The 57,444-nt window shown below is 67.8% G+C and carries 50 protein-coding genes, 3 tRNA genes and 3 pseudogenes (2 of these 56 running past the window's edge); 27 read left to right on the top strand and 29 right to left on the bottom strand.

Going from position 1 to position 57,444, the window contains the following annotated elements; genetic code table 11:
• A protein-coding gene (locus BST14_RS04820; protein WP_083063434.1) for a glycoside hydrolase family 38 N-terminal domain-containing protein crosses the window boundary here: on the bottom strand, positions 1-1,481 show its start. Its footprint begins 2,680 nt before the window's first position; only the first 1,481 of its 4,161 coding nucleotides appear in the window; its start codon is at positions 1,479-1,481; its stop codon lies beyond the left edge, outside the window.
• A gap of 76 nt (positions 1,482-1,557) precedes the next feature.
• Between BST14_RS04820 and BST14_RS04815 the strand changes: the two genes are divergently transcribed.
• The 7 genes from BST14_RS04815 to BST14_RS04785 all read left to right on the top strand — a co-directional run bounded on the left by BST14_RS04815 (position 1,558) and on the right by BST14_RS04785 (position 8,524).
• Entirely contained in the window at positions 1,558-2,151 is a 594-nt protein-coding gene (locus tag BST14_RS04815; RefSeq protein ID WP_083063467.1) for a DinB family protein, read from the top strand.
• A gap of 41 nt (positions 2,152-2,192) precedes the next feature.
• The gene (locus BST14_RS04810) at positions 2,193-3,536 is read left to right on the top strand and encodes an ABC1 kinase family protein (RefSeq protein ID WP_083063433.1); all 1,344 of its coding nucleotides are present in this window, start codon (positions 2,193-2,195) and stop codon (positions 3,534-3,536) included.
• The gene (locus BST14_RS04805; RefSeq protein ID WP_083063432.1) at positions 3,536-4,441 is read left to right on the top strand and encodes an alpha/beta fold hydrolase; all 906 of its coding nucleotides are present in this window, start codon (positions 3,536-3,538) and stop codon (positions 4,439-4,441) included. The genes BST14_RS04810 and BST14_RS04805 overlap by 1 nt, the downstream gene beginning before the upstream one ends.
• A gap of 88 nt (positions 4,442-4,529) precedes the next feature.
• On the top strand, positions 4,530-5,390 hold the full coding sequence (locus BST14_RS04800) for a cyclopropane mycolic acid synthase family methyltransferase (protein ID WP_083063431.1): 861 nt from the start codon (positions 4,530-4,532) through the stop codon (positions 5,388-5,390).
• A gap of 208 nt (positions 5,391-5,598) precedes the next feature.
• Entirely contained in the window at positions 5,599-6,495 is an 897-nt protein-coding gene (gene mmaA4 / locus BST14_RS04795; RefSeq protein WP_083063466.1) for a hydroxymycolate synthase MmaA4, read from the top strand.
• Between the two features lie 94 nt (positions 6,496-6,589).
• Complete coding sequence (locus tag BST14_RS04790; protein WP_083063430.1) at positions 6,590-7,288, top strand: YciI family protein; 699 nt, start codon at positions 6,590-6,592, stop codon at positions 7,286-7,288.
• A gap of 3 nt (positions 7,289-7,291) precedes the next feature.
• Entirely contained in the window at positions 7,292-8,524 is a 1,233-nt protein-coding gene (locus BST14_RS04785) for an RNA polymerase sigma factor (protein WP_083063429.1), read from the top strand.
• A 72-nt stretch (positions 8,525-8,596) separates the two neighbouring features.
• On the opposite strand, the gene rplA is transcribed toward BST14_RS04785, so the two are convergent.
• The 12 genes from rplA to BST14_RS04725 form a co-directional block, all read right to left on the bottom strand.
• A complete protein-coding gene (gene rplA, locus BST14_RS04780; protein ID WP_083063428.1) occupies positions 8,597-9,304 on the bottom strand; it encodes a 50S ribosomal protein L1 in 708 nt (235 codons plus the stop codon).
• A 76-nt stretch (positions 9,305-9,380) separates the two neighbouring features.
• A complete protein-coding gene (gene rplK / locus BST14_RS04775; protein WP_083063427.1) occupies positions 9,381-9,809 on the bottom strand; it encodes a 50S ribosomal protein L11 in 429 nt (142 codons plus the stop codon).
• Positions 9,810-9,891: 82 nt separating this feature from the next.
• Positions 9,892-10,638, bottom strand: a complete 747-nt coding sequence (gene nusG, locus BST14_RS04770; protein WP_083063426.1) for a transcription termination/antitermination protein NusG — start codon at positions 10,636-10,638, stop codon at positions 9,892-9,894.
• 44 nt (positions 10,639-10,682) lie between these two features.
• Complete coding sequence (gene secE / locus BST14_RS04765) at positions 10,683-11,132, bottom strand: preprotein translocase subunit SecE (protein WP_083063425.1); 450 nt, start codon at positions 11,130-11,132, stop codon at positions 10,683-10,685.
• Between the two features lie 92 nt (positions 11,133-11,224).
• A tRNA-Trp gene (locus tag BST14_RS04760) sits at positions 11,225-11,297 on the bottom strand.
• Between the two features lie 144 nt (positions 11,298-11,441).
• Positions 11,442-11,942, bottom strand: a complete 501-nt coding sequence (gene hadC / locus BST14_RS04755; RefSeq protein ID WP_083063424.1) for a (3R)-hydroxyacyl-ACP dehydratase subunit HadC — start codon at positions 11,940-11,942, stop codon at positions 11,442-11,444.
• Positions 11,943-11,946: 4 nt separating this feature from the next.
• Positions 11,947-12,375: a (3R)-hydroxyacyl-ACP dehydratase subunit HadB gene (hadB, locus tag BST14_RS04750; protein ID WP_083063423.1), complete on the bottom strand. Its 429-nt coding sequence runs from the start codon at positions 12,373-12,375 to the stop codon at positions 11,947-11,949.
• Positions 12,362-12,814, bottom strand: coding sequence for a (3R)-hydroxyacyl-ACP dehydratase subunit HadA (gene hadA / locus BST14_RS04745; protein ID WP_438502130.1), 453 nt, complete (start codon positions 12,812-12,814; stop codon positions 12,362-12,364). The genes hadB and hadA overlap by 14 nt, the downstream gene beginning before the upstream one ends.
• Positions 12,815-12,889: 75 nt before the next feature.
• Positions 12,890-13,057, bottom strand: a complete 168-nt coding sequence (rpmG, locus tag BST14_RS04740; RefSeq protein WP_003898538.1) for a 50S ribosomal protein L33 — start codon at positions 13,055-13,057, stop codon at positions 12,890-12,892.
• 44 nt (positions 13,058-13,101) lie between these two features.
• Positions 13,102-13,175 (bottom strand) — tRNA-Met (locus BST14_RS04735).
• 53 nt (positions 13,176-13,228) lie between these two features.
• A tRNA-Thr gene (locus tag BST14_RS04730) sits at positions 13,229-13,301 on the bottom strand.
• Positions 13,302-13,381: 80 nt separating this feature from the next.
• The gene (locus BST14_RS04725) at positions 13,382-13,591 is read right to left on the bottom strand and encodes a type II toxin-antitoxin system VapB family antitoxin (protein WP_083063421.1); all 210 of its coding nucleotides are present in this window, start codon (positions 13,589-13,591) and stop codon (positions 13,382-13,384) included.
• A gap of 77 nt (positions 13,592-13,668) precedes the next feature.
• Between BST14_RS04725 and BST14_RS04720 the strand changes: the two genes are divergently transcribed.
• The 5 genes from BST14_RS04720 to BST14_RS04700 all read left to right on the top strand — a co-directional run bounded on the left by BST14_RS04720 (position 13,669) and on the right by BST14_RS04700 (position 18,988).
• Positions 13,669-14,382, top strand: a complete 714-nt coding sequence (locus BST14_RS04720) for an MBL fold metallo-hydrolase (RefSeq protein ID WP_083063420.1) — start codon at positions 13,669-13,671, stop codon at positions 14,380-14,382.
• Between the two features lie 62 nt (positions 14,383-14,444).
• Complete coding sequence (locus BST14_RS04715; RefSeq protein WP_438502129.1) at positions 14,445-15,287, top strand: DUF8453 domain-containing protein; 843 nt, start codon at positions 14,445-14,447, stop codon at positions 15,285-15,287.
• A gap of 16 nt (positions 15,288-15,303) precedes the next feature.
• Positions 15,304-15,999, top strand: coding sequence for a crotonase/enoyl-CoA hydratase family protein (locus BST14_RS04710; protein WP_083063419.1), 696 nt, complete (start codon positions 15,304-15,306; stop codon positions 15,997-15,999).
• A 59-nt stretch (positions 16,000-16,058) separates the two neighbouring features.
• Positions 16,059-18,506 carry a molybdopterin oxidoreductase family protein gene (locus tag BST14_RS04705; RefSeq protein WP_083063418.1) on the top strand — a complete coding sequence of 816 codons (2,448 nt, stop codon included), beginning with the start codon at positions 16,059-16,061 and terminating at the stop codon, positions 18,504-18,506.
• Between the two features lie 2 nt (positions 18,507-18,508).
• Positions 18,509-18,988, top strand: a complete 480-nt coding sequence (locus BST14_RS04700; RefSeq protein WP_083063417.1) for a hypothetical protein — start codon at positions 18,509-18,511, stop codon at positions 18,986-18,988.
• A 108-nt stretch (positions 18,989-19,096) separates the two neighbouring features.
• Here the strand turns inward: BST14_RS04700 and cynS are convergent, their stop codons facing one another.
• The 3 genes and pseudogenes from cynS to BST14_RS04690 all read right to left on the bottom strand — a co-directional run bounded on the left by cynS (position 19,097) and on the right by BST14_RS04690 (position 20,228).
• Positions 19,097-19,552 (bottom strand): cyanase, encoded by a 456-nt coding sequence (gene cynS / locus BST14_RS04695; protein WP_083063416.1) that lies wholly within the window; start codon positions 19,550-19,552, stop codon positions 19,097-19,099.
• 25 nt (positions 19,553-19,577) lie between these two features.
• Positions 19,578-19,684 (bottom strand): annotated as a pseudogene (locus BST14_RS32600) (SAM-dependent methyltransferase); the annotation flags it as partial.
• Positions 19,685-19,712: 28 nt separating this feature from the next.
• Positions 19,713-20,228 carry a nitroreductase family protein gene (locus tag BST14_RS04690; protein ID WP_083063415.1) on the bottom strand — a complete coding sequence of 172 codons (516 nt, stop codon included), beginning with the start codon at positions 20,226-20,228 and terminating at the stop codon, positions 19,713-19,715.
• Between the two features lie 294 nt (positions 20,229-20,522).
• On the opposite strand from BST14_RS04690, the gene BST14_RS04685 reads away from it, so the two are divergent.
• The 6 genes and pseudogenes from BST14_RS04685 to BST14_RS04660 all read left to right on the top strand — a co-directional run bounded on the left by BST14_RS04685 (position 20,523) and on the right by BST14_RS04660 (position 31,608).
• On the top strand, positions 20,523-21,389 hold the full coding sequence (locus BST14_RS04685; RefSeq protein ID WP_083063414.1) for a cyclopropane mycolic acid synthase family methyltransferase: 867 nt from the start codon (positions 20,523-20,525) through the stop codon (positions 21,387-21,389).
• Positions 21,390-21,427: 38 nt separating this feature from the next.
• Positions 21,428-24,724, top strand: coding sequence for an exodeoxyribonuclease V subunit gamma (recC, locus tag BST14_RS04680; protein ID WP_083063413.1), 3,297 nt, complete (start codon positions 21,428-21,430; stop codon positions 24,722-24,724).
• A complete protein-coding gene (gene recB, locus BST14_RS04675) occupies positions 24,724-28,026 on the top strand; it encodes an exodeoxyribonuclease V subunit beta (RefSeq protein WP_083063412.1) in 3,303 nt (1,100 codons plus the stop codon). The genes recC and recB overlap by 1 nt, the downstream gene beginning before the upstream one ends.
• 11 nt (positions 28,027-28,037) lie before the next feature.
• Positions 28,038-29,738, top strand: coding sequence for an exodeoxyribonuclease V subunit alpha (gene recD, locus BST14_RS04670; RefSeq protein ID WP_083063464.1), 1,701 nt, complete (start codon positions 28,038-28,040; stop codon positions 29,736-29,738).
• Between the two features lie 8 nt (positions 29,739-29,746).
• Positions 29,747-30,475: a TVP38/TMEM64 family protein gene (locus BST14_RS04665; protein ID WP_083063463.1), complete on the top strand. Its 729-nt coding sequence runs from the start codon at positions 29,747-29,749 to the stop codon at positions 30,473-30,475.
• A 57-nt stretch (positions 30,476-30,532) separates the two neighbouring features.
• Positions 30,533-31,608: pseudogene (locus BST14_RS04660) on the top strand (DUF222 domain-containing protein).
• 22 nt (positions 31,609-31,630) lie between these two features.
• Here the strand turns inward: BST14_RS04660 and BST14_RS04655 are convergent.
• Positions 31,631-32,578, bottom strand: a complete 948-nt coding sequence (locus BST14_RS04655) for a class I SAM-dependent methyltransferase (protein ID WP_083063411.1) — start codon at positions 32,576-32,578, stop codon at positions 31,631-31,633.
• Between the two features lie 2 nt (positions 32,579-32,580).
• Positions 32,581-33,531 (bottom strand): class I SAM-dependent methyltransferase, encoded by a 951-nt coding sequence (locus BST14_RS04650; protein WP_083063410.1) that lies wholly within the window; start codon positions 33,529-33,531, stop codon positions 32,581-32,583.
• Positions 33,532-33,700: 169 nt separating this feature from the next.
• On the opposite strand from BST14_RS04650, the gene BST14_RS04645 reads away from it, so the two are divergent.
• A complete protein-coding gene (locus tag BST14_RS04645) occupies positions 33,701-36,076 on the top strand; it encodes a lysylphosphatidylglycerol synthase transmembrane domain-containing protein (protein WP_083063409.1) in 2,376 nt (791 codons plus the stop codon).
• Here BST14_RS04645 and BST14_RS04640 read toward each other — a convergent pair.
• The 5 genes from BST14_RS04640 to galT form a co-directional block, all read right to left on the bottom strand.
• Entirely contained in the window at positions 36,073-38,706 is a 2,634-nt protein-coding gene (locus BST14_RS04640) for a GH92 family glycosyl hydrolase (RefSeq protein ID WP_083063408.1), read from the bottom strand. The genes BST14_RS04645 and BST14_RS04640 overlap by 4 nt on opposite strands.
• A 199-nt stretch (positions 38,707-38,905) precedes the next feature.
• A complete protein-coding gene (locus BST14_RS04635; protein WP_083063407.1) occupies positions 38,906-39,586 on the bottom strand; it encodes a PAS and ANTAR domain-containing protein in 681 nt (226 codons plus the stop codon).
• Positions 39,587-39,771: 185 nt separating this feature from the next.
• Positions 39,772-40,527, bottom strand: coding sequence for a Mut7-C RNAse domain-containing protein (locus BST14_RS04630; protein ID WP_083063406.1), 756 nt, complete (start codon positions 40,525-40,527; stop codon positions 39,772-39,774).
• The gene (locus BST14_RS04625) at positions 40,524-41,612 is read right to left on the bottom strand and encodes a galactokinase (protein ID WP_083063462.1); all 1,089 of its coding nucleotides are present in this window, start codon (positions 41,610-41,612) and stop codon (positions 40,524-40,526) included. The genes BST14_RS04630 and BST14_RS04625 overlap by 4 nt, the downstream gene beginning before the upstream one ends.
• Positions 41,609-42,703: a galactose-1-phosphate uridylyltransferase gene (gene galT / locus BST14_RS04620; RefSeq protein ID WP_083063405.1), complete on the bottom strand. Its 1,095-nt coding sequence runs from the start codon at positions 42,701-42,703 to the stop codon at positions 41,609-41,611. The genes BST14_RS04625 and galT overlap by 4 nt, the downstream gene beginning before the upstream one ends.
• A gap of 110 nt (positions 42,704-42,813) precedes the next feature.
• Here galT and BST14_RS04615 point away from each other — a divergent pair, with 110 nt between their 5' ends.
• The 3 genes from BST14_RS04615 (at position 42,814) to BST14_RS04605 (ending at position 47,768) form a co-directional block, all read left to right on the top strand.
• Complete coding sequence (locus tag BST14_RS04615) at positions 42,814-45,060, top strand: FUSC family protein (RefSeq protein ID WP_083063404.1); 2,247 nt, start codon at positions 42,814-42,816, stop codon at positions 45,058-45,060.
• A 228-nt stretch (positions 45,061-45,288) separates the two neighbouring features.
• Entirely contained in the window at positions 45,289-46,920 is a 1,632-nt protein-coding gene (locus BST14_RS04610; RefSeq protein ID WP_083063403.1) for a fatty acyl-AMP ligase, read from the top strand.
• A gap of 38 nt (positions 46,921-46,958) precedes the next feature.
• A complete protein-coding gene (locus tag BST14_RS04605; protein WP_083063461.1) occupies positions 46,959-47,768 on the top strand; it encodes a GAF and ANTAR domain-containing protein in 810 nt (269 codons plus the stop codon).
• Here the strand turns inward: BST14_RS04605 and BST14_RS04600 are convergent.
• The 3 genes from BST14_RS04600 to BST14_RS04590 form a co-directional block, all read right to left on the bottom strand.
• On the bottom strand, positions 47,760-48,515 hold the full coding sequence (locus tag BST14_RS04600; protein ID WP_083063460.1) for a GAF and ANTAR domain-containing protein: 756 nt from the start codon (positions 48,513-48,515) through the stop codon (positions 47,760-47,762). The genes BST14_RS04605 and BST14_RS04600 overlap by 9 nt on opposite strands.
• Positions 48,516-48,545: 30 nt before the next feature.
• On the bottom strand, positions 48,546-49,253 hold the full coding sequence (locus BST14_RS04595) for a GAF and ANTAR domain-containing protein (protein WP_083063402.1): 708 nt from the start codon (positions 49,251-49,253) through the stop codon (positions 48,546-48,548).
• A 552-nt stretch (positions 49,254-49,805) separates the two neighbouring features.
• Positions 49,806-50,684 (bottom strand): alpha/beta fold hydrolase, encoded by an 879-nt coding sequence (locus tag BST14_RS04590; protein ID WP_083063401.1) that lies wholly within the window; start codon positions 50,682-50,684, stop codon positions 49,806-49,808.
• A 46-nt stretch (positions 50,685-50,730) separates the two neighbouring features.
• On the opposite strand from BST14_RS04590, the gene BST14_RS04585 reads away from it, so the two are divergent.
• From BST14_RS04585 to BST14_RS04575, 3 genes are all read left to right on the top strand, one after another.
• Entirely contained in the window at positions 50,731-51,618 is an 888-nt protein-coding gene (locus tag BST14_RS04585; protein WP_083063400.1) for an NYN domain-containing protein, read from the top strand.
• Positions 51,619-51,688: 70 nt separating this feature from the next.
• Entirely contained in the window at positions 51,689-51,856 is a 168-nt protein-coding gene (locus tag BST14_RS30025) for a hypothetical protein (protein ID WP_158085853.1), read from the top strand.
• A 108-nt stretch (positions 51,857-51,964) separates the two neighbouring features.
• Positions 51,965-53,326: a hypothetical protein gene (locus BST14_RS04575; protein ID WP_083063398.1), complete on the top strand. Its 1,362-nt coding sequence runs from the start codon at positions 51,965-51,967 to the stop codon at positions 53,324-53,326.
• Between the two features lie 13 nt (positions 53,327-53,339).
• Here BST14_RS04575 and BST14_RS04570 read toward each other — a convergent pair whose 3' ends face one another.
• Positions 53,340-54,638: an NRAMP family divalent metal transporter gene (locus tag BST14_RS04570; RefSeq protein WP_083063397.1), complete on the bottom strand. Its 1,299-nt coding sequence runs from the start codon at positions 54,636-54,638 to the stop codon at positions 53,340-53,342.
• A gap of 169 nt (positions 54,639-54,807) precedes the next feature.
• On the opposite strand from BST14_RS04570, the pseudogene BST14_RS04565 reads away from it, so the two are divergent.
• A pseudogene (locus tag BST14_RS04565) lies at positions 54,808-55,419 on the top strand (molybdopterin-dependent oxidoreductase); the annotation flags it as partial.
• 71 nt (positions 55,420-55,490) lie between these two features.
• Positions 55,491-56,099 carry an Lrp/AsnC family transcriptional regulator gene (locus BST14_RS04560; RefSeq protein ID WP_245845304.1) on the top strand — a complete coding sequence of 203 codons (609 nt, stop codon included), beginning with the start codon at positions 55,491-55,493 and terminating at the stop codon, positions 56,097-56,099.
• Positions 56,100-56,119: 20 nt separating this feature from the next.
• Here the strand turns inward: BST14_RS04560 and BST14_RS04555 are convergent, their stop codons facing one another.
• The gene (locus tag BST14_RS04555) at positions 56,120-56,638 is read right to left on the bottom strand and encodes a hypothetical protein (RefSeq protein WP_142279266.1); all 519 of its coding nucleotides are present in this window, start codon (positions 56,636-56,638) and stop codon (positions 56,120-56,122) included.
• A gap of 315 nt (positions 56,639-56,953) precedes the next feature.
• Positions 56,954-57,444, bottom strand: partial view of a lipoprotein LppJ family protein gene (locus BST14_RS04545; protein ID WP_497795572.1) — the 3' portion only. Its footprint extends 55 nt past the window's final position; only the last 491 of its 546 coding nucleotides appear in the window; its start codon lies beyond the right edge, outside the window; the stop codon is at positions 56,954-56,956.

Here is a 57,444-nt window from a genome sequence, read left to right as displayed (position 1 = left end):
CCACCGACGGCGCCGGACAGCAGGGCCAGCGCGTTGTCACGGGCCGCGCGGCCCAGCTCCCAGGCGTCGCGCCATCCGGTCAGCAGGTCGAGGTACACCTGGTCGGATTCCGACCCGGTGATGGCGTCGTGGTGTGCGCCGTAAGCCAGTTGCACCCACGCCTTGGCCAGCGCCGCCTGCGGGTACGGGGCGCCGGTCAGCAGCCCGGCGAACACCGCGAAGCGCTCGGCTTGTAGGACGGCGTTCTCGGCGGCCCGGTTGGCCTGCTTGGTGTCGATGTAGGACACGTCCTTGCCCGTGTAGATCGGGTTCATGTCCCGGGTCTGCGGCGACGGCACGCAATCGCGCTGCGCCAGTTCGGCCCGCACCGCCGCGAAGAATTCACGGGGCAGCGCGCACACGAACCGCGGCCAGGTGTAGCGGGCGGCCCAGTCACGGTGTATTTCGGTGACCCACTTGTTGGGCGGGGTGTAGTCCGTGCCGACCGGCAGCAGCACGTTGCGCGTCAACGCGACCTTCTTGAGCTGGTCGAACAACTCGCACGCAGCGACCTCAGCCTCACCCAGCGACGCCGCCGAGTCCATCCACCAGCCCGCCGAATAGTGCGCGGGCATGTAGTGGGTGAGCAGCCCGCGGCCCGACGGCGAGATCCACTCGAACTCGCTGGCGAACTGCATGCGCTCCACATCGCCGCCGCCCAGGGCGGGACCCCACTGGTGGTGCGGTCCCCTGGCCCACGAACTCGACGTCAGCCCGGCGTCGGCGGCCATGCCGGGGAATTGCGGATCGTGGCCGAACACGTCCAGCTGCCAGGCGGTGGCCGGGTTCGCGCCCATCACGTGGCGCTGGAAACCCATGCCGTGTACCAGGTTTCGAATGGTCGTTTCCGGGCTGGTGAGGTTCGTGTTGGGTTCGTTGTAGGTGCCGCCCATCACCTCGATGCGGCCCTGGTCGATGAACCGGCGCAGGTCGGCACGGTCTTCGGGCCGGGTGTCCCAGTACGGCTTGAGGTAGTCGACCTCGGCCAGCACGAATTTGTACTCGGGATCGCGGCGCGCCATCTCCAGGTGCGCGCGCACCAGGTCGAACCCGTTCCGCTGGCGGGCCCGCCCCGGCGGGTCTTCGGTCCATTCGCTGGTGTAGGCGCCCTGGGTGTTCCACCACACCGGGTCGTAGTGGAAGTGGCTGACCATGAACATGGTCCAGCCGGGCTCGGCCACGGTGAACTCGAACGGCAGCCGCAGGCCGTCAGCGTGCGCCCGCGCGGGCCGGCGCTGCCCCGCAACGGCGTCGTCGACCGTCACGGCGACCTCGACGGAGTCGCATCCGGGTTGGGCGACCGCCTGCCCGCGCAGGCCGCGGCCGTCGATGCGGATCGGCGTGGGCTCCCGACACCCGGCGACGGCGACGCGGACCAGCTGCAGCGGCGCATCCGGCGGCCCGACGAAGAGCTCGGTCGACTCGGCCGTCGTCATCCGCATGCCGAAACCACCTGCATCCCCGCACCTTACGGCGCGAAAGACCTAGGATCGACCAATGCCCGCCCTCGCCCCGCCGGTGGCCGACGAACGCAGCGCCCTGCGCGAGTTTCTGGCCTATCACCAGAGCGCGTATTTCGCGGTCAGCCATGGCCTCACCGACGACCAGGCGCGTGCGACGCCCTCGGCCAGCGCGCTGTCGATCGGCGGTCTGATCAAGCACGCCACCGGCATGCAGCGCAGCTGGATGGCGCGGGTGGCCGCCGCCCCCGGCGCCCCGCCGAAGGACCCCCGACCGTTCGATCAGATCGCCGCCGAGTTCGCCGACCAGCACGTGATGCGGCCCGACGAGACGCTGGCCGGGCTGCTGGGAGCCTTCGAGGCCCAGAACGCGGCATCGCTGCGGCTGGTCGAGTCGGCCGACTTGGACGCCGCGGTGCCCGTCCCACGCGACATCCCGTGGTTTCCCAAGGACCAGCAGGCCTGGTCGGTGCGCTGGGTGATCCTGCACGTGATCAACGAGCTGGCCCGGCACGCCGGGCACGCCGACATCGTCCGGGAGACGACCGACGGCGCCACCATGTACGAGTTGATCGCCGCGCGGGAGGGCTGGGCGATCGAGGGCTGGGTGCAGCCTTGGACACGCAGCGCAAGCGGTGAGCACCCGGGGTGAAGGATTGGGACTCATCCGTGCCCATTTGGCACACTGCTCAGATGAGCTCTACCAAACATAAGGGGGCCAAGCTCGACCGGGTGCCGTTGCCGGTCGAAGCCGCCCGGGTTGCCGCGACAGGTTGGCAGGTCACCCGCACCGCCGCTCGCATCGTCGCCAAGCTGCCGGGCCGCGGCCCGTGGCAGCAGAAGGTGATCAAGCAGCTCCCGCAGACCTTCGCCGACCTGGGGCCGACGTACGTCAAGTTCGGACAGATCATCGCGTCCAGCCCCGGGGCGTTCGGCGAATCGTTGTCCCGCGAATTCCGCGGCCTGCTCGACCGGGTGCCGCCCGCCGACTCCGAGGAAGTGCACAAGCTTTTCGTCGAGGATCTCGGCGGCGACCCGTCGGAGTTGTTCGCCAAATGGGACGAGACGCCGTTCGCGTCGGCGTCCATCGCGCAGGTGCACTACGCCACCCTGCACACCGGCGAGGAGGTCGTCGTCAAGATTCAGCGCCCGGGTATCCGGCGCCGGGTCGCGGCCGACCTGCAGATCCTCAAGCGTTTCGCCCAGGCCGTCGAACTGGCCAAGCTGGGTCGCCGGCTTTCGGCGCAAGACGTGGTCGCCGACTTCTCCGACAACCTGGCCGAGGAGCTGAACTTCCGGCTGGAGGCGCAGTCGATGGAGGCGTGGGTGTCCCACCTGCACGCCTCCCCGCTCGGCCGCAACATCCGGGTGCCGCAGGTGTTCTGGGACTTCACCAGCGACCGGGTGCTGACGATGGAGCGGGTGCACGGCATCCGCATCGACGACGTCGCCGCCATCCGCAAGGCCGGGTTCGACGGCATCGAACTGGTGAAGGCGCTGCTGTTCTCGTTGTTCGAGGGCGGGCTGCGGCACGGGCTGTTCCACGGCGACCTGCACGCCGGCAACCTCTACGTCGACGAGGCGGGCCGCATCGTCTTCTTCGACTTCGGGATCATGGGCCGCATCGATCCGCGCACCCGCTGGCTGCTGCGCGAGCTGGTGTACGCGCTGCTGGTCAAGAAGGACCACGCCGCGGCGGGCAAGATCGTGGTGCTGATGGGTGCCGTCGGCACCATGAAGCCGGAGGCCCAGGCCGCCAAGGACCTGGAGCGCTTCGCCACCCCGTTGACCATGTCGACCCTCGGCGACATGTCGTACGCCGACATCGGGCGGCAGCTGTCGGCGCTGGCCGACGCCTACGACGTCAAGCTCCCCCGCGAGCTGGTGCTGATCGGCAAGCAATTCCTCTACGTCGAGCGGTACATGAAGTTGCTGGCACCGAAATGGCAGATGATGTCGGATCCGCAACTGACGGGATATTTCGCCAACTTCATGGTCGAGGTCAGCCGCGAGCACTCCTCGGACGTCGAGGTCTGATGGAGGTCCGCACCGGCAACGCCACGTCAGGCGATCTGAAGCTGTACTACGAGGACATGGGCGACATCGACGACCCGCCCGTCCTGCTCATCATGGGGCTCGGCGCCCAGCTGCTGCTGTGGCGGATCGCGTTCTGCGAGAAGCTGGTCGGCCAGGGCTTGCGCGTCATCCGGTATGACAACCGCGACGTGGGCCTGTCCAGCAAGACGCAACACCGCAGCTCGGGCCAGCCACTGGTGACGAAGTTGTTGCGGTCTTGGCTGGGTCTGCCCAGCCAGTCGGCCTACAAGCTCGAGGACATGGCCGACGACGCCGCCGCGGTGCTGGACCATCTGGGCATCGAGCGCGCCCACATCGTGGGCGCATCGATGGGCGGCATGATCGCGCAGATCTTCGCGGGGCGATTCCGGGAGCGGACCAAGACCCTGGCGATCATCTTCTCCAGCAACAACTCGGCGCTGCTGCCGCCGCCGGCCCCGCGTGCGTTGCTGGCGCTGCTGAAGGGCCCGCCGCCCGACTCGCCGCGCGAGGTGATCATCGACAACGCGGTGCGGGTCGGCAACATCATCGGCAGCCCGCGCTACCGCGTGCCCGAAGAGCAGGCCCGCGCCGAGGCGGCCGAGGGCTACGATCGCAACTACTATCCGCAGGGCGTCGCGAGGCATTTCGGCGCGGTGCTGGGCAGCGGCAGCCTCCGTCGCTACAACCGCCAGACCACCGCGCCCACCGTGGTGATCCACGGCCGGGCGGACAAGCTGATGCGGCCGGCCGGTGGGCGCGCCGTGGCGCGGGCGATCGATGGGGCCCGATTGGTGACATTCGACGGGATGGGCCATGATCTTCCACAGCAGTTGTGGGATCAGGTGATCGGCGTGTTGACGAAAAACTTCGACGAGGCCGGCTAGCCAAAAACATTCGGTAGAAACGCATCCCCGCGATTCTCAGTCCGTGTCGCGGGGCTGTACGGTTGGCATAGAAGGGTGGGTGTCTCAAATGGCCAAGCTGAAGCCGTATTACGAAGAGTCGCAGGCAACCTACGACATTTCGGACGACTTCTTCGCGCTGTTCCTGGACCCGAACATGGTTTACACCTGCGCCTACTTCAAGAACGATGACATGACTTTGGAAGAGGCGCAGCTCGCGAAGATCGATCTGGCCCTGGACAAAATGAATCTCGAGCCGGGAATGACGGTGCTCGATGTCGGCTGCGGCTGGGGCGGCGCCGTGGTCCGCGCGCTGGAGAAATACGACGTCAACGTCATCGGCATCACGCTGAGCCGCAACCACTACGCGCGCACCAAGGCGCGGCTGGCGGCGATCCCGACGACGCGGCGGGCCGAGGCCCGGCTGCAGGGATGGGAAGAGTTCGACGAGCGAGTCGACCGGATCATCAGTTTCGAGGCCTTCGACGCGTTCAAAAAGGAACGCTGGCCCGCGTTCTGGGATTGGGCTTATAAGACGCTCCCCGAGGGCAGCCGGATGTTGATGCACAGCATTTTCACGCATCCGCAGTCGTACTGGCACGAGCACGGGATCACCATCACGATGTCGGATCTGCGTTTTTTGCGGTTCCTCGGCAAGGAAATTTTCCCCGGCGGGCAGATGTGCGGCGAACCCGATATCGTCGACAAATCCCGGGCCAGCGGATTCTCGCTCGAGCACACCGAATACCTGCAGCCGCATTACGCGCGCACGCTGGACATGTGGGCGGCCAATCTTGCGGCCAATCGCGAACGCGCCATCGCCGTCCAGTCCGAAGAGGTCTACGACCGGTTCATGCGCTACCTGACCGGCTGCGCGGAACTGTTCCGCAAGGGCATCTCCAACGTCGCCCAGTACACCCTCACCAAGTAGCGGCCGGCGCGCGTTCCGTTAAGGCTGGGTGGACGTCGACCAGTCGCCTTGGAAAAGTAGACTTCGGGTCCGCGGTCGGGTCCGCGACGCGCACTTGCACCGTCTACGAATCACGCCTTGACGTTGGGTATCGTTGCTGGTCAACCTCGACCCTCGATGCGTGCGCGGGTTGTAGGAAGTGAATCTCATCCAGGAGAACAGGACGAAAATGGCTGAGCAACCGACTAGCCCGACGAAGACGCGGACGCGTTCGGAAGACATCCAGGCCCATTACGACGTCTCCGACGACTTCTTCGGCCTGTTCCAGGACCCGTCCCGGATCTACAGCTGCGCCTACTTCGAGCGGGACGACATGAGCCTGGAAGAGGCCCAGTACGCCAAGATCGACCTGAACCTGGACAAGCTGGACCTCAAACCGGGCATGACGCTGCTCGACATCGGCTGCGGGTGGGGTTCCACCATGAAGCGCGCCGTCGAGCGGTTCGACGTCAACGTCATCGGCCTGACGTTGTCCAAGAACCAGCACGCCCGCGCCAAAGCGTTGCTCGGTTCCATCGACAGCAACCGCTCGCGGGAGGTCCGCCTGCAGAACTGGGAGGACTTCACCGAGCCCGTGGACCGCATCGTGTCGATCGAGGCCTTCGAGCACTTCGGCCACGAGAACTACGACGACTTCTTCAAGCGGACCTACGACATCATGCCCGACGACGGCCGGATGACCGTCCAGAGCAGCGTCAGCTACCACCCGTATGACCTGGCGGCCCGCGGCAAGAAGCTGAGCTTCGAGACGGCGCGGTTCATCAAGTTCATCGTCACCGAGATCTTCCCGGGCGGGCGGCTGCCGTCCACCCAGATGATGGTCGATCACGGCGAGAAGGCGGGATTTGTTGTGCCCGAACCGCTTTCACTACGGCCGCACTACATCAAGACGCTGCACATCTGGAGCGACACGCTGGAGTCGAACCGGGACAAGGCCATCGAGGTCACCTCCGAAGAGGTCTACAACCGCTACATCAAGTACCTCCGCGGCTGCGAGCACTACTTCACCGAGGAAATGCTCGACGTCAGCCTGGTCACCTACCTCAAGCCGGGCGCGGCCGCCTGAGTTTTTGCAGCGCCTGTCGGATTGGCGCTGCGCGGTTCGTCGAGTAGGTAGAGAGTGGAGCACACGGCTTCGCTCAATACCGGAGGTGACGAAAATGCAGTATTTCGCGCTGTTGATCAGTCCAGAGCAAGACCGCGCGCCCGAGGATGCCGCCGCCGCGATGGCGGCATGGGAGAGCTTCCACGCCAAGGCCGGCACGGCGATCAAAGCCGGTGACGCGCTGGCGCCCGCCGCGGCCGCGGTGGTTATCAGCGGCGGTCCGGATGCGCCGGTGGTCACCGATGGTCCCTTCGCGGAGGCCGCCGAGGTCGCGTGCGGCTACTACATCTTCGAAGCGGAGAACCTGGACGAAGCGCTCACGCTGGCCCGCGACATCCCGGTCGCCACGTTCGGGGCGGTCGAGCTGTGGCCGGTGGTCCACTCGATCGAGCAGTCGCGCAAGCTGACCGGCAACGACTGGCTCGCGCTGCTGTTGGAGCCGGCCGAATCGGCCCACACCCCGGGCACGCCGGAGTGGGAGGCGGTGGCGGCCAAGCACGCGGACCTGCACGCCGCCGTTGGTGATCGGGTGATCGGCGGTGCGGCGCTGCACGACCGGTCCACGGCGACGACGGTCCGGGTGCGCGACGGCGAGATCCTCATCACCGACGGGCCATACGTCGAGGGCGCCGAGATCGCCACCGGATTCTATTTGCTGAGCGCCTCCGATCGCGACGAGGCCGTCAAGATCGCCTCGATGATCCCCGCCTCGACCGTGCAACTGCGCCAGCTGGCAGGCGTCTCCGGCCTGTAGCCGATGGCCGACCTGGACGGCGTCTTCCGCCGGGAATGGGGACCGGCCGTGGCCGCGCTCGCGCGGTGGTCGGGTGACCTCGCCGTCGCCGAGGACGCCGTCCAGGAGGCCTGCGCCGAAGCGCTGCGCACCTGGACGCGCGACGGGGTGCCCGCCAACCCCGGTGGGTGGTTGGTGACCGTCGGCCGTAACCGCGCCCGGGATCGGTTGCGCCGCGAGTCCGCGCGCCCCGGAAAGGAATTGGCGGCGGTGATCGACGACATTCGGGCCATTCGGGCCCGCACCGATCACACCGAACCGCATCCGGTTCGCGACGACGAGGTGCGGATGATGTTCACCTGCGCCCACCCGGCGCTGGACCGGCAGTCGCAATTGGCCCTCACGCTGCGACTGGTGTCGGGGCTGACCGTCGGCGAGATCGCCCGTGCGCTACTGCAGACCGAGACGGCGATCGGTCAGCGGATCACGCGCGCCAAGAACAAGATTCGGCACGCCAATATCCCGCTGCGGGTCCCGCCTCCCGAGTTGCTGCCGGAGCGCACACCGCACGTGTTCGGTTGCGTCTATTCGGTTTTCACTGAGGGCTATTGGTCGACCGCGGGCCCGTCGGCCGTCCGCGACGATTTGTGCGACGAAGGGATCCGGCTGGGCGGGGAGTTGTGCGCGCTGCTGCCCCACGAGCCGGAGGCGCACGCGTTGTCCGCCCTGATGCTGCTGCACGATTCGCGGCGCACGACCCGGGTGGACGACGCGGGGATGTTGGTGCCGCTCGAGGACCAGGACCGGCGCCGCTGGGACCGGGGCCGCATGGCGCGCGGTCTTGAGCGGTTGCGTCACGCCCAGGGCTCGACGGGCCCCTATCTGCCGCAGGCGGTGATCGCGGCGCTGCACGCGACGGCACCGTCCTGGGAGCAGACCGACTGGGTCACCATCTGCGCCGCCTACGACCGGCTGCTCGCGCTGACCGACTCGCCGGTGGTGGCCGCCAACCGGGCGCTGGCCGTCGGATTTCGCGATGGCCCCGACGCCGGCCTGGCCGCCCTGGACAAGGTGGCAAACGACCCGCGGCTGGCCCGCTCCAATCTGGGCGCGACCGTGCGCGCCGACCTCCTGCGGCGCGCGGGCAGACCCGCCGACGCGCTCACCTGGTATCGAATCGCGTTGGAGGCAGGCGGATCCGACCCGGGCCGCGAGTTCCTGCGGCGGCGCATCGCCGAGTGCGGGGGTTATCTTTGACTCGCGAGCAGACGCAAAAGGCCCCAACACGCCGCGGAAACGGGGGCTTTTACGTCTGTTCGGCGGAAGGAATCAGGCCTCGGCGAAGTTGCGGGTGACCGCCGGGTCCACCGGAATGCCCGGTCCGGTCGTCGTCGAGACCACGATCTTCTTCAGGTAGCGGCCCTTGGACGCGGACGGCTTGAGCCGCAGCACCTCGTCCAGCGCGGCGCCGTAATTCTCGGCCAGGGCCTTCTCGTCGAACGAGGCCTTGCCGATGACGAAGTGCAGGTTGGCCTGCTTGTCCACTCGGAAGTTGATCTTTCCGCCCTTGATGTCGGCCACGGCCTTGGCGACATCGGGGGTCACGGTGCCGGTCTTGGGGTTGGGCATCAGGCCGCGGGGGCCGAGCACCCGGGCGATGCGACCCACCTTCGCCATCTGGTCCGGGGTGGCGATCGCGGCGTCGAATTCCAGCCAGCCGCCCTGGATCTTCTCGATCAGGTCGTCGCTACCGACGATGTCGGCGCCGGCGGCCTGGGCCTGCTCGGCCTTGTCGCCGACGGCGAACACCGCGACGCGCGCGGTCTTGCCGGTGCCGTGCGGCAGGTTGACCGTGCCGCGGACCATCTGGTCGGCCTTGCGAGGGTCGACGCCGAGCCGGATCGCCACCTCGACGGTCGAGTCCTGCTTGCTCGACGACGTCTCCTTGGCGAGCTTGGCCGCCTCCAGCGGGGTGTAGAGGTTGTCGCGGTCCACCTTCTCGGCGGCGGCGCGGTATGCCTTGCTGTTCTTGCTCACTTGCTCATCCAATCTGTGTTGGGTCGTGGTTGTTAAGCGGGCCGAAGCTGGCCCTCCCACGGTGGTGGTGCGGGTATTACTCGACGGTGATGCCCATCGACCGGGCGGTGCCGGCGATGATCTTGGCGGCCGCGTCGATGTCGTTGGCGTTCAGATCGGCCTTCTTCGTCTCTGCGATCTCCTTGAGCTGATCCCAGCTGACCTTGGCGACCTTGTTCTTGTGCGGCTCGGCCGAGCCCTTGCCCACACCCGCCGCCTTGAGCAGCAGCTTGGCGGCGGGCGGCGTCTTGAGCGCGAAGGTGAAGCTGCGGTCCTCGTAGACCGTGATCTCCACCGGGATGACCTGGCCGCGCTGGTTCTCCGTGGCGGCGTTGTACGCCTTGCAGAACTCCATGATGTTGACGCCGTGCTGACCGAGCGCGGGCCCGACCGGCGGCGCCGGGTTGGCCTGCCCCGCCTGGATCTGGAGCTTGATCAGCCCGACGACTTTCTTCTTCGGAGCCATGAGAGTGTGCTGTTCCTTCCTGACTGGGTTTGATGGTGGTGACCCGCCGCGCCCGGCTTCGCCGCGCTTGCGATCACCACCACTAGAGCTTGGAGACTTGGCTGAAGGTCAATTCGACCGGGGTTTCGCGGCCGAAGATCGACACCAGCACCTTGAGCTTCTGCTGTTCGCCGTTGACCTCGCTGATGGTGGCGGGCAGGGTCGCGAACGGGCCGTCCATGACCGTCACCGATTCGCCCACCTCGTAGTCGACCTCGATGGCCGGGCGTTCCAGCCCGCCGACCTCGGCGGCGGCCGCCGCGGTGGCCGCGCCCTTGGCGGCCTTCTTCGTCGCGCCGCGCGGCAGCAGGAACTTCACCACGTCGTCGAGCGTCAGCGCCGACGGACGCGAGGTCGCCCCGACGAACCCGGTGACGCCGGGGGTGTTGCGCACCGCGGCCCACGAGTCGTCGGTCAGATCCATGCGCACCAGGATGTAGCCGGGCAGCACCTTGCGGTTGACCTGCTTGCGCTGGCCGTTCTTGATCTCGGTGACCTCTTCGGTGGGCACCTCCACCTGGAAGATGTAGTCACCGACGTCGAGGTTCTGCACACGGGTTTCGAGGTTGGCTTTGACCTTGTTCTCGTAGCCCGCGTAGGAGTGGATGACATACCAGTCGCCGGGCTTGCTGCGCAGCTCCGCCTTGAGCGCGGCGGCCGGGTCGACCTCCTCGGGCGCGTCGGCCGTCTCGTCGACAGCCTCGTCCGAGGCCTGCGCTTCGGCGGCCTCGTTGGTGTCCTTCAGGTCGACCGCTTCACCCGCGGACGGGTCACCGTCGAAGGTAGTCACGGTTGTAAGTCCTCTCTGTCACATTCAAAAGCGGCGTCGCTCGCTCAGCCGAACACCAACAGCACCAGCTTGGTCAGGCCGAAATCCGCCAGGCCGACCAGCGCCACCATGAAGGCCAAAAAAGCCAGCACAACGGAGGTGTACGTGAGCATCTGCTTGCGGTTGGGCCAAATGACCTTCCGCATCTCCGCAACGACCTGCTTGAGGTAGTTGTAGACGAACACGAAGGGGTTGACCGGGTGGTCGCCCGCTTTCTTGGATTTGGCGGCCTTCTTGGCCTTGGCGCCCCTTTTGGCCTTCTCCGGCGTCGCGGCACCGACGGCGTCCGGCGATTCGGCGTCTTCGCCCGCCTCGGCAGCTCGTTGCCGGGACCGCTTGCCCGTGGGGCGCTGGGGCCGCGTCACCACCGCCGTCCGACCGCCGCTCGCGCGGCCGTCCTCTTTGTCAGTGCCGTCGCTTGCGGCGTCGTTGGCAACGTCGCCTTCGTCGCTCACCGCATGCTCCTTTGTTTGTTACTTCGCGAATCATCCCGCCGGTGGTGGGAACGTTCTTCCAGTGTCCACCATGCCAGGACGTACGCCATCAGCAGGGGCGACAGGACTTGAACCTGCAACCTGCGGTTTTGGAGACCGCTGCTCTGCCAGTTGAGCTACGCCCCTTCGCGGTTGGCAGGCCAACCTGCGCTTACCTACCGGGGCTTACATGACACGCGCGCCTTCCGATTGCTCGACTCACGGAAAGCGCGCTAATGCTGGGAAAACCCCGAGGACCGAGTGTACATCGACGCGAGAGTCAGATACTAATTACGCCGTTCTGACGACCTGGCCGGACTCCGAGTCCCAGCGCAGGTTCGCGGAGTTGTCGGCGTACTGGCCCATCAGCGTGGTGTACGCCTCCAGGACCACCTCACCCTTGTCGTTGGTGCAGATGTTCTTGGTGACGACGATGTCGGCGCCGAAACGTTCGTCCACCGACAGGATGTCCATGCGGGCCCACAGCTTGTCGCCGGCCTTGATCGGCTTGGAGAACACGAACCGCTGGTCGACCTGGACGATCACCAGCGTCTCCATGCCGATGTCGACGTGCCGGAAGAAATCCAGCTGGACCAGCTTGGCGAAGATCGTCCCGAACGTCAGCGGCGCGATGATCGCGTCGTGGCCGAGTTCGGCGGCGGCGTCCTCCTCGAAGTGGGCCGGGTGGCGGTTTTTGATGGCGAGCGCGAACTGGCGCAGTTGTTCCCGTCCCACAACGAAGTAGTCGGGGTAGCGCCAGATCATCCCCCTGATGTCTGTTTTGAGCGCCATGGCCCTAGGCGAGTGTCGCGGACGCGATGGCCCTGCCGAAGATCTTCTTGCCGCCGGTGGTGGCCGTGAGCGCGATGGTGACGGACTTGGTCTCCGGGTCGGCGGACTTGACCCGGCCGTTGAACACCAGCTCGGCGCCCTTCCCGTCGTTGGGCACCGGCACCACGGCGGTGAACCGCACGTTGTACTCGGTCACCGCGCCGGGGTCACCGATCCACGCGGTCACGTAGCCGCCGCCGATGCCCATCGTGAGCATGCCGTGCGCGATCGCGGTGTCCAGGCCGACGACCTTGGCCATTTCGTCGTCCCAGTGGATCGGGTTCAGGTCACCAGAGACGCCCGCGTAATTCACCAGATCCTGGCGGGTCAGCGGGTAGACCTTCTCCGGAAGTTGGTCACCCACCTTCACCGAGCTGAACTCACGCAGTGGCATCAGAAAATCCCTCTTCTCCATCCTCGCCGGCACGGCCCGCCAGGGTCGTGTAGGTCTCTTGCACGACGTCACCGGCCTCGTTGGTGATGACGTTCTTGGTGACGATGATCTGGGTGCCGTGCGACACACGCACCGAGTCCACATAGACGTCGCAGTAGAGCCTGTCCCCGGCGACGAGCGGGGCGAAGTACTTCAGCACCTGGTCGACCTGCACGATCTGTGCGTCGTGGACGGCGACGTTGGCGTGCTTGAAGAAGGCCGTCTGCGCCTGGTAGCCGAACACGCAGACGAATGTCAACGGCGCGATCAGGCCCTTGTAGCCGAGTTCGGCGGCCGCCTTCTCCTCGAAATACCAGGCGTCGTCGTTTTGCACCGCCGTCGCGTATTCGCGGATCTTCTCCCGCTCCACCTCGTAATGATCGGGGTAGCGATAGTGCATCCCGACGATGCTTGGAGTTAACGGCACGGTTCTTAAACTACCTAGTCAATCGGAGTAAACGCCCGCGGGTGGCCGCTAGCGTGTCTCCCGATGCGCCTGGTGCTTACCGCAGTTGGGGCAGAACTTCTTCAGCTCCAGTCGGTCCGGGTCGTTCCGACGGTTTTTCTTGGTGATGTAGTTGCGGTGCTTGCACACCTCGCAGGCCAAAGTGATCTTCGGCCGTACATCGGTACTGGAAGCCATGACGGTTCTCTCGATTCCTGAAATAAGGCAGTGCTGTTGTGTTGTAGCGATGGCCGGACTCGAACCGGCGACCTAACGATTATGAGTCGTTCGCTCTAACCGACTGAGCTACATCGCCTCGGGCCACCCCTTGGTGGGGTCGGGGCCGCCACGCCTGCTCGGCGTCCGCCGAGCCCCCTAACGGAATCGAACCGTTGACCTTTTCCTTACCATGGAAACGCTCTACCGACTGAGCTAAGGGGGCCGTTCACCCGAAGCGATCTCAGTCCGCGCGGGCCTAAAAGAGGGTACAGCCTGGCTTGCAGCGGCACCAAACCACGGGCGTTACGGGGCGGCGCCGCCGCTGGGCCGGGGCTGCCAGGCGCTGAGATCGCTGAACTCGTCGTACTCATCGTCCTGTTCGACGGCATCGCCGTCGCTGAGCAGGGTCCGTAATGCGAGATTGATGGCCTCGCGCGCGTCGAGGAGATGGAAGCGGCGGATCGCCTCATCGACCAGATCGACGTCGACCTCGATTTCGACCTTCTTCCTCATGCGCCAACAATACCCAGCCGACCCCGGCCCAACCGGGTCGCAACCGGCCGTGTCAGCCGAGGTCCTAATCTGGACACGTGGCATCTGACCGGCTGTACTTTCGTCAACTGCTCTCCGGCCGCGACTTCGCCGCCGGCGACATGATGGCGGCGCAGATGCGCAACTTCGCCTATTTGATCGGCGACCGGCAAACGGGCGACTGCGTCGTCGTCGACCCGGCGTACGCCGCCGGCGATCTGCTCGACGCGCTCGAGGCCGACGGCATGCACCTGTCCGGCGTGCTGGTAACCCATCACCACCCCGATCACGTCGGGGGATCCATGATGGGCTTCGCGCTGGCGGGCCTGGCCGAACTGCTGGAGCGGGCACCGGCGCCGGTGCACGTCAATACCCATGAGGCACTGTGGGTTTCGCGCGTCACCGGGATAAGCCTTAGCGACCTGACCTCCCACGAGAACCATGACAAGGTCAGCATCGGCGACATCGAGATCGAGTTGCTGCACACCCCCGGCCACACGCCGGGCAGCCAGTGCTTCCTGCTCGATGGCCGCCTGGTGGCCGGTGACACGTTGTTCTTGGAGGGCTGCGGGCGCACCGACTTTCCCGGCGGCGACTCCGACGAGATGTACCGCAGCCTGCAGCGGCTCGCGACCCTGCCCGGTGACCCGACCGTGTTTCCGGGCCATTGGTATTCGGCGGAGCCCAGCGCCTCGCTCTCGGACGTCAAGCGCTCCAACTATGTGTATCGGGCCGCGGACCTCGACCAATGGCGGATGCTGATGGGCGGCTGAGCGCCGCGGGGATCGCTTCGTCGCGGCCATCCGGCGACCGCCTTCTGTGATATAAGCGGAGGGTGGATTCCCTGGGTTGGATCCAGGACAGCTGGCATGATGTCACGCACGTCGGGTCCGGCACCTGGGTTGCGTGGGCAGCATGGGCGGCAATCGTCCTGGCCGTCGTCACGCTGGTCTTCACCAACAGCCAGATCAACCGCAATCGCCGCGCGGCGGCCGAACAGACCCGCCCGCACGTCGCCGTGTTCATGGAACCGCATTCCGCCGACTGGCACGTGATCGAGCTGGTGGTCCGCAATTTCGGCCGGACCGCGGCCTACGACATCAGCTTCTCCTTTGACAATCCCCCCACGGTCGCCGAATACGAGAACGCCACCGACGGCTATGCAGACGTCATCGAACTGCGACTCCCCCGGGAGCTGCCGATGCTGGCCCCCGGCCAGGAATGGCGCATGGTGTGGGATTCCGCGCTCGACCGCGCCGAGATCGGCAGCGGCATCGAATCCCGCTTCACCGGCACCGTGACCTACTACGACCGGCCCGATACGCCGCGCGGCCGGCGGTTCTGGCAGCGTGAGCGTTCGCCGCTGCAGACCGCGGTGGTGCTGGACTGGGACGCCCTGCCGCCCGTGCAGCGCATCGAGTTGATGACCACCCATGACCTGGCGAAGCGGGAGAAGGAGAAGCTGGAGCTGTTGCGCGGCCTGCTGACCTACTTCCACTACGCGAGCAAGGAAACCCGTCCCGAGGTGTTCCGCAGCGAGATCGAGCGGATCAACGCCGCGGTCCGGGAGACCCAGGACAGATGGCGCACCCGCCAACTCGACGAACCCACCGATGTCAGCCTGCGCTGGAGTAACGCCGAAGACGACTTGGGCAAACACCGCAGCGAGCCCGCCTGACGGCAAGGAGCCACCAATGACCGCACCGGTCCACTACAGCACCAAAGACTCCATCGCCGTCATCAAGATGGACGACGGCAAGGTCAATGCGCTGGGCCCGACCATGCAGCAGGCCCTGGGCGAGGCGATCGACCGGGCCGAGGCGGACGACGCCGGGGCGCTGGTGATCACCGGTAACGAGCGGGTTTTCAGCGGTGGCTTCGACCTGAAAATCCTGACCTCCGGCGAGGTGCAGCCCGCGATCGACATGCTGCGCGGCGGATTCGAGCTGGCGCATCGCCTGTTGTCCTATCCCAAGCCGGTGGTGATGGCCTGCACCGGCCACGCGATCGCGATGGGAGCGTTTCTGTTGGCGGCGGGCGATCACCGGATCGCCGCGCACGCTTACAACATTCAGGCCAACGAGGTCGCGATCGGCATGGTCATCCCCTATGCCGCGTTAGAGATCATGAAGCTGCGGTTGACGCCGTCGGCCTACCAGCAAGCCAGCGGGCTGGCCAAAACCTTCTTCGGTGAAACCGCCCTCGCCGCAGGCTTTATCGATGAAATCGTGTTGCCCGAGGTGGTGGTCGACCGCGCCGAAGAGGCAGCACGGGAGTTCGCCGGCCTGCATCAGCACGCGCACGTCGCCACCAAGCTGCGCACCCGCGCCGACGCCCTGGCAGCCATTCGCGCCGGCATCGACGGAATCGAAGCCGAATTCGGCGTGTGAACCGCTAAGGGCGTCCGCCCGAATCGGTTTCGCGGGCCGCTGCCGGGGAAGTCACCGGAATGGCCATTGATCGCATCGCGAACCCCTGGGGAACGCGGACTCCCTACGATCCCGGCACACGGTGGCCGGAACGTGTCGACACCTACCTGGCCGACGGGGTCATCGCCGACTCGGTGGACCGCTGGGTGCAATCGGCCGCGGTGTTGCATTCCAACGGCGACGGATTGGACATCGCCGTCAAGAACGGGCGGATCGTGGGGGTGCGCGGCCGCGCCGTCGACCGGGTCAACCACGGGCGGCTCGATCCGAAGGATCTGTTCGGCTGGCAGGCCAACGCCTCGATCGACCGGCTCACCACACCGATGGTCAGGGTCCGCGGCGAGCTCAAGCCGTGCGACTGGGACACCGCCATGCAGCGGATCGTGGACCGCACCAAGCACCTGCTCGACAGCTACGGCCCCAGCTCGATCGGCTTCTACACGTCCGGGCAGTTGTTCGCCGAGGCGTACTACACCCAGGGGGCCATCGCGCACGGGGCGATCGGCACCAACCACGTCGACGGCAACACCCGGCTGTGCACCGCAACGGCGGCCGAGGCGCTCAAGGAATCCTTCGGCTGCGACGGGCAGCCGGGGTCTTACACCGACGTCGACCACGCCGACGTCATCGCGTTGTTCGGGCACAACGTCGCCGAGACGCAAACGGTGCTGTGGGCCCGGATGCTGGACCGGCTAGCCGGCAACTCGCCGCCGGCGATCATCTGCGTCGACCCGCGGCTCACGCCGGTGGCCCGGCACGCCACGGTCCACCTGGCGCCGCTACCGGGTACCAATGTGGCGTTGATGAACGGCCTGCTGCACGAGATCATCGGCCACGGCTGGATCGATCAGGACTACATCGACTCGCACACAGTCGGTTTCGACGAACTGCGCGGCCGGGTCGAGGAGTTCCCGCCAGAGCGGGCGGCCGAGATCTGCGGGGTGGCGGCCGATGACATCCGGGATGCGGCGCGCCTGCTCGGCACGGCCGAGCGGTTGATGTCCACTGTGCTGCAAGGCTTTTACCAGTCCCACCAGGCCACCGCGGCGGCCGTGCAGGTCAACAACATTCACCTGGTGCGCGGCATGCTGGGCAAGCCAGGGTGCGGTGTTTTGCAGATGAACGGGCAGCCGACCGCGGAGAACACGCGCGAGTGCGGCGCCGACGGGGATCTGGCCGGCTTCCGTAACTGGTCCAACGACTCGCACGTCGAAGAGTTGGCGAAGCTGTGGAACCTCGAACCGCTGCAGATTCCGCACTACGGCCCGCCCACGCACGCCATGCAGATGTTCCGCTACGCCGAGGAGGGGACGATGCGGATGCTGTGGGTGACCGCCACCAACCCGGCGGTGTCGCTGCCCGAGCTGCCGCGGATCCGCGACATCCTGTCGCAGGAACGGCTGTTCCTCATCGTGCAGGACATCTTCATGACCGAGACCGTCGCGCTGGCCGACGTGGTGTTGCCCGCCGCGGCGTGGGCGGAAAAGACCGGCACCTTCACCAACGCCGACCGGACCGTGCACCTGTCCGAAAAGGCCGTGGAGCCACCGGGTTGCGCGCGTTCGGATCTCGACATCTTCCTGGACTACGCGCGGCGGATGGACTTCCGGGACTCCGACGGCCAGCCGTTTCCGCCCTGGACGGATCCGGAGTCGGCGTTCGAGGCGTGGAAGGATTGCACCGCGGGCCGGCCGTGCGACTACACGGGCCTGACCTATGACAAGCTGCGCGGCGGCAGCGGCATTCAATGGCCTTGTAACGCAGAGCATCCCGACGGCACCGAACGGCTGTATGCCGACGGAAAGTTCTGGGCGGCACCGGACTACTGCGAGGCCTACGGCAAAGACCTGATCACCGGCGCCCCGTTGCAGCCCGACGAGTACCGCTCGATGAACCCCTTCGGCAAGGCGATCATCAAGGCGGCCGAATATGTGCCCCCGCACGAGCGGACCAGCGCCGAGTTCCCGTTCGCGTTGATCAGCGGCCGCACCGTCTATCACTTCCATACCCGCACCAAAACCGCTCGGGCGCAGCAACTTCAGCGGGCCGCCCCCGACGTGTGGGTCGAGGTGTCGGATCGTGACGCGCGCCGCCTGGGCATCGCTGAGGGCGATCTCGTCGAGGTGAGCACGCCGCGCGGCTGCGTCGTGGCCGCCGCGCGTATCTGCGGCATCCGCGACGGCGTGTTGTTCGTGCCCTTCCACTACGGCTACTGGGATACCGGCGGCGAGGCTCATCATCGGGCCGGCAACGAGATGACGCTCACCGACTGGGATCCGGTGTCCAAGCAGCCGATCTACAAGACGGCCGCCGCCCGGCTGCGAAGGGTCCGGGCGGGGCGCCCCGAACGAAACGGCGCCGGGTACGCCCCGACCACGGCCGCATCCGCCCCGGTCAACGGCTCGGTGCCCGAGACCGAGGGTGGCGCGCTGGCCGGCGTCACCGAAGTCGTGGCGACGGGGAGCTGACCATGAAACTGAAAATGGCGATCCGCGAGCTGCACCGCTCCGAGCGCAAGCTGGCCCATCGACTCAACGTGGTGGCCGCGCGCCACCACAGCGATCAGGACATCTGCCACCTGGCGGGTGACATGGCCGGCTGGTCGCAGCAGCACATCGGCGAACTGGCGCGCCATGGCCGCCACTATGGCCTGCGCCTGTCGGCCTACCCCCGTACCGGCGCCATGACCGGGTCTCTGCAGGCGCGGCTCAGTGACCTACTGCGCCACCGGCCCGAGCCGGCCCTCGCGCTGCTGGCCGACCTGCGCCGGATTCACCGGCTGGCGGCGGGGGTGTCCCTGGATTGGGAGCTGCTGGCCCAGGGCGCACAGGCCGCCAAGGACTCCGAGCTGCTGGATTTGACGTCGCGGTGCCATCCCGAGACGTTACGCCAGATGCGCTGGGCCAACGCGATGCTCAAAGAGCTGTCCCCGCAAGTCTTGATGAACTAGAAAGGCGAACGCGGTGACCGCCCGTGGCCGCCACCGCTTCTGCTCGCCTCCTCGACGCCAGTCTGACACGTGCGGGGCGCCCCGTCACTTCACCGCGGCCGGACCGGGTCAATCGTCGGCCGCAACCCATTGATAGGGAAGGAATTTCCCGTCGAAGGTCACCACGACCCGATCGCCGGACGGATGCGGCTTCTTATGCACGTCGACGCTGAAGTTGATCGCGCTCATGATGCCGTCGCCGAATTGTTCGGCGATCACCTCCTTGAGGGCGCCCCCGTAGACCTGCAAAGCCTCGTAGAAGCGGTAGACGGTCGGATCCGTTGGGACCGCGGTGGGCAGTCCCCCTCGCATGGGCGACGCCGCCAGCACAGGTACCGCGGACTCGTCGAGCTTCAGCTTTGCGGCCAGCACCTTGGCCTGCTCAACCGGAATCGGGTGCTGGCCGAGCAACGCGGCCGTGGTCCACAGCAGCGGCCGGTCGATCGCGTCGGCCAGCTCTTGCCACGTCAACCCCTCCCGCAGCCGGGCTACCACGACCTGTTCGGTGGTCTCGGTTCTGTTCATAGCCGTCAAGCATGCCCGCCCGGGCTCATTCCGGCTTGGTGGCGGTGACCACGCGGGTGGCGAACCAGGGGCCGCCGTACCACATGCGCCAGCCGAGTCGCGCAGCCGGCCGGCGTGCTGGCGGGTCTCCCAAGGAGCCGAAGGTTTTTCGCCCTGCTGCTCACCAGTTGCCGTGGTGCACCACCTCGGCGAACGGGCGCCGGTTGGGCTTGCGGATCGGCGCGAGCGGACGATCGGCGGGGTAGCCCACCCCGAGCAGGAAAGCCACCAGGTACTCGTCGGGCACGCCCAAAATCGCGCGTGCCCTGTCCTGGTCGCCCACCGAGGAATGACCGGTCCCGAGCCCCAGGTCGGTAGCGGCGATCATCATCGCCATGGTGGCCTGGCCGACGTCGTAGTTGTCGGTGACCACCCGGCGCTCGTCGGGCGGCACCGGCACCACGATGGCGACCGCGGCCGCCGCCCCGGCGATGTGACCGGCGCCCCGCCAGACCGTGGACAGCTCCCGCAACTGGTCGCGGTCGGTGATGATGACGAAGTCCCACGGCTGGCGGTTCTTCGCCGAGGGCGCGCGCCAGCCGGCTTCGGCGATGCGGTGAAGATCCTCGGCCGGTATCGGCTTGCGCTGGTACTCCCGGACATTGCGGCGTGCGCAGATCGCGTCCCAAGCTTCCATCTGGTTCCCTCCAGTAACTGTTTTCCCGCATTAACCGGCGTAGGATCTGGTGAATTCCCAGGCAGCGATTGCGCGTTCGCCCGTAGTCTAGCTCCGGCACATGTGCGTGCACGGGCGCCAACGCAGCCAAACACTCTGGGCCACAACTCAACACGTTTTCGCGCGACGGCCATAGCGCTGGTGGCCGGCCGGTCGGATTGGTCCACCGCGTTTTCGGGAAGCCGGGGTGAACCAAATCAGCGGCCCAGTCGTGAACAACCGAATGGCCCCAAGTCAGAGAGGCGGGTAGCCGCCGTGGCAGAGCACCTGACGCCGCACTTCGAAGAGGTGCAGGCCCATTACGACCTGTCCGACGACTTCTTCCGGTTGTTCCTCGACCCCACCATGACTTACAGCTGCGCGTACTGGGATCGCAACCGGGACATATCGCTGGAAGAGGCGCAACTGCGCAAGATGGACCTCTCGCTGGGCAAGCTGGGTTTGCGGCCGGGCATGACGCTGCTGGACATCGGGTGTGGCTGGGGCGCCACGATGCGCCGCGCGCTGGAAAACTACGACGTCAACGTCATCGGTCTGACCCTGTCGGAGCATCAGGCCGGGTACGTGCAGAAACTCTTGGACGGGTTGAACACCCAACGCAGCAAGCGAGTGCTGCTGCACGGCTGGGAAGAGTTCGACGAGCACGCGGACCGGATCGTCTCCATCGGCGCGTTCGAGCATTTCGGGTACGACCGCTACGACGACTTCTTCGCGATGGCCCACCGCACCCTGCCCGAGGACGGGGTGATGCTGTTGCACACCATCACCATGCTGACCCCGCAGCAGATCGTCGAGCGTGAGCTGCCGATGACCGAGGAGCAGACGAGCTTCAACGAGTTCATCGCCACCGAGATCTTTCCGGGCGGCCAGTTGCCGGCGATCGAGATCGTGGAGTTTCACGCCTCGAAGATGGGCTTCAACCTCAAACGCCGACAGTCGCTGCGGCTGCACTACGCGCGCACACTCGACCACTGGGCCGAGGCTTTGCAGGCCCACCACCGCGAGGCCGTCGAGATCCAGTCCGAAGAGGTCTGCCAGCGCTACATGCGGTATCTGACGGGCTGCGCCAACGCATTCCGGGCCGGATACATCGACGTCAACCAGTTCACGCTGGCGAAGTAGGCCGCCGCGTCGGTGTCGGGGTTTATCGTGACACCGCAATGCCGTTACATCTGCACCGTGCCGAGCGCACCGATCTGTTGGCCGACGGTCTCGGCGCTCTGCTGGCCAACCCGCTGCCCGACCCGTTCGCCACCGAACTGGTGGTGGTGCCGGCGCGCGGCGTGGAGCGCTGGCTCAGCCAGCGACTGTCCCATGTGCTCGGGGCGCGCGGCGGCGACGGGGTGTGCGCCGGGGTCGCGTTCCGCAGCCCGGGCTCGTTGATCGTCGAGATCACCGGCACGGCCGACACCGATCCGTGGTCGCCGGACGCCATGGTCTGGCCCCTGCTGGAGGCCATCGATCACTCGCTGGACGAACCGTGGTGCCGCACGCTGGCATCCCATCTCGGTCACTTCCACACCGGCGCGGAGGCCGAGCTGCGCCAGGGCAGGCGGTACGAGGTCGCCCGCCGGCTGGCCGGGCTGTTCGACTCCTACGCCCGGCAACGCCCGCAACTGCTGGTCGACTGGGGCAACGGGGAGCTCGGTGATCTCGACGAGGACCTGCGCTGGCAGCCCGAGCTGTGGCGGGCGCTGCTCGCGCGGGTCGCCGCCGACCCGCCGCACATCCGCCACGCCAAAACCATCGCGCGGCTGCGAGCGGCGCCCAGCGAGCTGGCGCCGCGGCTGTCGCTGTTCGGGCACACCCGATTGACCCGCACCGACGTCGAGCTGTTGGAGGCGGTGGCCACCCACCACGAGCTGCATCTGTGGCTACCGCACCCCAGTGACGAGCTGTGGCGCGCGCTGGCCGGCGCGCACGGCGTGATTGCGCGGCGCGACGACGTCAGCCATCGCGCGGTGTTCCACCCGCTGCTCGCCACGCTGGGACGTGACCTGCGTGAGCTGCAACGCAGCCTGCCTGCGCAGGTTCGCACCGACGAATATCTGGCCGGGGACGCCCGCCCGGACACGCTGCTCGGCTGGCTGCAGTCCGATATCGCCGCCAATGCCGTTCGCCCACTTGGCCGCGCGCTGGCGGCCGACGACCGATCGGTGCAGATCCACAACTGCCACGGCCCGGCCCGCCAGGTCGACGTGCTGCGCGAGGTGCTGCTGGGCCTGTTGGCCGACGACCCGACGCTCGAGCCGCGCGACATCCTGGTGATGTGCCCGGACATCGAGACCTACGCGCCGCTCATCGTGGCCGATTTCGGCCTGGGCGACGTGGTGCACGGCGCGCATCCCGCCCACCAGCTGCGCGTGCGCCTGGCGGACCGCTCGCCGATTCAGACGAATCCGCTGCTGGGGGTGGCCGCGCAGCTGTTGGCGCTGGCGGCCGGCCGGGTGACGGCCAGCGAGGTGCTCAACCTGGCCCAAGCCCCGGCCGTGCGCGCCCGGTTCGGGTTCAGCGACGACGATCTGGAGGCCATCACCCGCTGGGTCCGGCAGGCGAACATCCGTTGGGGATTGGATCAGGAACATCGCCGGCCCTATCACGTCGACTTCGTCCACAACACATGGCGTTTCGGCATCGACCGGATACTGGCCGGCGTCGCGATGTCCGACGATTCGAACGCCTGGATCGACGCGACCCTGCCACTCGACGACGTCAGCAGCAATCGCGTCCAATTGGCCGGCCAGTTGGCCGAATTCGTTGCGCGGCTGCAGCACGTCTTGGACGCGCTCGCCGGCGCCCGGCCGCTGACCGAATGGCTGGCCACGCTTGCCGACGGGGTCACGATGCTGACCCTGGTCCGCGACGCGGACGCCTGGCAGACCGGTCAGATGCAACGCGAGTTCGCCCAGACCGCGACGCACGCGGGATCCCGGGGCAACACCGTGCTGCGGCTGGCCGACGTTCGCGCGCTACTGACCCGGCGCCTCTCCGGTCGCCCGACGCGGGCCAACTTCCGCACCGGCACCCTGACGGTGTGCACCATGGTGCCGATGCGCTCGGTGCCACACCGGGTGGTGTGCCTGGTGGGCCTGGACGACGGGCTGTTTCCGCGCCTGGGCATCGTCGACGGTGACGACGCGCTGGCTCGCTGCCCGATGACCGGCGAACGCGACATCCGTTCCGAGGACCGGCAATTGCTGCTCGACGCGATCGGCGCGGCCACCGAGAAACTGGTCATCACCTACACCGGCGCCAACGAGTATTCCGGGCAGCCGCGCCCCCCGGCGGTGCCGCTGGCCGAGCTGCTGGACACCCTCGACGTGACCACGTCGACGAAGGTGCGCGACCGCATCGTCGTCGAACATCCGTTGCAGCCCTTCGATATTCGCAATGTGATCCCGGGCCGGCTGGTGCCGAACGTGGCGTTCAGTTTCGACCCCGCGGTGTTGCGCGCGGCGCGCGCGACCACCGACGACCACAGCGCACGACCGAAATTCATCTCGGCGCCGCTGCCCGCACCGCCGGCCGGCGACGTCATCCTCGCCGACCTGGTCGGCTTCTTCAGGGATCCGGTCAAGGGCTTCTTTCGCGCGCTGGAATTCACGCTGCCCTACGACGTCGACGGCGTGCAGGACGCGATGCCGGTCGACATCGACGGACTCGAGGAGTGGACGGTCGGCGACCGGATGCTGGGCGACATCCTGCGCGGCATGACACCCGACGATGCTCAGCAAGCCGAGTGGCGCCGCGGCACGCTGCCCCCTGGCCAGCTGGGCTGGCGCAAGGTCACCGAGATTCGCGACCAGGCCGCCCTGTTGGCCCGCGAGGCGCTGCGCCACAGGGAAAGCCACCGCCCGGCCGACGCCTACGACGTCGACGTCGATCTCGGCGGCGGGCGGCGCCTCACCGGCACGGTGTCACCGGTGTACGGCGACCGCTTGGTGTCGGTGACGTATTCGCGGCTGGACGGCAAACATCTGCTCGAATCGTGGATCCCGTTGCTGGCGTTGGTTGCTCATGATCCCGGCCGGGATTTTTCGGCGGTGTGCATCGGCCGGATGCGCAGGGGCACTACCACCCGGGTCGAGGGCCTGGGGCCGCCGTGCGAGGGTGAGGACGCGACCGAGATACTGCGCGAGCTGGTGGCGATCTACGACGCCGGGCGGCGTGAACCACTTCCGTTGCCCATCAGGACGTCCTACGCCTGGGCGTCCGCCCGGCACGGCGGTGAGGATCCGGTGACCGAGGCGCGATATCGATGGAAATCCACCGACCGCTACCCGGGTGAGGACCAGGCCCCGGCCCACGTGCGGGCGTGGGGAAAGGGCGCCCCGCTCGACGAGCTGATGCAGCCCCTGCGGCCCGGCGAGGAGTGCGACGGCGAAGACAACCGGCTCGGCGCCTACGCGGCCCGTGTCTGGCTGCCGCTGCTGCGCGCCGAACGGAAGCCGGTCTGATGGATCGCTTCGACCTATTGGGTCCGCTGCCGGCCGAGCGCTCCACCACCGTGCTGGAGGCCAGCGCGGGAACCGGCAAGACTTTCGCGTTGGCTTCGCTGGTGACCCGGTATGTCGCCGATGGGGCGGCGACGCTGGACCAGATGCTGCTCATCACCTTCGGCCGGGCCGCCAGCCAGGAGCTCCGCGAACGCGTCCGCTGTCAAATGGTCGACGCGGTACGCGCTTTCACCGATCCGTCGACCGTCGGTGGCAACCAGGTGGTGGCGCACCTGCTAAACGGCACCGACGAGCAGCGCGCGGCCCGTCACCAGCGTCTTCGCGACGCACTGGCCGGCTTCGACGCGGCGACGATCGCCACCACCCACCAGTTCTGCCAGCTGGTGTTGCGCTCGCTCGGCGTGGCCGGGGACACCGCGGCGAGCGTGACGCTGCTCGACAGCCTCGATGACCTGGTCACCGAGATCGTCGACGACCTGTACCTGGCCCACTTCGGGCGGGAGCGCGACGATCCGGTACTGCACTACCGCGAGGCGCTGCGGCTGGCCCGCGAGGTGGTGAAGAACCCGTCCACGCAGCTACGGCCGCGCGAACCTGATCCGGACTCCCATGCCGCCGTCAGCCTCGGGTTCGCCAATGACGTTCTGGCCGAGCTTGATACGCGCAAGCGGCGGCTGGGCGTTCTCGGCTACGACGACCTGCTGATCCGGCTGGCCGACGCGCTGGCCACCGAGGGCTCCCCCGCCCGGCTGCGGATGCATCAACGCTGGCCGATCGTCATGGTGGACGAGTTCCAGGACACCGACCCGGTGCAATGGCAGGTGATCGACCGGGCGTTCAGCGGGCGCTCCACCGTCATCCTCATCGGAGATCCGAAGCAGGCGATCTATGCGTTTCGCGGTGGTGACATCGTCACCTATCTGCGGGCGGCCGAGACGGCGGGTCAGCGCAAGACGCTGGACACCAACTGGCGCAGCGATTCCGCGCTGCTGCAGCGGTTGCAGGTGGTGCTGCGTGGCGCCCAGCTCGGTGACCCCGCGATCGTGGTGAACGACGTCGACGCGCATCACCGCGGTCACCGGCTCGCCGGTGCTCCGCACAACGAGCCGTTCCGGCTGCGGGTGTTGGCGCGAAAGACGTTGGGACGCCGGGGTGTTCAGAACCTGCCGATCGACCAGGTGCGCGAGCACATCGGCGCGGACCTCGCGTCGGACATCCGCACGCTGCTGGCCAGCGGTGCCACCTTCGACGGCAGACCGCTGCAGGCCCGCGACATCGCGGTGATCGTGGAGAAGCACCGGGACGCGCACGCCTGCTTCACCGCCCTGTGCGATGCGGGCGTTCCCGCGGTTTACACCGGCAACTCCGACGTGTTCACCTCCGAGGCCGCCGAGGATTGGCTGTACCTGCTGGAGGCCTTCGATCAGCCGCACCGCCCCGGCATGGTGCGCGCCGCCGCGGCGACGATGTTCTTCGGCGAGACGGCCGAGACGCTGGCGGCAGGCGGTGACGCCCTCACGGATCGGATCGCGAAAACCCTGCGGGAGTGGGCCGGTCACGCCCGCGAACGCGGCGTCGCGGCCATCTTCGAGGCCGCCCAATTGCTGGGCATGGGCAACCGCGTGCTCGGCTGGCAGGGCGGCGAGCGGCACATGACCGACCTGGCCCATGTGACCGAGCTGCTGCAGGATGTCGCGCACCGCGAGCACTACAGCCTGCCCGCGCTGCGCGATTGGCTGCGCCGGCAGCGTGACGAGCGCAGCGGCGCACCCGAACGCAACCGCCGGCTGGACAGCGACGCCGCGGCCGTCCAGATCATGACCGTCTTCGTCAGCAAGGGTCTGCAGTACCCGATCGTGTACCTGCCGTTCGCGTTCATCCGCAACACCCAGGACAGCGACGTGGTGCTTTTCCATGACGAGGACGGCACGCGTTGCCTGCACGTCGGGGGCAAGGACAGCCCCGACTTCAAAGCCGTTGAACGGCTGGGACGCAAAGAAGACGCCAGCGACGACAGCCGCCTGACCTACGTCGCGCTGACCAGGGCACAATCCCAGGTGGTGGCGTGGTGGTCGCCGGCGTACTACGAGCCCAACGGCGGCCTGTCGCGGCTGCTGCGCGGCCGGCGGCCCGGCGAGCCTGTGGTGCCCGATCGGTGTGAACCCGCGAAGGTCTCCGACGACGACGCCCTGGCCCGGCTGCGCGAGTGGGAGGCAGCCGGCGGGCCGGTCATCGAGGAGTCGGTGGTGGTGGCGGCCCCGTCGCTGCCCGCCGAGCCGGTGCCACGGCGCCTGGAGAATCGCCACTTCCACCGCGGGGTCGACACCGGGTGGCGGCGCACCTCTTATTCCGGTCTGATCCGGGCGGCGCAGGTTAGCGGGGTGAGCAGCGAACCCGAAATCGGCGAGCTGAACGACGAAGTCGGCGACATCCCGCTGGTGTCCGCGGTGTCCGGACCGGACGTGCCCTCTCCGATGGCCGACCTTCCCGCGGGCGCCTCGTTCGGCACGCTGGTCCACGCGGTGCTGGAGACGACCGACCCCTTCGCCGCGGACCTGGCCGCCGAACTGGAGACGCAGATCCGGGCGCACTCGACGTGGTGGCCGGTTGCCGTTGCCCCCGAGGAGCTGGCCGCGGCGATGGTGCCGATGCACGACACGCCGCTGGGCGCGTTGACGGGCGGCCTCACGCTGCGCCGGATTGGACTACCAGATCGGTTGCGCGAGATGGACTTTGAGTTGCCGCTGGCCGGAGGCGATCGTCGTTCGACGGCAGCGGCGGTGCGGCTGGCGGATCTGGCGCCGCTGTTGCGCGAGCACCTGCCGGCCGACGACGTGCTGGCATCGTATGCCGACCGGCTGACCGAACCGGGCCTGGGCGATCAGCCGCTGCGCGGATACCTCACCGGTTCCATCGACGCCGTTCTGCGCGTACCCGACGGGGCCGGACACCGCTTCGTGGTGGTGGATTACAAGACCAACCGGCTCGGGGACCCAGAACGGCCGCTGACCGCCGCCGACTACGACCGGTCACGGATGGCCGAGGCGATGTTGCACTCGGACTATCCGCTGCAGGCGCTGCTGTATTGCGCCGTGCTGCAACGGTTTTTGCGATGGCGATTGGCGGATTACGACCCAAGCCGGCACCTCGGCGGCGTCCTGTATCTGTTCCTGCGAGGCATGTGCGGCGCCGATACGCCGGTGCTCGACGGCCACCCGGCGGGCGTCTTCGATTGGCAGCCGCCCTGGCCGTTGATTGCGGCGCTGTCGGACCTGCTCGACGCGCGGGGGGTGGCCGCGTGACGGTCGAGGCCATGTTTGCGACCGGGCTGCTGCGCGCATTCGGCGATGCCGGCATTTTCGAGCCCGCCGATATCCATGTGGCGCAACGGCTTACCGCACTCACCGGCGAGTCCGACGAGCGGGTGGCGCTCGCGGTCGGCCTGGTGGTACGCGCGCTGCGGGGCGGGTCGGTGTGCGTCGATCTACGCGCGGTGCCCGACCAGGTGAGTGCGACCGACCTGCCCTGGCCGGAGCCCGGTGACTGGATGGCGGCGGTGCGGGCCAGCGCGCTGCTGCGAACGCCGCCGGTGCTGCGGCTGCTGGGGGATCTGTTGTACTTCGACAGGTACTGGCTCGAGGAGGAGCAGGTCTGCACCGACCTGTTGGCGCTTTCGGTGACGCCCGATGCCGTCGAATCATCCACCTGCGACCGGCTTTTCCCAAACGGCTACGAAGAACAGCGGGCCGCCGCCGAGATCGCTGTGTCCCAGGCGCTGACCGTATTGACGGGCGGGCCCGGCACCGGCAAGACCACCACCATCGCCCGCCTGCTCGCCCTGCTGGTCGAACGGGCCGAGCGTGCGGGCCGGCCGCGTCCCCGGATCGCGCTGGCCGCGCCGACCGGCAAGGCGGCGGCCCGGTTGGCCGAGGCGGTGGCCGCGGGAATCGAGGAGCTGCCCGCGGCGGACAGGGCGCGGCTGACGGGTCTTCCGGGAACGACGCTGCATCGGCTCCTGGGCCCCCGGCCGGATACGTCGGTGCGGTTCAAGCACAATCGCGGCAATAGGCTGCCGCACGATGTCATCGTGGTCGACGAAACGTCGATGGTGTCGTTGACCATGATGGCCCGGCTGGCCGAAGCCGTCCGGCCGGACACCCGGCTGATCCTGGTGGGCGACCCCGACCAGTTGGCGTCGGTGGAAGCGGGCGCTGTGCTGGCCGACCTGGTGGACGGGTTGGCCGGTCGCGACGATGTCCGGGTGGCCGCCCTGCGCACCCCCCACCGATATGGCACGTCGATCGGTGCCCTGGCCGAGGCGATCCGGGTCGGTGACGCGGACCGCGTCCTGCAGTTCTTGGCGGTCGGCGGCGAGCACATCGAGTGGGTGGACGCCGAGCGCCCGGCCGACCGGTTGCGTGAGGTGCTGGTTGCGCACGCGTTGCGGCTGCGCTCGGCCGCGCTGCTGGGCGCGGTGCACCAGTCCCTGGCCACGCTCGACGAACACCGGTTGTTGTGTGCGCACCGCGAGGGACCCTACGGCGCGACGCACTGGAATACCCAGGTGCAGAAGTGGATTGGCGAAGCGACCGGACAGCCGGCCTGGTCGCAGTGGTATGCCGGGCGTCCGCTGCTGGTGACGGCGAACGACTATGGGCTGCGCCTCTACAACGGCGACACGGGCGTGACGGTGGCCGGTGCGGACGGTCTGCGGGCCGTCATCGCCGGCGCGACCGGGCCGCTGGAATTCGCGACCAGCCGACTGGGCGAGGTGGAGACCATGCACGCCATGACCATCCACAAGAGCCAGGGCAGCCAGGCCGACGAAGTGACGGTGCTGATACCGCCGGACGATTCGCGTCTGCTGACGCGCGAACTGTTCTATACGGCGGTGACCCGCGCGAAGAACAAGGTGCGGGTGGTGGGCCCCGAGGCGTCGGTCCGCGCGGCGATCGAACGCCGGGCGGTGCGGGCCACCGGGTTGCGGCAGCGGCTGCGGGCCGGCGCGACGTGACGGCCGGCATGGACGAAAACGACACTCCCCCAGGGCCATCGCGGCGTGCCCACATCGCGCGGCTAGCCGTGTTCGCCGGGTTTTTGGCCCTCGTCTTTTATCTGGTGGCCGTGGCGCGGGTGATCAACATCGACGAGATCCGGGGCGTGGTGTCGGCCACCGGGCCGGCGGCGCCCCTGACCTATGCGGTGGTCTCGGCGGTGGTCGGCGCGTTGTTCGTTCCGGGCTCGATACTGGCCGCGGGAAGTGGGTTGCTGTTCGGCCCTTTACTGGGTGTCTTCGTGACGCTGGGCGCGACGGTGGGCACCGCGCTCGTCGCGAGTTTCGTCGGCCGCCGCGCCGGTCGCGCCAGCGCGCGGGCACTGCTGGGGATGCAGCGGGCCGATCGCATCGACGCCCTAATCGGACGCCGGGGACTCTGGGCGGTCGTCGGGCAGCGCTTCGTCCCCGGCATCTCGGATGCGCTGGCCGCCTACGCCTTCGGGGCGTTCGGAGTTCCGTTGTGGCAGATGGCCGTTGGTGCGTTCATCGGTTCGGCGCCGCGGGCGTTCGCCTATACCGCGCTGGGCGCCTCGATCGGGAATCGGTCATCGCCCTTGGCCTACGCGGCGGTCGTGGTGTGGTGCGTGAGCGCGATCGCCGGCGCGTTCGCCGCGCATCGCGGATATCGCCGATGGCGTGGGCACTCCCGCCGCGACGAGGACGGTACGCCCGAGCCGGAATCCGAAGCACGCTAGCGAAGCGGACGATCGTCTCGGCCGGGATTTGTCGGTGGTGGTTGCGATGATGTCGTTGTGTCGTTGATCGCTTCCGCTGAGGCTGTGGTGGCCCGTTCTGGTGGGCGTCGTGAGGTGTTGTTTGAGGAGTTGGCGGAGTTGACCGGTCAGCGCAATGCGATTGATGGGCGCATCGTGGCGATTGTGGCCGAGATCGATCGCGACGAGTTGTGGGGTGCTACCGGGGCGCGGTCGGTGCCGGCGTTGGTGGCCTGGAAGACCGGTGGTGCGCCGGCCAACGCGCACACGATCGCCACCATCGCGGGTCGGCTGCGAGAGTTCCCGCCTTGTGCCCAGGGGATGCGGGAGGGCCGGCTGTCGGCCGATCAGGTCGAGGTGATCGCCGCGCGCGGCGGTGCGGGATCCGATGAGCATTACGCGGGGCTGGCCGCGGTCGCCGCGGTGTCGCAGTTGCGTACCGCGGTCAAGCTGGAACCGCGACCCGAACCCCCGCACCTGCGCCGCAGCCGCAGCGTTCGCTCACCAAAACCTCCGACGAGGAGGGCCGTTGCTATCGGATCACCCTTGGCCGGCTGGATGCGGCGACGTTCGACGCGGCGTTGGCGGCGCAGCGGGAGGCGCTGATCGCCGAGTGGAAACGCGACCACGACAACCGCGAGCGCGCCGGCGATCGGGTAACGCCGGTGCCGGGCACGGTCGAGGCGTTCATGCGTCTGGTGGAGGCGGGGTGGGACGCCGCGGCCACCCGCCGCCCGCACCGGCAGCACACCACGGTGGTGGTGCACCTCGACGTGGCCCAGCGTGCCGCCGGGCTGCATCTGGGGCCGTTGCTCACCGCCGCCGAACGCCAATATCTGACCTGTGATGCCACCTGCGAGGTGTGGTTGGAACGGGCCGGGGAGGTCCTTGGTGCCGGGCGGGCGAGCCGGCTGATCAGCCGGCGGCTTCGCCGCGCCCTTGAGCACCGCGACCGCACCTGCGCGGTGCCCGGCTGTGGGGCCACCCGCGGTCTGGCACGCCCACCGACCCGGGCCCCGCCCGCCGTCCCACCGTGTCCCGGGCCCACCGGCGAACGCGCCGACTGGTGGTGGTATGAACCCTTCCAACCCCAAGCACCACCAACCAACAATTAGTGGCACAAGGGATTTAAAGCCGCTAACTCGCCGCGCGCTGCGCCGCCACGAACAGATTGCTGGGCACGTAGTCGCGGACTTCCTCCGGCGCCGCACGCCCATAGCCGGCCATCAATTCGTCGGTCGGTGTCACCGTCACCTCCCAGCCGTGGCGACCGAACCATTCGCCGACGTCCTCGCGTTCCTCGAAATACCAGAGCTCGTCGGTCCGGGGAATCTCACGATCCGGGTCCACGCCGGCCATCAGCCCGCGGATCCGGTCCATCCGCTCGCGGCGCTTGGCGCGGGCCTGCGGGTCGAGGAACTTCGGACCCAAGGCCTCCACGGCGACCCGGCTGCCGGGCGCCGTGAGCCCCTGGATGCGCTCGAACAGTAGGTCCTGCGCGGCCGCCGGCAGATACGGCATCAGTCCCTCGGCCGACCAGACGCTGGGCGCGGCGGCGTCAAAACCCGCCCGCCGCAACGCGGCCGGCCAATCCTGGCGCAGGTCAACCGGCACCGCGACGCGGTTGCAGGCGGGCTGCGCCCCGTGTTCGGCCAACGTGGCCGCCTTGAAGTCCAGCACCTTGGTCTGGTCGAGCTCGTAGACCGTCGTGCCCGCCGGCCACGGCAACCGCCAGGACCGCGCGTCCAGTCCGGCCGCCAGGATCACCGCCTGGCGGATGCCGGCTCCGGTGGCTTCGAGGAAGAACTTGTCGAAAAACGCTGTGCGGGAAGCCATGTAACCCACCATCGACTGCATCTGCAGCGGCAACGTCGGCTCGGCCTCGATGATCTCGTCCGGCAACGGCGCCGCGGAATGCCAGTTCCACACGCCGTCCCCGGCGGCATCCAGGAAAACCTGCGCGAATGGGTCCGTGATCAACGGGTTTTCGCTGCGGGTCTCCGCTGCGCGAGCCGAGGCCACCCCCAGCGCGGTGGCCCCAACGCTTTCGGTGATCTCCCAGCTGTCGTTGTCCGTCCTGGGCACAGTCAGTTTCCTCCCGTCCGCTGCGCAGACACGAACAGCGTCTGCGGTGTGGCGTCGTCGACGTCTTGTGGTGGCCTGCGGTCGTAACCGGCCATCAGCTCGGGGGCCGGGGTCACGGTCACGTCCCAGCCGTGCCGACCCAGCCAGTCGGCCACGTCTTCGCGTTCCTCGAAGTACCACAGGTCTTGCACGTCGGGAATGTCGCGCTCGGGATCGAGTTCGGCCATCAGGTCGCGGACCCGCTGCATGGTCTGGCGTTGCCTGGCGCGGGCGCCCTCGTCGAGGAAGTCGGGACCGGGCGCCTCGACCGCAATCCGGCTGCCCGGCGCGCCCAGCGCCTGTACCCGCTCGAACAACGACTCTTGCGCGGCCGCCGGCAGAAACGGCAGCAGCCCCTCGGCCGACCACACGCTGGGCGCGTCAGCGTCAAATCCGGCCTCCCGTAAGGCGGACGGCCAGTCGTGACGCAGGTCTACGGCAACGCTGACCAGCTCGCAGGTCGGCTCGGCGCCCTTGTCGCGCAGCGTCGACGCCTTGAACTCCAGCACCCGCGGCTGGTCCAACTCGTACACCGTGGTGCCGTCCGGCCAGGGCAACCGCCACGCCCGCGAGTCCAGCCCCGCCGCCAAAATCACCACCTGCCGCGCGCCCGCGCCGGTCGCATCGAGGAAGAACTGGTCGAAGAACGCCGTCCGCGCGGCCATGTAGTCGACCATCCCCTGCATCCGCGGCTTCAGGTCCGGTTCGATCTCGGCGATGCGGGCGGGCAGATTGGGGGCCGCGAACCAGTCCCACATGCCCGGCCCGGCGGCCCGCAGGAACACCCGCGCGAACGGATCGCTGATCAACGGGTTCTCACTGTCGGTCTCCGCGGCCCGGGCCGCCGCCACGCCCAGCGCCGTCGCGCCCACGCTTTCGGTGATCTCCCAGCTGTCATTGTCCGTCCTGCCCACGCCGCCGCCTTCCCGAATTCGCTAGCACACCTACCTACCCGACCCTACGCGCGCCGGATGAGTGCAAGCTGTCAACCAACCGGGTATTGGGTTAACTTGTCGGCGGGCCACTGCGCAGGCCGAAAGCAAGGCTCAGCGGTGCGAAGCGAAGCCGAAGGATCCTCAATACATGCGAGTTGACGGGCGCGACATCATCGTTTCCGGCAACCTGCTGCAGCCATTGACCCGTCGGACCAACGACATCCTGCGGCTGATCCTGGCCTTGCTCTTCGTGGCGCTGGTGATCACGGGGTCGGTGATCACCCGCCCGCAGTGGATCGCGCTGGAGAAGTCCGTCTCGCAGATCGTCGGCGTCTTATCGCCGACCCAATCCGACGTGGTGTACCTGATCTACGGATTGGCGATCGTGGCGTTGCCGTTCATGATCCTCATCGGCCTCATCGTCGCCGGGCAGTGGAAACTGCTGGGCGCCTACGCCACCGCGGGGCTGAGCGCGATCGTGTTGTTGTCGATCAGCGGCACCGGCCTCGCCGCGCCGCGGTGGCACTTCGACGCCCTCGACCGGCTGACCACGTTGCCGGCCCAATTGCTCGACGACCCGCGGTGGATCGGGATGCTGGCGGCGGTGCTGACGGTTTCGGGTCCCTGGCTGCCGGCGCGCTGGCGGCACTGGTGGTGGGCGCTGCTGCTGGCCTTCGTCCCCATCCATCTGGTGGTCAGCGCCATCGTCCCGGCGCGCTCGTTGGTGGGCTTGGCCGTCGGATGGGTCGTCGGCGCGCTGGTGGTGCTCGTCGTCGGCACACCCGCGCTCGAGGTGCCGTTGGACGCCGCGGTGCGCGCCCTGGCCAAGGCCGGCTTCGCGGTCTCGCGGCTCACCGTGGTCCGGCCGGCCGGCCGTGGCCCGCTGATCCTCTCGGCCGATGGCGAACATCTCGGCGACACGGCGGTGATCGAGCTGTACGGTCCGCATCAGCGCAGCGGCGGAGCGCTGCGCCAGCTCTGGGGGAAGCTGAAGCTGCGCGACGCCGAAACCGCGCCCCTGGTCACCTCCATGCGCCGCGCCGTGGAGCACCGCGCGCTGATGGCGATCGCGATCGGCGACGCGGGCCTGGCCAACACGGCGACGGTCGCCGTCGCGCCGCTGAGCCGGGGCTGGATGCTGTACTCGCACCGGCCCCCTTGTGGCACCCCCATCGACGAATGCGCGCAGACGACTCCCGTTGCCCGGCTGTGGGAATCGCTGCGGGTCCTCAACGACCGCCAGATCGCCCACGGTGACCTGCGCAGCCACCACATCACGGTCGACGACGACACCGTGATGTTCGGTGGATTCGGCAGCGCCGAATACGGGGCGACCGACGCCCAACTGCAATCCGACATCGCGCAACTACTGGTGACGACGTCCGCGCTGTACGACCCGAAGTCCGCGGTGCGCGCCGCGATCGAGGTGTTCGGCAAGGACACCATCCTCTCCGCATCGCGGCGGCTCACGAAAGTCGCTGTGCCGCGGTTGCTTCGGCGGTCCATACCGGACGCCGGAACCGTCATTTCCGGCGCGCGGGCCGAGGTCAAACGCCAAACCGGCGCCGATCAGATCAAGCCCCAGACCATCACCCGGTTCACCCGGAGCCAGATCGTGCAGCTGGTGCTCTTCGGTGCGCTGGTCTATGTCGCGTATCCGTTCATCAGCACGGCGCCGACATTCTTCTCCCAACTGCGGACGGCGAACTGGTGGTGGGCGCTGCTGGGGCTGCTGGTGTCGGCGCTGACGTATGTCGGCGCGGCCGCCGCGTTGTGGGCCTGCGCCGACGGCATGGTGAACTTCTGGACGCTGTCAATTGCCCAGGTGGCCAACACCTTTGCCGCGACAACCACACCGGCGGGCGTCGGTGGGCTGGCGCTGAGCACGCGGTTCCTGCAAAAGAGCGGCATGTCGGCGATGCGGGCGACCGCGGCGGTGGCCCTGCAGCAGTCGGTACAGGTGATCGCCCACCTCGCGCTGCTGGTGCTGTTCAGCGCGGCCGCCGGGGCCTCGATGAACCTGCGGCATTTCGTGCCGAGCGCGACGCTGCTGTATCTGATCGCCGGGATCGCGCTGGGCATCGTCGGTGCGTTCCTGTTCGTGCCCACGCTGCGCAAGTGGCTGGCGACCGAGGTGCGCCCCAAGCTGAACGAGGTGGTGACCGATCTGGTCAAGCTTGCCCGCGAACCGCGGCGGTTGGCGCTGATCCTGCTGGGCTGTGCGGGTACCACTCTCGGCGCGGCGCTGGCGCTGTGGGCTAGCATCGAAGCCTTCGGCGGCGGAACGACTTTCGTCGCCGTCACGGTGGTCACCATGGTCGGCGGCACGCTGGCCTCCGCGGCCCCCACGCCCGGCGGCGTCGGGGCCGTCGAAGCGGCGCTGATCGGCGGCCTGGCCGCGTTCGGTGTGCCGGCGGCCATCGGCGTGCCGTCGGTCCTGCTGTACCGGATGCTCACCTGCTGGCTGCCGGTCTTCGTCGGCTGGCCCGTGATGCGGTGGCTGACCACCAACGAGATGGTCTAGTTCTCGGAATCGGCCTGTGCGACCACGAGAACCGTTAAGGTGCGCCGGCTTTGGCCGACGGTTGTGGTCAAGGACGCCAGGTAGTAATCCTCGGGCACCGACGGCGCGACGGTGATGGAAACGGTGACGCGGGCCGACCCGTCGGCGTCGAAGTGACCTGATGCCGGCTGCACGCCGATGCCGGCGTCCGAGGAGGTACCCGTGACGGCGTAGCCGTCGGCGGTGTCGGTCATGCGTTGCGCATCAACGGTGACGGTGCCCGTGTGTCCGGGCGCGATCGTGACGACGGGTTGAGCAACGTTGACGGCCACCGCCGAGCCGCCCGCCCCGAACGACGGTGGCGCATCGGATTGTGCTGTTCCCCAACGCTTGTCGGGATAGGCCGCAAGCGAGTACGCCAGCGTGCCGCCGGTGCGGATGATCGACTCGGGCAGCGCCGTGTGGTCGGTGGCCTGACCGTCGACCCTCAAGCCACTGATGAATTTGAGGTGGTGCGGTCCGGAGGCGCCCGGGGCAAAGATCCGGATGGATTTGTTCGCCGGCAGCGTGATGGCGACGCGGTCGAACAGCGGCGCGCCCACCGTGAGGATCGGCGTTCCCGGCGTGGCCGGGTAGAGCCCCATCGCCGCCCACACGTACCAGCTGGCCAGCGCGCCCAGGTCATCGTTGCCCGGCTCACCGTCGGCGGTCGGGGCGAAGAGCCCGCGCACCCGGTCGACGGTGCGCTGGGTCTTCCACGGTTGACCGATGTAGTTGTACAGCCACGGCACACCGAAACTCAGTTCGTTGCCGGCCCACAGGTAGGGCTGGTTGGGGCCGACGTTGAGCTTGTCGGTGAAGCGGTCGAGCCGGTCGGCCACGGCCGCGCGGCCGCCGAGCGCGGTCACCAGTCCCGCCACGTTGTGCGGCACCGACCAGACGTACTGTTCGGCATTGCCCTCGTCATAGCCGACCTGGCCGAAGTTCTCCGGCGCCACTACAACCCCGGGCCCGGGGCGGAAGAAGCCGGTCCAGCTGCGCGGCAAGATGTATCGCGTGGTGGGGTTGAACAGGTTCTGCCAATACTGTGCCCGGTTCGCGAATTCGGCGGCGGTCGCGGCGTCGCCCAGCGAGTCGGCGAATCGGGAAATGGCGAAGTCGTCGATCGACCACTCGAGGGTGATCGACGCGTCGGCGATCCAGCCGTTGCGGCCGAACTCCAACGTGAACGGCGCATACCCGAGCCGCAGGTAGGTGCCGATGCCGCGGCGCTCGATGTAGCCCGCCAGGCCCACACCGCCTTTGGTCGCCCCGTCCACCATGTAGCGCAACGCCGTTTTGGTGTCGAAGTCTCTGGCCCCGAACGTGTTCAGGTTCGCGATGAGCGGGGTCACGCTGTCGCCGCTCATCTCCCCGGTCGCGGCGTTGGCGAACGCCCAGCGCGGTAGGGCGCCGCTCTGCTCGGCGTCGTTCACCAGAGATTGGGCCATGTCGCTGGCCCGCTCCGGAAACAGCAACGCCTGCAGCGCCGCCAGGCATCGGTAGGTGTCCCAGTCGGAGAAGTTGGCGTATTGCGTGTGCCCGGCGGTGACCGTGTGGATGGAGCCGTCGAACCCGACGTAGCGTCCGTCGGCGTCGTTGAACATGTTGGGGTGCAACAGCGATCGGTACAGGGAGGTGTAGAAGGTGGTCAGATCGTCGACGTTGCGGCCGGCCACCGACACGCGAGACAGCGCGGCGTTCCATTCGCGTGATGCGGCGCCGCGAACGTCGTCGAACCCCGCCGTGTTCTCGGCCACCAGGTTTGCCCGCGCCCCCTCGATCCCGACGTAGGAGATGGCGGTTCGCACCTCGAGCGTCGAGCCGGCCGGGAATTCGACATATCCGCCGCTGTACGGCGCGTTGGCGCTGCGAGCGCCGGCGTAGACGGCACTGCCATCCCAGGACCCGAAGGCGGTGAAGGGCTGGTCGAATTTCATCGCGAAATACACCGTGTAGGCGTTCGGTTTGTCGCAGAACCCCCCGCTGGTGGCCCATCCGGTGATCGTGGTGTTGTCCTCCCCGATCTGGATGGTCGCGCGCGAGTTGCCCGCCAGCGACGACCCCGAGCGCACCTGGAGCAGCGCGGGCCGGCCGTTGCGCGGGTAGCTGAACCGGCCGACGCCCGTGTGCGGGGTCGCGGTGAGTTCCGCTTTCACCCCGGTGCCGGGGAACCGCACGGTGTAATAGCCGGGCACACCCTGCTCGCTGTCGTCGTGGGCGATGCTCTCGGCGGTGTTCCAGGGTTGCGGACCGATCCCGCCGGTGACCGGCAGCATCGAGATGTCGCCGAACGCAGCGCATCCCACCGATGCGTGGGTCATGCTGAAGCCGGTGACGCGCGGGTTGTCGTAGTTGTAACCGGCGTAGTTGCCCACGGTGTCCGGCGAGTACTGCACCATCCCGAAGGGGACGGTGGCGCCCGGGAAATTGTTGATCTCCCCCACCGTCTCGCCACCCGTCCCGGTGCCGATGAGCGTGACAACGTGGTCGACCGGATTCGCCACGAACACCGGCGGGCCGTCGTATCCCTTGGGTGGGGCCGCGGCGATGAAGACCATGAAGACAGCCGACGCCGCCATGACCGCAATGAGGGCCCGCCGCGACCGCATACCTGTCTAATACTCCGAAAACGACTGGAAAATGCGGTATTCGCGTGGTGTTTCGGCCAGCGAATTGGATAACTATTGGCGCGCGAGGGGCTGCCGCCAAAAAGTCCATGGTACCGGCCCGGTTTTCGGGACATTGGACGACGTCGTCGTCTGCCACGTGAGCGCCCAGGTGATCGACGGCACCATAGCGCCGCACCGCTCAGGTGGCCTCGTCGGGCGCACGCAGGTGGGCGCTTCGCAGGCGCCGGTCGAACCGCGAGCGCGCGGTGATGACCTCTTTGCCCAGTGCCGAGAAGTCCTCGGCGATCCGTTGGGCGAGCAGCCCGAGCTTCGTGTTTCCCGATTGGGACAGCGTTTTGAGCATGTTGAACGCGGCGTCTTCGTCGATGCCGTAGATCAGCATCAGCATGCCCTTGGTCCGCTCGATCACGCCGCGGCGCCCGGCGATTTCGGCGACCTTCGCGCTGATGGATTCCTCGCGGCTGCGGGCGGGCGTCGGCGTGATTTCGATGTAGAAGCCATGCGTCCCGACGACGTTGCCGTCGTCATCGCAGAATCGGTCGCCCACCACCAAGACGTGGTGGATCATGCCGGCGGTGTCCACGATGCGATGCCGTGTGCTGAATGCCTGACGACGCCTGATCATGTCGTTGATGCCGTCGGCCACCTGGGGACGATCGGCCGGATGCTTGTGCGACAGCACCAGTTCCGTGGTGGGTGTCACGGTGCCGGGCCGGTACCCGTGCATGCGCTGAACCTGGTCGGACCATACCCAGCGGTGGCCTTCGAAGTAGAAGCGGAACCAGCCCGCGCATTGCGGGGTCGCGCCGGCCAGGCCCCGCTCGATCGCCGCGGCTTGGCTGTCTAATTGCCAATCCACGGCTGACGTTTCGCGTTGTGGGCGGCAGAATTCGGTAGCGATCGCAGCTGGATCGCTACCGCCCCGGCGGGAAGACCGGCACTGCACATGCAGGAGTGGGATACGCCCATGGCGGTTAGGTTACATTTTCCGACCGGGGGTCATGCCCGGAATGTGAAAAATTGCCGGACGAGTAAGTTTGCGCGTTAGATCCGCCGCCGCAGCCGTTCGACGAGGTCGACCAACTTCGCGTGATGCGATCCGGGCCAATAGATCCGGCCGCATTGCGCGCACCGACTGAAGTCGTCGTAGTGCTCGCGGGTCAGCGGCTCCAGCTGATCGATCACGTCCTTTTTGGCGACCGGAGCCAACATTCCGTTGCAGCGCACACACCGGCTCAGCGGCGCCAGCAGTCGCTGCAAATCGAGCCGGCGCATGACGGCGACCGCCTGCTCCTCCGGGTCGTCGGGGCGAACAAACAGCCCATGGGTGACGGCGCGGCGCTTCAACAAGCCGCGGTCGCGGGTCAGCAGGATGCGTCGCTGCGCGCCGCTGATCTCGGCCAGCGTCTGGTCATCGGCATCGTTGGACCACCACACGTCGAACCCGAACAGCCGCAGTAGCCAGGCGAGCCGGCCGAGGTTGACGTCGACGACAAAGCGCGGATCACGCAACGGCACGGGCCGAAGCCTGCCGATTGGGCCGATGTCGAGCGCCTCGAACACCGGATAGGCGGCGATGCGGTCACCGAAGGCCGGGCGGTGATCGAACCCCCGGGCCACATCGTTGACCAGGATGAGGTCGACCTCGGTGTGCGGAATTCCCATCGCCTCCAACACGTCTTTGACGCTTTGGTGGGGTTTGAACGGGCGGCGCACGGTCTGCCCGCGCAACGGCGCCGCGACGAAGTCATTGAGTTCGGCGTATGCCCGAACTTCGACGTAGCCGGTCGGCTCGCTCACGCGGGTCCCGCGCCCGCACCCGCGCGGGTTCGGGCGACCAAGGGCTGTTCGAAACCGGCCGCGACCGCGGCGCGTCGCACCGCCTCGCCGACCGCATCCGCGCGGCCGCGGGGCACCAGCGCGATCACGCAGCCGCCGAAGCCGCCGCCGGTCATGCGTGCCCCCAGCGCCCCCGCGCGCACCGCGGTGTCGGCGATCACGTCGATGCGTTCGGTGGTGATGCCGAAGTCGTCACGCATGGACGCGTGCGAGGCGGTGAAGATTTGCCCGGCCGCGTGGTAGTCGGAATTACGCAGCGCCGCAACGCAATCGATGACCCGCTGGCTTTCGGTCAGCACGTGGCGAGCGCGGCGGGCGTCGACGGGATCGCGCACGGCGGTCAAGTCGACGGGCCCGCGATCGGCGACCTCACGCAGCGACGAAGCCGACAGGTCGGCCGCCGCCCGCTCGCACGACGCGCGCCGCGCCGCGTAGTCGCCGCCGGCGTGGCTGTGGCGCTGCCGGGAGTCGATCAACAACAGCGCGAGGCCCGCGGTGGCCGGGTCGAAAACCACCGGTGTGACGGCGAGGTCGGCGAAGTCGATCAGCACCGCCGTCGCCTCCCGGCCGAAGAGCGCGGCGAGCTGGTCGAGCAAACCCGTTGGCGCGCCGACATATTCGTTTTCGGCGCGCTGGGCCAGCCGGGCCCGTTCCCTGGCGTCGATGCGAACATCCGCGGCCGACACAATCGCACCCAGCGCCGCGCATTCCAGCGCCGCCGACGATGACAGACCCGAGCCCATGCGCACGTCGCTGGTGATCAACATGGTGCCGCCGGGCACGGGGTGCCCGTCCTGGCGCAGCGCCCAGATCACCCCCGCCACGTAGGCCGCCCAGCCGGCCACCTCGCCCGGAACGGTGCCGATCCGAATGCGCACCGGGGCACCGGCGCGGTCGCTGGCGACGGTGATCGTGTCTTCGTCGGCGGGCGTGAACGTCGCGGTGGTGCGCTGTGGTAGCGCGATGGGCAGCGCGAAACCCAGGTTGTAGTCGGTGTGTTCGCCGATCAGGTTGATCCGGCCCGGGGCGGCGTAGCGAACGGTCATCGCAGTTCGCGCAGCCACCGGGCCACGCTTTCCGGCGTGACGTCACCGATGAAGGCATCCATCGCCGATTCGGAGGCCGCCAGGTACTTCAGCTTGGTGGCGCTGCGCCGGATGGACATCAATTCGACGTGGAAATAGCCCTCGGCCTGGGCCGCGGTGTCGGCGTACTGATGCAGCGCCGAAATATAGGGCAGCGGCGTGGAATACAGCCGGTCGAACCGCTTGAGCACGTCGAGGTACACGTCTACGAATGCGCCGGATTCGTCCTCGGTGAGTTCGGTCAGGTTGCGCACGAACCTATTCGGGTAAATGTGCACCTCCACCGGCCAGCGCGCCGCGAACGGCACGAACGCGGTGAACAGCTCGTTGCGCGCGATGACGCGGCTGCCGTCGTCGACCTCCCGGGCCAACAGATCGCCGAACAGGTTGCCGCCGTGCCGTTTTCGATGCAGACGGGCCTGCTCCAGCATGGCGGCGGTGCGCGGCGTCAGATAGGGGTAGCCGTAGATCTGACCGTGCGGGTGGGTCAACGTCACCCCGATTTCCTCGCCGCGGTTCTCGAAGCAGAACACCTGCTCGATACCCGGTGTGGCCATCAGGTCGGCGGTGCGATGCCGCCACGCCTCGACGACCAGCCGCGCGTGCGCCGGCTCGAGCTGGGCGACGGATCCGGTGTGGTCGGCGGCAAAGCAGATCACTTCGCAGCGGCCGTGCCCGGGCGCGGCCGCAAAGCCGTCGCCGGCGGGCACGGGCGGCGAGGCCGGCGACGACGGCGGCGCGCCGGACAGGCTGGGGAATCGGTTCTCGAAGACGACGACGTCGTAGTTCGGGGCGGGCACCTCACTGGTCAGCCCGGTCGGGCCCGGGCACAGCGGGCACTGGTCCGCGGGTGGCTTGTAGGTGCGGTCCTGGCGCAACGCCGCGATGATCACCCACTGCCCCGTGGACCGGTCGAACCGCAGCTGCGACTGCTCGGGGTCACGCGCCGGCAGCGGCCGGCGATCTTCGACCGGCGCCGGGCGATGCCCCGGCAGCGCGAAGAACAGCAGCTCACGACCGTCGGCCAGCTTCGCGCGCGTCGGCTCGGTCACGATGTCGAAGACTACTTTGGTCGCCGCGACACGGTTCGGGTAACCATGGTGGGTAAGCGCAAGAGAGGGGTCATCGGATAACTGTTCTTTACGAACGCGCCCGCAACTGGGTGATCGGCTCCGATCCTGGCTTGCTTCGGTTGCGCATGGCAACTAGGACGACGGCCGCGCTCGGCCTGTCGCTGCTGGCGCTCTTCATTCTGACCAGGGCGACGGGACAACCCCTGACCGTCGCCCTGCTGGGCGTCGTCATCACCATGGTCGCGTCGCGCTCCGTCAACGAGCCCGACCCGCGCCAGCAGCGGATCACCATGGCGCTGTTGCCGTTGCCGGCCGCGGTGTCCATCACCGCCGCCGCGGTGCTGGCGTCGCACACGGTGGCCAGCGACGTCGTCTTCGTGCTCGTCGTGTTCACCGCGGCATACATCCGGCGCTTCGGGGCGCGGGGCAGGGCGCTGGGCATGGTCGCGTTCATGTCCTACTTCTTCACGCTGTATCTGCGGGCCCGCCTCGCCGAGCTGCCCTGGTTGATCGGGGCGGTCGCGGTGGGCACCGTGTGCACGTTCGTGATGACCACCTATGTGATGCCGGACCGACCCGAGCAGGTGCTGCGTGCCACCATTCGGGCGTTGCGGGCCCGGATGGCGATCGTCATCGACACCACCGCCGAAGCGGTGCGGACGGGCCGCCTTGACGAACGGCGGCGCCGCCGCATGCGCGCCCGCACCATCCGGCTCAACGAGACGGCGTTGATGGTGCAGAGCCAGATCGAAGACAAGGCCGACCCGGGCACCCTGTGGCCCGGCGTCACGGCCGAACAACTGGCCCCCTGGCTGTTGGATGCCGAGCTGGCCATCGAATGGGTGGCCACCGCCGGCCGGCACGCGGCCGTCCTGGCCTGCGAGGACCCCGATGCGGTGCCGGCCCCCGCGCGCGCCGCGCTCGTCGCGGCGCTCACCCAACTGTCACGCGCGATCCGGCTTCCCGAGCCCGACAGGCTGCGCCGGGCGGCCGAGCAAGCGCAGCGGCTGCTCGATGCGCAGCCCGGCCCCGCTTCGGACCCGGCGGACGATGACGCGGGCACCGCGGCCGTGCGCCGCCTCGCGCTGGCGATAATCAACGCCGCCACAGCGACTTCCGACGTGCGGGCGATCGTCGACCGGGTGGCCGCCGGCCGCCCGCTCGATGATGCCGACAGCGAGCCGCCCCCGGCGCCCGAGGACGCCGACGCGACAACGCAGGAAGAGCGGACCAGCGGGCTGCGGCCGACCACCCGGCAGGCCATCCAGGTCTGTGTCGCCGCATCCCTGGCCATCGTCGTCGGTGAGCTGGTGTCGCCGGCGCGCTGGTACTGGGCGGTGATCGCGGCGTTCGTCATCTTCGCCGGCACCAACTCCTGGGGCGAAACCTTGACCAAGGGCTGGCAACGGCTGCTCGGCACGATGTTCGGCGTTCCCTGCGGCGTGCTGGTGGCCACGCTGCTGTCCGGGCACCAGGCCGCCGCGCTGGCCGGCATCTTCGTGTGCTTGTTCTGCGCCTTCTACTTCATGACGGTCACCTACAGCTTGATGACGTTCTGGATCACCACGATGCTGGCGCTCCTGTACGGCCTGCTCGGCCAATTCTCGTTCGGCGTGCTGATGTTGCGGATCGAGGAGACGGCGATCGGTGCCGTCATCGGGGCGACCGTGGCGGTCGTGGTGCTGCCGACCAACACCAGAACCGCGATCCGCGTCGACACCCGGGCCTTCTTGACGAGCCTGTCCGCCCTGATCGAGGTGTCGGCCGCGACGATGTTCGGCGAGGCGGGCAGCGCCGGCCCGTCGGAGCAGGCGCGTCAGGTCGGTCGGGATTTACAGCAGTTCCGGGTCACCGCCAAGCCGTTGCTGGCCGGGGTCGCCGGGTTTGCCGGCCGGCGCAGCATCCGCCGCGCGCTGCGGATCTTCACCGCCTGTGAGCGGTACGGCCGCAGCCTGGCGCGCAGCGCCGAGCAGTATCACGATTCGGTCGGGCCACCGTCGCTGACCGCGGAACTGGCGCAAGCCTTTTCGGCGGCGGCGGATCAGACGCGGCGCAACATCGAAGCGTTGCAGGAAGCCATCGCGGGGGGCCACGCACCGACGCTGGTCTCGGCGGCCGATGAGCTCGACGCCGCCGAGACGGTGGCCCGGCAACAGGACGGCAACGGCCCCGCCGCCATGGGTCCCGACACCCGGCGCTTCCTCACCGCCGTGCATGCCCTTCGCCAGATCGAGCGGGCCATGGTGACCGCGGCGACAATCCTCGGTGCGCGCGATGGTCGAACCGTGCCCGGCTCGCGTGCGAGAGCTACTGCGCAGCCATCCCCCAAGAGGTAAGGTGCTAGCGGTTGATCTCCCAGCCTTCCGGAAACGTCGCGGCGGCGATCTGAACTCCCCGCCGTCCAGGCCAAGACGTAAGCCGCCAGATTCAGGTTTTACCCACTGATGGATTCGGTCGCCTGTGGATTCGGCTTCTTTTACGCCCAGTCACGCCGATCGGGGCGTCGTGGTACGCGGTGCGCGGCGGAGTCCGAAGAGGGCGCGCTGTCGACCACAAGGATTTCCGTGAGCAGATTTACGAAGGGGATGTTCGCCAACGCCCAGTGGAGTCTCAACGGGATAACCACCGGTGAGCCCGGCGCCCCCATCCGCCACACCTGGATCGAGATCCACGCGCGAGCCCGACGTGTTGCCGGCGGACTGGCCTGCGCGGGCATCGGCCATGGGGACGCGGTCGCCATGTTGGCCGGCGCCCCGGCCGAAATCGCTTTGACAGCACAAGCGATCTGGATGCGCGGCGCGAGCCTGACCATGTTGCATCACCCCACCCCGCGCACGGACCTGCAGCGGTGGGCCGAGGAGACCACGAACGTCATCAAAATGATCGGCGCTCAGACTGTCGTCGTCTCCGACCCGTTCATGGCCGCGGTGCCGCTACTTTCCCACCGGGGCGTGCGGGTACTGACTGTCGGGCAACTGCTCAAGGGGAGCCCAATCGATCCCCTCGACCCACACGAAGACGACTTGGCGTTGATGCAACTGACCTCGGGATCCACCGGTTCGCCCAAGGCAGTCCGAATCAGCCACGCAAACCTCATCGCCAATGCCGAAGCGATGTTTGCCGCCGCGCAAGTCGATATCGACACCGACGTCATCGTGAGCTGGCTGCCATGTTTCCACGACATGGGCATGACCGGCTACCTGACCGTGCCGATGCACTACTGCGCAGAGCTGGTCAAGATCACCCCGGCCGACTTCCTGCGCGATACGTTGTTGTGGGCCAGGCTGATTGACAAGTACCGGGCCACCATGACGGCTGCGCCCAACTTCGCCTACAGCATGCTGGCCAGACGCCTACGCCAAGCGACGCCCCGCCAATTCGACCTGTCTTCGCTGCGGTGGGCGTTATCAGGGGCCGAGGCGGTCGAGCCGGCCGTCGTGGAAGACCTGTGTGACGCGGGCGCGCCGTTCGGGTTGAGACCGCAGGCCGTGGTGCCCGCCTACGGCATGGCCGAGACGACGGTCGCAGTGTCGTTCACCGAATGCGGAGAGGGCATGGTCGTCGACGAGGTGCACGCCGATATGCTCGCGACGCTGCACCGGGCCGTCCCGTCCAGCAAGGGGCACACCCGCAAACTGGTCTGTCTCGGCCGGCCGCTGCAGGGCATGGATGTGCGCGTCGTCGACGAAAACGACAACGTGCTGTCCACACGCGGCGTCGGCGTCATCCAGGTGCGCGGTCAGGCGGTGTCCGACGGTTACAACACTTCGTCGGGTTTCGTTGCGGCACAAGACGACCAAGGCTGGTTTGACACCGGCGACCTCGGCTACCTCACCGAGACCGCCAACATCGTGGTGTGTGGCCGGGTCAAGGACGTCATCATCATGGCCGGACGCAAGATCTACCCGACCGACATCGAACGCGCCGCCGTCCGGGTAGCAGGCGTTCGGCCCGGATGCGCCGCGGCGGTGCGTTTGAACGCCGGGCTACCCCGCGAGACCTTTGCCGTGGCGGTCGAGTCGAAAGTCTGGCATGAAGCCCCCGAAGTGCACCGCATCGAACGGCAGGTCGCGCGCGAGGTGTTCGCCGAGGTGAACGTGCGGCCGCGCAACGTCGTGGTCCTCGAGCCTGGCACGATTCCGAAGACCCCTTCGGGCAAGCTGCAGCGCGCGCTCGCACTGGCACTGGTGAATTAGCGGCTAAGCGCGCCTGACTACCTAGAATGGGCCTCATCATGGCCCAATACGACGCTCAGCCCGGCCGGACCGCGCCGCAGGAGCTGTCCGCTGCGCAGCTGGAGGCCGACGAAGTCGATCTGCATGCCGGGTTGGTCGGCGTGGCCGGGATCGTGGCGGACGCACGACAAGTGGACGAAATACTCAGGGAAGTAGCCGAATTCGCGGAGCAAGCCATTCCGGGCGCCGATGGTGCCGGAGTGACGCTGATGAGCTCTGGCGATGAAACGCCGCATGTCCAAACCTGGGCGGTGACGGCAGATTTCGTCGCCGAGATCGATCGCTTCCAATACCGGGACCTCGGCGAGGGACCGTGCATCACCTGCATGGACTCACGACGGCCGGCTGTCAGTGGATCGCTGGGCAGCGACAGCCGGTGGCCGCACTTCGGAGGCCGGGTGGCCCGGATGGGTGTGCATTCCGCGCTGGCGCTGCCGCTGGCCGTCGGCGACCGGGTGATCGGCGCGATCAATTCTTATGCGCGCCGCCGCGACGCGTTCACCGAGCACGCCGTGCAGTTGGGTTCTCAATTCGCCGGTCCCGCAGCCGTTTCGGTGTACCACGCACAGCTCTTGGCCAGCGCCCGGGAGCGTACCGATCGACTGCAGCGCGCGTTGACGAGCCGAGCGGTCATCGATCAGGCGATCGGCATCATCCGAAGCCGAAGCGGTCTGAGCGCGACGGCGGCCTTCGATCGGCTCAGCAACATCAGTCAGGAAGAAAACATCAAGCTGAAAGTCGTCGCCGAGCGGCTGGTGGACGAGGCTGTGCGACGCGCCCGGGCACGGCAACGCTCAGGGTCACTTTGACGGTGCGGCGAGCTCGGTCAGGGCCGCGAGCAGACTCGGGCGGCCGTGGCGCTCGGTGATCAGACGCCGGGCCACGTCGCTCAGGTGTTCGCGGTTGTTGCGGGCGTAAGTCCGCATCAAGGTGAACGCCTCGTCCACCGAGACGTTGAGGCGCTCCCGCAGGAAGCCCTTGGCCTGCTCGATCGTCACGCGGCTGGCCAGGACGGTACGCAGTTGCGGCAAAACCGTCGACGGCGTCGGGGGGCGCTCCTGCAAGATCGCGACACTGGCGATATGCGCCAGGGTTTGGGCGACGAGCAGGTCAGCGTCGGACAGTGCGCTCGGGCGATCGCCGAACAAGCCCAGCGCGCCCAAAACGAGGCCGGCGGCGCGCATGGGCGTGGCGTGCACCGAGAGGTACCCGGCGTCCTGGGCCGCGGAGGCGAAGTGGGGCCATCGGCCTGCCTCGGCGCCCACATCGGCGATGGAAACTGGTTGGCCGGTGAGGTAGCACTCGACGCACGGCCCCTGGTCGGCCTGCACCTGGAAGAGTTCCAGATCGCGAGCCTGCTTGGACGTCGCGGCAAGCAAGCGAAGGTGTCCTAGCGGGTCGCCGAGCAACAAGCCGGCGGCCGCGACGTCCAGCAGTTCGGTGCATTGCTTGGTGAGCTCGGTCAGCAAGTCGACGACGTCGAAATCGTCCAGCAGGCTGTCGACGAGCGAGACGACGGCGTCGAGGACGCGGGCTTCACGGGGGTTGTCGGTCAACTTGGCCTCCATTGGGTTCGAGTACCCGGATCAGTCGTTGTCCAGCTTCAGCCGGCGCGCCAAAATGTCGCGCGCGACATCGGTGGCGTTACGCCCGGTGGTGTAGGCGTGGGCCCGAAGCCGGACCAGGGCTTCGGCAGGTTCGATTTCGAGCTGCGCGACGAGCATGCCGGTCGCCTGGCTGACCTCGGTGCGTGACAGCGCGTTGAACTCGGCCCACGCGTTGCTGTTCGGGTCAGCGACGGCGGCCTGCAGGTCGGCGTCCAGCAGGTCGAGCAGGGGGACGGACGCGAGTTCGGCCGCGACGATGGCGCCGGACAGGTGCTCACTGTCGAGCCCCCCAGGCTGGTGCCGAAAAAGGTCTAACGCGCCGACGTATTCACCGGCGACGACGATCGGGATCGCATAGACGCCGCGGATGTGGTGCGCGAGCGCTGCCGGACCGAATGCGGGCCAGCGACGCTCGCCGGAATCGGCGAGATCGACAGCGAGAACCGGAATCCGCCTGCTGATGGCGTCGAGGCACGGGCCCTCGCCGAGGGTGAACTGAAGCTCGTCGTAGCTGCGAGCCGAGGCGCTGCTTGATCCGAGCGTCCCGGTGGGCGCGCCGTCGAAGATGAGCGAAATGGCCGCGGCGTCCACCTCGAGGAGGACCGCACAGGCCTCGCACAAGCGGTCCGCGGCCGCTACCCCGCGGTGGCCGTCGACGGCCCTGAGGAGCCGCTCCCGCATCGCCATGGTCAGCCGAATCGCGGGGAGTCGGGGTAGCCGAGCGACATCATGACAACAGCCTTCAGTGGATGGACGGGTTGGCGATGCCGCTCGTTCGGGGCTCAGTGCGTTCTGACATCGGCGAGGGTGTTGCCGACTCGATGCAAAGCGCTGCATTTGTGCACACAGCAGTTCGACGGCGGCCAGCCTGGTGCTGGCTGCTCAACACCACAGTTGCACCAACGGCCGTCTAGCAAGGGAAGCGGACTCAAACGAGATGTCCCGAGGACGCAACCTGCCCCATTCCCGTGCCTGGCACAAGGCTAGTCCCCCGCCCGGGGGTCGACGCAAGCCCGATCGTCCGGGCAGGTCGGCCGCCCCGACTGGCATGGGCCGCGCCTCGCGCCACAATCTCCGCCGCCACATCGACGGCACCATATTCGACTTCTGAGAAGTCTGGGTTATCGTTCGAAGATCGACTACGAGAAGCTGACCTCGGCGGGTGAATTGATGTGGTACGCAATGCAATTGGCGGCACGCCAGGCCGAGCAGCCCGGGCCGGACCTGCCCGGCGTCGCACTAGCTCGGCTGAAAGGGCTGCTCGCTTTCGCTTTCCCGGCGCTCGCCCGTGGCGATGAAGTTTTCGATCAGCTCGACCACCCGGTTGGGCGCCTCCACCTGCGCGAAGTGACCCACGTCGGGCAGCACCTCGAGCCTGGCGTCCGTGCGCGCCTCGTGCGCGGCGTAAGCGTGCGCGACGGGAATGATGCCGTCGCGCTCCCCCCAGATGGCCATGACCGGCAACTCCTCGCGCAGCCGCAACCGGTTGAGCGCGCTGACCGCCTGTCCGCGGTAATCGACGACCGATCGCAGCGTCTTCAAAAACGACTGCCGTGTCTCGCTATCCGACAGTGACGAGTAGGCGCTCCACAGTTCCGCGCCGCGCGGTGATTGAATGCCGGCGCTCTTCAACCAGGACCGCAGCTTGTTGCCGACGGACAGGACGGGTTGCGGCGCGATGATCGGCAAGACCAGCTCCGCCCCGGGCGCCGAAAGCAGCCGCAAAACCCATCCGACGTCCGGGCCCAGGCCGCCGCTGCTGATCAGGATCAACCGCTTGGCGTAGTCGGGATGCTGATAGACGAACTGCATGGCCACCCCGCCACCGAGCGAGTGACCGACGATGGTCGCCTGGCTGACGCCGAGCTCGTCCAGGAAATCGCGCAGCCAGACCGCGAATGCGCCCAGCGAATAATCCGTCCGGGGCTTCGCCGATTGGCCGTGGCCCAGCAGGTCCGGGGCGATGACCCGGAACCTCTTCGACAGCGGCGGTATGACCGACCGCCAGGTATCCGCGCTGCCTGCCATGCCGTGGATGAGCAGCAGCACTTCGCCGTCACCCTCGTCGCGGTACGCGATGCGGTCGCCGTGCAGGTCGAGAACCTTCACCTCAGTCATTGGCCCTGGGTACCCGCTTTCGCCCGGCTCAGCGATGATCTAGTGCATGACCGAACCGGTTGCGACCCGAGTGGCCGTCTACCTCGACTTCGACAACATCGTCATCTCCCGATATGACCAGATTCACGGGCGGAACTCGTTTCAGCGGGACAAGGCCAAGGGCCTCGAGCAGCACTCCGATCGGTTGGGGCGCGCGACGGTCGACGTCGGCGCGATCCTCGACTTCGCGTCGTCCTTCGGGACCCTGGTCCTCACGCGCGCCTACGCGGACTGGTCGGCGGATATCAACGCCGGGTATCGCGGACAGTTGGTCGGCCGCGCGGTCGACCTGGTGCAACTGTTCCCGGCGGCCGCGTACGGCAAGAACGGCGCCGACATCCGGTTGGCGGTCGACGCCGTCGAGGACATGTTCAGGTTGCCCGACCTGACCCATGTGGTGATCGTGGCCGGTGACTCCGACTACATTCCGCTGGCCCAGCGCTGCAAGAGGCTCGGCCGGTACGTGGTCGGCATCGGGGTGGCCGGCGCGTCGAGCCGGGCGCTCGCGGCTGCCTGCGACGAGTTCGTCATCTACGACGCGTTACCCGGCGTCCCGGTGCCGACCGACGCGGAAGCGGCCAAGCCGAAAAAGGGCACCGGACGCGCCACGCCGGCCAAGGCCGGGCAACCCGACGAGCCCGAGGAGCAGCCCGACCCGCAGGCCGCCGCCACCGCGTTGCTGACCCGCGCCCTGCGGATCGGCTTGGAGAAAGACGACGTCGAGTGGCTGCACAACTCGGCGGTGAAGGCCCAGATGAAGCGGATGGACCCGTCGTTCAGCGAAAGGTCCCTGGGATTTCGCTCATTCAGCGATTTCCTGCGTTCGCGGTCCGACGTCGTCGAGCTGGACGAGACCTCGACGACGCGGATGGTGCGGCTCCGCGCGCACGACTGAGCATCCGGCGCGCGGGTTGTGGCCATGCAGAAAGTCGTCCGCAGTGTGCTGCGGAACCAAGGAGACCGTCATGACCGTCGGTGCCGCTCCCCCAAGCGTTTTCGAGGCCGAGCTGCCGACGCTGTGCTACGACCCCGACGCATTGCCCGCGCAGGTGTACCCCCGGCTGCGCGAGCCTGTGCTTCAAGGCCTTCACCTGAGTGGGCCGAAGAGCCTGCCGATCGAGTTCGAACGGTAGCCATCCGGCCCAGCGCCTGCTGTGACAGCGCCCGTGATGTGCACAAGTCGCGGTCGCATCGGGGCGGCCTTACGCTGCTTGGTTACACGAACGTAATGGGGGTTTTCGATGCGGGCAGCCTGGGGGCGTGCGGTGCGGTGCCGCCGGTCGCGCTACCGGCGGGCGGCGATCGCGTCGGTTTCCTGCCTGATGTTGGCCTCCTGTTCGGAAACCGCGGCACCGCCCCCGCTGACCGCCACCAACTCCACATCCGTCTCCAAGACCAGCACCCGCGCGGCGGCCCCGCCCGCACCGGTCACCGGCCCGCTGGAAAAGGACTGGAAAAGTTACGGCGGGACCGCCTATTTCGGCTGCCCGGAGAAATTCTCGGCCGGCCAATCGGCCCTCGAGGACATTCGGCCGAAAATCTTCGACCCGAAGACCGGGCAATACCTTGCGCCCGCCATCCCCGCGGTGCCGGCCGGGGAGAAGCTCACCGGCGGCATGTGCGCGCTGACCGGCACGGCCGACGACATGAAGGTCGTCTACCTCGTCGCTACCACCGGGCCGACGCAGCCCCCCGCACCCGAAGCCAGCAAAACCACCGCCTACGTCTACGACTCCAAATCCGGCCAGCAGGTCGCCACCAAGGAGCTGCAACCACCCTCCCCCGACCTGCGCCCGACCGCACCGAAGGACTGGGAACTGGGATCGACCGCCTCCGGCGTGGCGTGGCGCAACGCCTTCACCGACGGCCACGGCGCCCCGTCGCCGCCCCGCACCGTCCTGCTGTCCGGCGGCGACCTGTCGACGATGTGGAGCGATCCGCAGCCCGGCCGGGTCTGGCAGGATGTGCTCGCGTTTGCGCGCAACACCGAACCCGGCAAGACATCCGGCGCCGAGCTGCGCCGGCCCGGCGGGGAAGTGATCTTTCAGGACAACGACGTGCAGTCCGTCGACGCCGAGTTGACCGACGGCCCAAACAAACTGGTGAAATTTACGCACTGGGATTCACACGATCCCCCGGTGCTGTCGACGATGTTCTACGACCTCAACGCCAAGTCCATCATCAAGATCGGCGATTCCGACCGCGTTTCCGGCGGCGGGCTGACCGCGGCGCTGTCCGACGGGAAACTGTTCGTCGACGGACACGGTTCGGACACTTCTCAATTCGGCTTCGGCGTCTGGAACCTGCGCAGCCAGCAGTGGGACTTCCAGAAGAACCGGGACGACGCCAAGAAGTTGTCGATCGCCAAGCTGGCGTTTTTCGAAGACCACCTCTACATCACCGGCACCGGCGGGACACACTCGGTAATCGCCTTGCCCGCAACCGAACCCGTCGCACCCGACTGGACGCTGCGCCCCTTCGAGCGGATCTCCGGATGGACGCTGGTGTGCCGCGGCGAGACGGCGCCGGGCGCCAATGGCGAGTGCAAGGAAATCGTCATGGTGCAAGACCAGGACGGCCACTACCCCGGTCCCTGGTTCTGACGTCCGTTCGCGCTCAGAGCAAGCCGAGGGCCTGCGGCACCATGTAGAGGCCGAAGCCGATGGTCACGAAACACAGTGCGCGGGTGACATATTTGTGCAGCCCCCGCATGCGCCACTGCTCGGGCAGCGCCCTGGCTTCCAGCGCCAGCAGCAGGCCCAGCACGATCGGCAGCAACAACGCGTTCATGACCTCGACGTCGACCGCCAGGTTGACCAGGTCGACACTGGCGAGCACCAGCACCGCGCCCACGATGTGGGCGAGCGCGTAGGTGAGGTAGAACTTGGCGGTGGCGCGGTTGGGCCGTTCGTTGAGCGTGTGCTTCCAGCCGAACACCTCCGCCAGCCCCCACGCACCGGCCAGCGAGGCCACGATGGCGGCGACCAGCGCGGCACCCAGCATGCCCAGGCCGAACAGCACCGTCCCACCGACGTGGCCGAGGTAGGACGTGAGCGATTGGGCGATCTGGCCGACGGTTTCCAGCTCCGCGCCGCCGCCGTGTTTCCCGAGGGTCGACGCCATGGTGATCACCACCGCGATCATGATCAGCTGGGTCAGCACCGCGCCGAATGCGGTGTCGTACCGGGCCTGCCGAATCGTGCTCTCCGACAGCCGCTTATCGACCACGGCGCCCTGCTGGTAAAAAATCATCCACGGCATGATGACCGCGCCGACGTTTGCCGCGACCAACAGCAGATACGACGAGTTGCCCAGCGGCATCGACGACAGACCGCGCACCAGCGCCCCCGGGTCGGGCCGGGCCATCACCATGGCCACCAGGAACGCCAGTTCGGCCGCGCCGACGACGAGGCCGATGCGTTCGACGCGGCGGTAGCTGCCGGTCAGCGCCAGCCCTAGCAGCGCGACCGTCGCGACCGGAATGCTCACCCATCGCGAAACGCCGAACAGCTCGCCCACCCCGGCGACGCCGGCGAATTCGGTCAGCAACGCCCCGATCGCCGAGGCGAACAACGTGAACGCCGACAGCCACGCCCAGCCGCGGCCGAACCGCTCCCGGATCAGCGAACCGTGGCCCCGCCCGGTGACGATGCCCGGCCGCACCGTCATCTCCTGCACGACGTAGAGGACCGGCATCAGGATCAGCTGCGGCAGCACCATCCGATAACCCCACTGCGCGCCGGACTGCGACGCGGTGATCAACGAGCCCGCATCGGTGTCGGCCAGCATCACCACCAGCCCGGGGCCCCACACCGCTAGCAGGCCCCACCGCAGCCACCGGCCACGGGTCCGCAGTGGGACCGGCGGCCGATCGTCGAATCCGTCCGCCACCGGCTTCGTGGTTGTCTCCGTCACCCTTGGCCCGCTCCCTCGTCGCCCTTGTTGCAACCCGATCCGCCCCGAGGATAACTAAGGGTCACCTAACCGCGAGCGTTTTTCCCGAGAGCGCGGTTGGCCAAAAATGCACAACCATTCTCGAAAATGGGATAGGGCTTCTCAAATGGCGAGAGTACGTTACCGGAGTATGCAAACGGTGCGTAGCTTCTGCCGTGTCTGCACCTCGGTCTGCGGCATCCTGGTCGACGTCGACGGCGACGAAGTGATCCGCGTCCGCGGTGATCAGGACCATCCCTTCTCGCACGGCTACACCTGCCCCAAGGGCCGGGCGCTGCCGCAGCTGCACCACCACCCGGATCGGCTCGAGCGTCCGCGGATGCGGGTGGACGGGCGGCTGCAGGACGCCACCTGGGATGCCTGCCTGACCGACTTGGGCAACCGGTTGAAGGAGATCATCGACCGGCACGGACCGGCGTCGGTCGCGTTCTACTTCTCCACCATGGAAAGCGCCGGCTTCCGGATGGCCGAGGCCCTGCATGCCGCCATCGGCACACCGGCCAAGCTCAGCCCGCTGACCATCGACGGCACCGCCAAACCCCTGGTCTCGGATCTGGTCGGCGGCTTCATGGGGTTGTCCGGCCGAACCGACCTGGACAACGCCGACTTTCTGTTGCTCGTCGGCGTCAATCCCGTCGTGTCCCATGGCCATGCGATCTCGATGCCCAACCCGACCGGCACGGTGCGCGAAATCGCCCGGCGCGGTCAGGTGTGGGTGCGGCGAAGCCCCGCTGCTCGGCTCGGCGCGCCCAGTCGGCGATCAAGGGCCCGGGCACGTGCGCGATAGGGCTGGGCAGTCCGATTCCTATGTGCATGGTGATCGCGAGCGCACCATGGACCGGCTACGGCCACCCGCTCAGTGACCGGCAGGCGGCAGAGATCCTCGCCGAGCGAACCGGCCTGGTGTCGCGCGCTCAACAGTGCTCGCCCACCGCCGAGGACCGCCCGATCTTCGAGGCGCTCGCCGAGGACGGCCGGACGTCACAAGCGAAACTTGCCGCACGCGCCGGCTGGTCGGTGGCACGAGTCGGCCGGCGAATCGCGGCACTGGAAGCCAGCGGTGCCCTGCTCTACGACGTAGACGTGTTACCGGAGCGACTCGGCCACCAGCTCAGCGCGATGCTGTGGCTGACGTTGGCGCCCCACGACATCCAACGAGTGGGTGAGCGTATCGCGGCGCGCCGCCGCATCGCCTTCGCCGGCGCCGTTAGTGGTACCAAAAACCTTGTGGCAATTGTCATCTGCCGAGATATCGACGATCTGTACCGGTATCTCGGCGAAGAACTCGGGCAGATCGAGGAAATTATCAGCTACGAGGTCAACATTCGCACGCAACGCCTCAAGCAACACGGATCGCTTGTGGCCCAAGGAAGACTGATCAATCCCAGACCACTGCGCACTCCGGGCCAAGCGGGTCATTAGCCTTAGTTTCCGTCCAACAGTCAGTCGCCCTCGAACACTTCATCCTCTTCGCTGTCAACGCTTTTCCGTCTGAAGGCGAGGAGTGCGGTGGAGGCCAGCAGCACGCCCGTGGCCGCGGCCTCGGCAATCAACGCGCCGGAGTTCAGCACTTGCCGGTCCGGCACCAGCGAAATTCCCATCTCGTTCTTGGTGTCGCCGGCCAGTACCGCCGGATACACCAGACACACGACGGCGGTGACGAAAGCGACGATCGCGCAGCCGCACGCGACGAGCCCCAGCGCGCGCACCCGCGCCGCGGCGAGGACCGCGGCGGCGGCCGCCAGCGAGGCGATCAACACGATCCATCCCGGCACGCTGTTTACCATGCCGGCGAGCAGATGGCCGTAGGTTTCGCCGTACTCGCCGATGTAGATGCCCAGGCCATTCCACCGAATGGGTAGTCCCAGCCTGCTGACGTCGACCCAGGGCAGCAGTGTCAATGCGGCTGATGCGATGGCCGCCACGACGGCCACAGCGGTAATCACCTTGGTACGCAGCATGTTTCCTTTCGATCGACCGGCCGGGACGAATCTCGCGCCGGCCACTCAGGGTAGCCGCGATAGCCCGACACGCATAGGGCGAGTCAACTGCGTGCAGCTGAGGGGTGGTGCTCGGTGAGCACCTGGCCGTGGGCGGCGCCACGGCGCTCGTGCTGGTCCTCGCGGTCATGGCGATGGCGGCGGCCACCGTCGCGCTGGGCCGCGGCCAGGCGATCGAAAACGCCGGCGCCGCGGGCGAGACACCCACCGCGCCGCCGGAGCGCGACGAGGATGCGCTGGCGGCGGTCGGGGCGAGGCGAGCCCGCGGGGCGGGCCTTACGCCAACTGATCCTGCGGTATCGGCACGGGCAGCGTGTTCGCCTTCGTGGTCATGTCTGCGCATTCGCCGTAGATGGTGATTGACCCCCCGGAATTCTGGACCGGCGAGTACGGATCGAACACCGCCGTAACGCCTTGTTTGCTCACCGCGGAGCCGTGCGTGCGGAAGTCTCCCGGCCCGCCCCAGCCGTGTTGTTTGAGGGTAGCGATCATCCGCTCGATCTCGGCTCGGGATGCGTCCAGGGTCGGCGCGTGGTCGTAGGCGATGCCGACGATTCCCCGGAAAGGCGCGACAGCCTGGTCGTTGCAGGAGTCGCGGCTGAAATGTGCCGAGACACCTTTGAGTCCGAGCGTGGTGGCGATCTCTCGCGCTGCATCGACCACTTGGGCCCTCGATTGTTCAGGAGTCATCGGGTTCGGCACTCCTTCGCTCAGATTCCTTATGCTGGAGCAGGATTGAAGCGCGAGGGTGACCACCCCCGCCGCGG

Origin of the sequence: Mycobacterium arosiense ATCC BAA-1401 = DSM 45069, assembly GCF_002086125.1 — a bacterium.
GTDB classification, from domain to species: Bacteria; Actinomycetota; Actinomycetes; order Mycobacteriales; family Mycobacteriaceae; genus Mycobacterium; species Mycobacterium arosiense.
The sequence above is the reverse complement of the archived record's forward strand: the minus strand, read 5'-3'. Positions and strand labels throughout refer to the sequence as shown.

Excerpts from the sequence above, each read along its gene's own strand:
- BST14_RS04810 (WP_083063433.1), top strand. The coding sequence starts at position 2,193 with ATGAGCTCTACCAAACATAAGGGGGCCAAGCTCGACCGGGTGCCGTTG.
- BST14_RS04805 (WP_083063432.1), top strand. The coding sequence starts at position 3,536 with ATGGAGGTCCGCACCGGCAACGCCACGTCAGGCGATCTGAAGCTGTAC.
- BST14_RS04800 (WP_083063431.1), top strand. The coding sequence starts at position 4,530 with ATGGCCAAGCTGAAGCCGTATTACGAAGAGTCGCAGGCAACCTACGAC.
- mmaA4 (WP_083063466.1), top strand. The coding sequence starts at position 5,599 with ATGGCTGAGCAACCGACTAGCCCGACGAAGACGCGGACGCGTTCGGAA.
- BST14_RS04790 (WP_083063430.1), top strand. The coding sequence starts at position 6,590 with ATGCAGTATTTCGCGCTGTTGATCAGTCCAGAGCAAGACCGCGCGCCC.
- BST14_RS04785 (WP_083063429.1), top strand. The coding sequence starts at position 7,292 with ATGGCCGACCTGGACGGCGTCTTCCGCCGGGAATGGGGACCGGCCGTG.
- rplK (WP_083063427.1), bottom strand. The coding sequence starts at position 9,809 with ATGGCTCCGAAGAAGAAAGTCGTCGGGCTGATCAAGCTCCAGATCCAG.
- hadC (WP_083063424.1), bottom strand. The coding sequence starts at position 11,942 with ATGGCGCTCAAAACAGACATCAGGGGGATGATCTGGCGCTACCCCGAC.
- hadB (WP_083063423.1), bottom strand. The coding sequence starts at position 12,375 with ATGCCACTGCGTGAGTTCAGCTCGGTGAAGGTGGGTGACCAACTTCCG.
- hadA (WP_438502130.1), bottom strand. The coding sequence starts at position 12,814 with ATGCACTATCGCTACCCCGATCATTACGAGGTGGAGCGGGAGAAGATC.
- rpmG (WP_003898538.1), bottom strand. The coding sequence starts at position 13,057 with ATGGCTTCCAGTACCGATGTACGGCCGAAGATCACTTTGGCCTGCGAG.
- BST14_RS04725 (WP_083063421.1), bottom strand. The coding sequence starts at position 13,591 with ATGAGGAAGAAGGTCGAAATCGAGGTCGACGTCGATCTGGTCGATGAG.
- BST14_RS04710 (WP_083063419.1), top strand. The coding sequence starts at position 15,304 with ATGACCGCACCGGTCCACTACAGCACCAAAGACTCCATCGCCGTCATC.
- BST14_RS04705 (WP_083063418.1), top strand. The coding sequence starts at position 16,059 with ATGGCCATTGATCGCATCGCGAACCCCTGGGGAACGCGGACTCCCTAC.
- BST14_RS04700 (WP_083063417.1), top strand. The coding sequence starts at position 18,509 with ATGAAACTGAAAATGGCGATCCGCGAGCTGCACCGCTCCGAGCGCAAG.
- cynS (WP_083063416.1), bottom strand. The coding sequence starts at position 19,552 with ATGAACAGAACCGAGACCACCGAACAGGTCGTGGTAGCCCGGCTGCGG.
- BST14_RS04690 (WP_083063415.1), bottom strand. The coding sequence starts at position 20,228 with ATGGAAGCTTGGGACGCGATCTGCGCACGCCGCAATGTCCGGGAGTAC.
- recC (WP_083063413.1), top strand. The coding sequence starts at position 21,428 with ATGCCGTTACATCTGCACCGTGCCGAGCGCACCGATCTGTTGGCCGAC.
- recB (WP_083063412.1), top strand. The coding sequence starts at position 24,724 with ATGGATCGCTTCGACCTATTGGGTCCGCTGCCGGCCGAGCGCTCCACC.
- recD (WP_083063464.1), top strand. The coding sequence starts at position 28,038 with ATGTTTGCGACCGGGCTGCTGCGCGCATTCGGCGATGCCGGCATTTTC.
- BST14_RS04665 (WP_083063463.1), top strand. The coding sequence starts at position 29,747 with ATGGACGAAAACGACACTCCCCCAGGGCCATCGCGGCGTGCCCACATC.
- BST14_RS04645 (WP_083063409.1), top strand. The coding sequence starts at position 33,701 with ATGCGAGTTGACGGGCGCGACATCATCGTTTCCGGCAACCTGCTGCAG.
- BST14_RS04640 (WP_083063408.1), bottom strand. The coding sequence starts at position 38,706 with ATGCGGTCGCGGCGGGCCCTCATTGCGGTCATGGCGGCGTCGGCTGTC.
- BST14_RS04625 (WP_083063462.1), bottom strand. The coding sequence starts at position 41,612 with ATGACCGTTCGCTACGCCGCCCCGGGCCGGATCAACCTGATCGGCGAA.
- BST14_RS04605 (WP_083063461.1), top strand. The coding sequence starts at position 46,959 with ATGGCCCAATACGACGCTCAGCCCGGCCGGACCGCGCCGCAGGAGCTG.
- BST14_RS04595 (WP_083063402.1), bottom strand. The coding sequence starts at position 49,253 with ATGGCGATGCGGGAGCGGCTCCTCAGGGCCGTCGACGGCCACCGCGGG.
- BST14_RS04590 (WP_083063401.1), bottom strand. The coding sequence starts at position 50,684 with ATGACTGAGGTGAAGGTTCTCGACCTGCACGGCGACCGCATCGCGTAC.
- BST14_RS04585 (WP_083063400.1), top strand. The coding sequence starts at position 50,731 with ATGACCGAACCGGTTGCGACCCGAGTGGCCGTCTACCTCGACTTCGAC.
- BST14_RS30025 (WP_158085853.1), top strand. The coding sequence starts at position 51,689 with ATGACCGTCGGTGCCGCTCCCCCAAGCGTTTTCGAGGCCGAGCTGCCG.
- BST14_RS04575 (WP_083063398.1), top strand. The coding sequence starts at position 51,965 with ATGCGGGCAGCCTGGGGGCGTGCGGTGCGGTGCCGCCGGTCGCGCTAC.
- BST14_RS04560 (WP_245845304.1), top strand. The coding sequence starts at position 55,491 with ATGGTGATCGCGAGCGCACCATGGACCGGCTACGGCCACCCGCTCAGT.
- BST14_RS04555 (WP_142279266.1), bottom strand. The coding sequence starts at position 56,638 with ATGCTGCGTACCAAGGTGATTACCGCTGTGGCCGTCGTGGCGGCCATC.